Source organism: Porphyromonas cangingivalis (genome assembly GCF_900638305.1).
GTDB lineage: Bacteria > Bacteroidota > Bacteroidia > Bacteroidales > Porphyromonadaceae > Porphyromonas_A > Porphyromonas_A cangingivalis.
Genome location: NZ_LR134506.1, coordinates 1383629 through 1441299, shown reverse-complemented (window position 1 = coordinate 1441299; position 57671 = coordinate 1383629). Strand labels below are relative to the sequence as shown.

The window sequence follows — 57671 nt, the reverse complement described above, 5'->3', positions numbered from 1 at the left end:
TACCGTTGGAGGTTTATCTTAAGGGGAGCGTAGGAGACGTACGAGGCTATATGATGAGCTCTCCCTCTATCTCGAAGGATGTGGCACGGCCGTAGATCTCTATATGTGAGCGGTAGTTCTTTCCAAGTTGATAGATGCGGAGACTGTCCTCTTCATCATCGATGGTGTCGAGGAGTTGGTGTTTGAGAACAGCAAACTGAGCCGGATCTACGAGGCACTCGAAGACCGAGTTCTGGACACGCTGACCATAGTTCTGGCAGATGCGAGCCACTTTTCTGAGTCTCTTTGCTCCCTGTGGATCAGAAGTTGAGACATCGTAGGTGATGAGTATGTACATAGGTCATTGGATGAGAAATACAGGATATTCGTCCAAGTCCTCTCGAAGGTATCGAGCAAGGAGTTGGGCTTGGATGTAGGGTAAGAGCCCCAGTGGCATTTTCTCTCTGAGGAAAGGATGGGTGATCTCATCCTTTTTTCGTTTTTGCCATAGGGCAAGTAGGTTTTTGCGTGCATCCTCTTTAAGAATGATGCCATTTTCGCCCTGTGCGAGGAAGTCTTTTGTGGAGACTTGCCTTTTGTTGATGACCGAAAGGACAAATCGATCTACAAGGTACGCACGAAGTTCTTCCATCAGATCCAGTGCCAAGCTCGGACGACCCGGGCGATCCACGTGAAGGAAGCCCACAAAGGGATCCAATCCCACGCTCTCAAGTGCAGCACGTACATCATGAGCCAGGATGGTATAAAAGAATGACAAGAGGGCGTTGACCATATCTTTTGGAGGGCGTTTGTGCCTTCCGGAGAAGGGAAAGTCAGGGTTGAGGATCAGGTGTTCGAAGACAGAGAAATACAGCTTCGCCGCATTCCCCTCCACGCCCATTACAGCATTGCGAGAGGTGAGTGTACCGAGTCGTCTCTGTTCGTGTTTCAGCTGGGCAATGACCTCTTGGATGCTTTTTTCGACCTCTGCATCATGCGTATGATCTCGTAGGAGTCGGGATAGTACGGCTCGGTGGTTGGAGATCTTACCGGCTATGAACACCGAAGCGATGTGTGCCGATACGAGTTCGTCATCTGCAAGCCTGTACTGAGTCCGTCGCAGGAGGACATTACCTTTGATCCCGCCTTCGAGGCTGCCGATATATCGCCCTGTGGGGGATAGGAATGACAGCTTCACTCCATTCTGTACACATAGATACATAGCACCCGGTGAAGCTCCTGTACGAGAGAAAGACAGGACACCTTCGATGTTGTGTATCGGCAGGCGCATGGCCTCTGTGTCATCGATGCGCACGACAAGGTTCTCTCCGTCTTTGCAGAGGTAAGCGTCGGGAGAAAGGATGTAGAGGGTGTTGAGCAGTTTTTTCATAGGTCGAATAGCTTGTGTTTCGTAAGGTAAGCGGAAGCAGAGCCAAACTGATTGGCTTTAGGCAGACATTGATCGAAGAGCGAACACGAACGGCACCTCGATGCATAGACAGCCGGTATCGGGGACTTCCTCCGGAAGGCTTCGTGCATAGCCTCAACGGTTGCAAGAAGTTCTTCTCGAAGTTCTGGAGAGAATACTACTTCCTCTCGATGTTTTGCTTCTCCGTAGAAGAGGTAACCCAGAGGAATGCTTATCCCATAAGCTTCCTCTAGGCATATAGCTTCTGCACAGAGTTGGAGACGATCGGCATTGTGTCTCTTCGGTCGTCCTCGTTTGTATTCTATCGGAATTGCCTCCCAACGACCCGGGTACTTTGGATGTGTGAAGACTACCTCTTCGGTTCCCGTAGCCGGATGTAGTTCTATGGCATCGGAGAAGCCGTATATCCCCAGTTGGTATGATGCCAAAGGAACAGAACGAAGCGTAACGGTAGTACCTCTACGCTGACTTTGCTCGGGCTGATGCACACGCTCGTGCAGTATCTGCCCGAGCGTGGTCAGCTCGTTCTCCTGCCATATCTGCTCGATGTGGATAAGGTACCACTGCCTGGGGCAAAACTTAAAATGTTGTAGTCCCGATAGCATTAATAGCTCGTCCTCGGTGTACATAATGGCAGGAGAATGCTATTGAAATAGATTTTGAGGATCGATTATCTCTACCCCTTGAGGTAGGTTCTCCTCATCAATGCTTATCTCGTAGTCTTCGAAAGAACGTGGATATTCTACTGAATCCTTCAGCTTTATCTTGACTCGGTCGAAAAGAGAATGTGCCGGTGCATTCCCGAAGCGGGTATTATGTTTGAAAACAATGATTTTTCGCATAGACATCAACCCTCGAGCCGCTGCTCTATCGTGTTCGAACATATTAAGTAGAGCATGCCATAGAAGTTTGAGATCTGCTTCATCAAACCCCGTTTTCTCAGCGAGCATTGCTGAGACAAAACCGTACCCTTTGTAGAGAGCGTATGGTATCTCATATAGGCTTCCAAAAGTAGATTCTTTTGCTTGATCCTTGCTGTTAGTTACTGCGATACGGGCTACTGAGCGATACTCTATAGATACAGGGTCAATAGATTTGGAGAAAGTGAGTTGTACTGGCCCTCGTACTTGTCCAGCTTGCTTGTCTGTTTTTCCTTTTCCCTTGGTGCCAGACTTTTTCTTTTTGCTCGTTTCCTCATCTACTCCCTCTGTATTTGTTTCATCGTCACTGGTACTCATTACAGCTCCAAAAGTACGTACATCGTAGTAGTGCTTACACATAGCCTGTTGTGTCTTGAGGATGCATTCATCCTGTTTTTTTTCGGAGGATAACTTGAGCTCTTCGACGACCTCATCAAACATCGCTCCATGAACTTGATTGAGGACGACTTTGTCTCGGATATATATACGGAAGAGATCTGGATCAAGGACTTTGCCAAATATATTTGCGTACTCAGGAAAGTAGGGGCTGATCATATCTACATAGTTGCGGATCTTACGCTTGAGACAAGGCGGGCTTACGATACCATGGTCGGTTTGGGCATCAGTTCGAGGCATATTGCCTGCGTCCGGGTCTCCGTTGGGATTCCCATTGACTACATCGTATAGGATGATGAAGTCGTAGCGGTTTTGGATGGCTTGCTTTTCCATTGCTTGAGTAAATTATGAATTAATCTTCGTTTTTCTTCTTCTTTTGTTCTTTTTGATCCATCTTATCTTGAAGGAACTGATGACCGTAGCCACAAAGGAAACGCCCACGTTCTTCTATTGTAAGATGAGCAGGGAACGGTTTTTCTTTGGGTAGCATATCAGTCAGCTTGGCTTTCTTCTCCTGAAGGAGCTCTGCCAGATAGCTGTTCTTGCGACGGATTTTCCCGATGTGGGCAGAGAAGAGACTTTCCAGATTTCGTGGAAAGACTTGTTGTGGGGCTGTCAAAGCTTTGCGGTAGAACTTGTCGAATACCGTGGAATTGAGACCGTAGCCTAATGCACGCTCTTGTGTCTCCTGATATACTCTCATAAGTCGACCGAGGACATAGGCTTGGTCGCTGAATTCTTCATCTAACTTCATAGGTATACTTATTTTACAGTTGCGTTTATGGTAGGCTTTGATAAGCCCGATTAGGATATCTATTGATGCGTTATAATCTTTACCTTTACTTTTATTATGATATTCCGGTAGTTTCAGAATAGTGCTTGATAACTTTTGTACAGCTCTCATTAGTATTAGTCGTGGATACTTACGTCTCCAAATAATACTGTCCAATATATGTTGTATAAAAGTTGAGGAGGGACGTGTCTGATCTCCCTTTTTCCCATATTCCAGAGCTGTTAATAGTCTGGATAGGGAATAGATTGGGGGATAGTCTTCATCCAACTCTCCTTTTGCATTGATCGTATTGAGGTTTTGATGATGCTCCCAGATATTGGCAAAAACCTTTTCAACTATGCCGGTTCTCCATTGGTATACTGCGATACGTCCTTCCCCCGGGACATATGACATAATGTGGAATTCCTTGTCAGAATGAAAAGAGTCAGCACTATTGGATAACTTTAGAATCTCTTTTACGATCTCTGCAGAGTCCTGAGGGTCATCAAATACGGCATCTACAAATGTTGCGATCATATCATCGTTAACTTCCCTGGACTGACTGATCCAGTAGATGTGCTGGATTTTGTATCTGTTGTCTTTGTGATGATTGTACTTACTTGTATGTAGATGTTTGAAAGCCTTTGCAATTTTGTCTGCAATGACTTTATTGATAGGGGCATTATCTCCTTTGGTCTTGCCGTATGAATCGAATACACTATTTTCTTGGAAACTGATAAGTTTTGCATTACCAACAACACTTGGATGGAGTCTTGTGGTAGGCCCCTCCTCTCCCGTAATACTACATAGTGTCAATGTAGATTGTTCTTGTTCGTCCAAATGCTTTCGATAGATGATGAGCTCCTCTTTCTCTGCAACCAGAGGGGTATGTCTGCCTGGCTTGTAAATGGAAAAAGCAACAAGTGCATTCTCTTGGATGAAAGAATTATTTTTCTTTTCTCTCTCATACGCACTTTTGGCTTTGTCGACGTCTTCCGGGCTCTTGTAGAATTGCTGTACCGCTTGAAAATCAGTGTCATTACGGAAGAAGTTTGCAATTTTGTTCACCGTATCTACAAAGTCTGCATTCTTTTTTCCATTCTTGTCTCCAATCCCCAATACATATGATATCTTACCAAAAAAATATGGGGATTCTATTCCACTCGTCGTAATAGGGCGAGTGGAAACTTGGTAGATAGGGAGCGGGTCATTTTTAGAGGTAATCTGAGGTTGTAGTGATATAAATTTACCTTCTTGGCTAAGCGCAAGTATCCAGGCAATACCTACATTCTCTTGTCCATAGGGAGGCAAGCATTTCTCTTCTGGTAGGCGGTCGTAGTACTCCGCCAAGGCTTTTAGCATCATCGTAGTATCTCCTTACTCTTGATATTTGGAATGTGTATTACTCCCTGCTTCATTCGGGCGTGAAAGAAAAGTGGGGTGGGATTTGTCGGATTGCTTTCAAAGTCTAAGTCAAAGAGCATAATCCCGAGATCTTGGTCTTGTGGGATGCCCATAGGTTTAGGGTGTTCCACAAGTTCGAATGAGCAACTATACTCTCTTATTCCTAGATAGGGTTGCTGAAAACATCCTCCGGACTTGATCCTCCGCTCAAACTCTGCGTAGTATTTTCCGGGGTTCTCATCCTTCGTCCCCTTTTGGGCAAGTTTAGCCTTTGTAATCTCTTGATCTTGATGAGAACGTTTATGTATCGGGATGAAGACGAGCTTGGCATATATACGATAAGCCACATCCTTGAGGACGCAGGAGACTCTCTGTTGTCTATCATTGTCGATATATATGGGATCAGGTAGTTTGACCTTCTTTGTTATTTCTTTCCCTGCAGGTGTTTGTAGCTCCCGTTTGGTGAGCTTACTCCCTGAAAGATTACGAATCCCCCCAACTTCATTCATCTTGATGACTTCGAATTGGATTGGTTTGAGAACTTCAATTTTGGTAATCTCCCATTCGGTAGCTCCTTTGACCCAAAAGATCGATTGAAGGATGTTGCGCATAGCCGAGGGGGTAGGTGCCGGGTACGAAAAACGCTCAGCCTTGAACGCAGGCTGGGTGAAACAAGCGTAATCTCCGGTGACTTCTATACAATACTCTTTGTCAAAGTAGTCCATAATTTGAATGATATTATAAGAATATTAAAGGCTCCTCTATGAAGAAATTTCGAAGTAAGATGCCAAAGTCTTCTGAATAGTTGTGCTTCGATGCGAGGACATATATGGGAGGGTTGCTTTCGCCCCATATATATATAGCCTTGATAATGCCTTGTGTGTACAATTCGAGGAAATCTTTTTCTCGCAGACCAACCTTAAATTGTTGTAATCGTCTAAACTCTTCAGTGCTCATCGCTCCTCTGGATGTCAGGTCTGCAATGAGTGCCTCTCCATCAAGTTTTGAATATTCCGGGTTCGGAGTATAGGGAACATAGAGGTCTATATATCCGTTATCTATAAGCTTAAATTTATTGCTAGCCTCCTCGAAATTAAGTTTTATCTTGCAACACTTGCTTTGATCCCATAGGAGGTCTGAGATGTTGTTTGTGTCACAGTTGATCTTGGCTCCGTACAGATGGGAAAAGTAGCTATAAATGATATCTGGGTGATCGATACTTTTCCCCTCTGTGTCGTATGTGGCCAACTCCATGGCTTGTTGGCTACGGAGTAGTTCTGTCGGGGTATATGATTTTGGGAGTCGGAAGATATACACTTGTCCCTTGGTAGAGAGTTTACCTTCTCTATTGCATCGTCCTCCGGCTTGGATGATAGAGTCTAAGCCTGCACTTGCTCGATAAACTATTGGGAAATCTAGATCCACACCTGCTTCGATGAGCTGGGTACTGATGACTCTTGTTGGGAGCCCTTTAGCTAGACGTACCTTTACTTTTTGAATTGTCTCTTTGAGGTGCACAGAACACATCATCCTAGATAGATGTATAAGCACTCCTTCCTTATCGGTTGAGATTTGCTTCAGTGCTTGTGCTAGTTGCAAAGCATCTTTGCGTGTGTTAACGATGCAAAGAACTGAGGGATGTTGAGCCAATCTTTGCGCCAAGCTCTCTATATCGGTTTCCGAACTATCTATATTATATTCGACTCTATTAAAAATTGAGAAAGTTTCCGGAGCAAATGGTATCACCTCCTCTGCTTTCTGTTTGAGGGTATAGAACGTTGGATTACTTACTTTTTCATTGAAAATAGGTTGTGTCGCAGTACACAATAATATTTGTGTGCCAAACATGCGAGTGAGACTCTCAATACTCCGCACCATAGGGTGTAGAAATTTTGTGGGGAACATTTGCACCTCATCAAATATCACAACTGCGTTGCAGATGTTGTGTAGCTTGCGACAACGAGCCCTTTTATTGCTGAATAGAGATTCGAAGAATTGGACATTTGTAGTGACGATAATCGGTGCGTCCCAGTTTTCTGCAAGGGCTTTTAGTACCGCATTTTTACTCTCGTATTTAGCTTTTTCAGAGGGATCCGAGACCTCAGAATGGTGTTCGAAGACCATATGTTCCCCAAAAACTTTCTTTAGTTCGCTTGCAGTCTGGGTGATAATCGAGGTAAATGGAATGACAATAATAATCCGACTTGCTTGGTGCTTGATGGCGCACTCCAATGCCCAAGCCATGGAACTCAAGGTCTTGCCAGCTCCTGTTGGAAGGGATAGAGAGTAAATTCCTTTGGACGCCTTTTGTCCGTGTTCTATACATTGAGACAAGAAGCGGGCTCTAGTTTGGTTTATCGCACTTGTTTGGCTGAAGGTCTCTGTCTTTTTTTGCAGCAGAAGTTTAAGACACTGCCATAGTTCAATGTTTATTTGGATGGTCGAGTCAATTCGCTCTGTATATTGCATTGGATTGCAAAAAGCCTCGGTGTCCAAAGAGTCCGCATCTACAAGGCACGAAAACAGCATTCGAACAAGGAGTTGGATGTCTTCCCATGACATATGGGTTAGCATGAGTCCTTCGGTCGCCTTCTTGAATTCTGTTGCCATCTCGGGATACGCATCTAGCAGGCGTTGAGTGTCCTGAGATATTTTGTGGGCTTCTAATTCTATCTTTTTAGCCATCAGATCCTCATCATACAACCCTCTATGGTGCCCACTGATGCAGTAAGCGAGTATTTTCCCTATAATTGCGCTTGAGGAATAACGGTAACCGACTTCGGCTCCATAGAGGCTGTGTGGAGACTTTGTTGCAGGCTTTCCTTTTAGTCCTGATTGTATGATATAGGTCTGAAATCCTTCCGAAGACTTTCCGAAGTCGTGCAGTAACCCTAGAGCAAAACCTATCTGATCCGCCTGTGGGACGCCTGTCTTTGATGCGAACTGACGGCATAGTGAAGCGACTTTCACCGCATGCTCTTCCAGTGATTGTATGCGGTGGTCGGGTGATATGTGGGCGATATTTTGCTCTGTGGTCAGCATGGGGGCTAAATACCTATGTCTTTATTGTATTTGTAAAATGAGTAATTATTGCGTGCTGATCATGTTTTTACCGTCGGCGTGATGCGTGATCCGGTTTAGATCAAGGTGTGTTTTTTTATTCTCTTACAATTTTATTGATAAATTTTGATTTCTGCAAGGATGCTCATTACTTTACTTTTGGGGAAGGTTGTCAGAGCCCTCGGAGGTATCGTAATGGTTTATGTTTTGATCCTGCTTTCGTGAGTTTGAGGGGTGTGGCTTTTTTGACTTGATTACCAACTGAATGTCCCTCTTATGGTGAAGTGGTGATGATGGGCAAAAAAGGTTTTACGACTCGTTTCATCAAGTCTTACGACTTTCGAAATTAAGTCGTAAGACTTGATGTCGAAGGTTCTATGAACTAATTTTTATGTGCCGTGTGTTATTTAATTGAAAATAGCATGCAAGATTTGTAACCTCCAAGGATTTGAAAAGCATAAAATCTATAAATCAAAAAGCAATAACTAATCATGAACAAATTAACAACACTTCTCTTGGCTTTTATCGTAGCCTTCACTATGCTTTCTTGCAAAAAACAAGCAGAGGATAGACAAGATTTAGGACGCTCGGACGACACGATCAAACTGGGTGTCAAGGAGGTTTTCTTTGAGAAAACGGGTGGCACATTGGACCTTCAGACAGCTTCGGATGCATGGCGGGTGCAGAGTCTGCTTCGAAATGGGCATCCTTTGACCAAAGACGACAATCTCACTATCATAGAGGATGAGAGCAAAAGACAGATCGGGTATAAGTGCAACTTCTGCGAAGTGATGAGGCAAGGAAACATCCTCCACATCAAGGTTAATCCGAAGACATCGGATGATCAGGTTGTATATGATGTGGTGCTTCAAGAGGGGAATTTCTTTGCCTATCTCAAGGTGATACACAAGTGAGCGGACTTGGTTTGTCCCCATTCGTTGTGATCTTCTAAAAATACACACTGACTCTTTAGGTCTTTGTGGTCGGTGGATAAATTTGTAACTTTGCGGTTTGAAAAAGAGACCGTTGCATGGTCTTACGAAGGGATTATTTTGACAGTCTTTTTGTAAGACTGCGTATTTTTGAGCCTTTGTAGATAGCTGTGACATCAAGAGATAGGGAGGAGTATGGTACCTCTTAGTTCTCAAAACCCATGTTCGGCAAAGGAAAATAGCGCGGTACGACAGTCTCAGAACAGCATAAGATAATCAAAACACTGACAATAATATATGGCACTACAATGTGGTATCGTCGGTCTTCCCAATGTTGGTAAGTCGACACTTTTTAACTGCCTTTCGAATGCTAAGGCACAGTCCGCAAACTTCCCGTTCTGTACGATAGAGCCCAATGTGGGCGTCATCACAGTTCCCGACGAACGCCTCAACAGGCTCGCCGAGATCGTCAATCCTCAGCGCATCGTCCCTACGACCGTCGAGATCGTCGATATTGCAGGGCTTGTCAAGGGGGCGAGCCGTGGCGAAGGGCTTGGTAATAAGTTCTTGGCAAACATCCGTGAGACCGATGCCATCATCCACGTGTTGCGTTGCTTCGAGGACGACAACATCACCCACGTCGATGGATCGGTCGATCCTGTGAGAGATAAGAGTGTCATAGATACTGAGCTACAGCTCAAAGACTTGGAGACGGTTGAGGCTCGCATCCAACGTGTCGAGAAGCAGGCCAAGACGGGAGGAGACAAGCAGGCTGCATTGCTTTTCGGTGTCCTCAGTCGTTATAAGGAAGCTTTGGAACAGGGTAAGTCTGCTCGTACAGTCGTGTTTGACACCCCGGACGAAAAGAAGGCCGCACGAGAGCTCTTCCTCCTCACTGCAAAGCCTATCCTATATGTGTGTAACGTCGATGAGGGCTCTGCTGTCTCAGGCAATGAGCATGTCGATGCCGTACGTAAGGCTGTCGCAGATGAGGGTGCGCACATCCTTGTCGTTGCCGCAAAGATTGAGAGTGAGATCGCAGAACTTGAGACTTATGAGGAGCGTCAGATGTTCCTCGAAGAGATCGGACTCAAGGAGTCCGGTGTCTCTCGTCTCATCCGTGCTGCTTATGCCCTGCTCAACCTTGAGACTTACTTCACTGCAGGGGTGCAAGAGGTCAGAGCATGGACTTACCTCAAGGGTAGTAAGGCACCTCAGTGTGCAGGTGTGATCCATACAGACTTCGAGAAGGGGTTCATCCGTGCCGAAGTGATCAAGTATGAGGACTTCGTCCACTATGGCTCCGAGCTTGCGGTCAAGGAGGCCGGCAAGATGGCAGTCGAAGGCAAAGAGTATGTCGTCCAAGATGGCGATATCATGCACTTCCGCTTCAATGTCTGAGCCGACCGCCCGTGTTGGGGCATAGAGCTTTTTTTGTCAATTGGGTAGTTATTTGTATCTTTGTACGAAAGGTGCACTTGTCTATTGGCAGATTTTCAGGTCGATAGCTGTCGTGTGCCATTGGATTTTGAATCAAAAAGCATAACTATGAATATGAAAAGATTTACAACGTTACTCCTTGCGATGGTGGTACTTATGGGTGCTTACACGCTTAATGCACAAGATAAGAATAAGGCTAAAATCGAGGTGACCGAGCATACGCATGACTTCGGTACGATCAAGGAAGCTGATGGTCCTGTCACTCATGTCTTTGAAGTGAAGAATACGGGAGATGCTCCTCTCGTTATTACTCGTGTGATGTCTTCGTGTGGCTGTACCACACCTACGTTCAACCGCGAGCCGATCGCTCCCGGCAAGACAGGCAAGATCACTGTGGTCTACAACCCTGCCGGTCGTGTCTATCCTTTCGTGAAGACCGTTTCGGTGTACAGCAATGGTAAGGAAGGTCCATTCATCCTTACGATCAAGGGAACTGTTGTCAAAGAATAAGATCCCTGCGGTAAAGGGTCTCTGACACTATTGAATCATAACAGAACCTCCGGACTCCGACAGTGGAGGTCGGAGGTTCTTTTGTTTTTACCTGTTCTTTCAGAAAGATCATTATATGTCTCTTCTCAATAACGAAACTCCCGATGCCAAGCCTCTATCCATAGGCTTCTATGTACGACACATGATGCGTTATGGCTTTGTGTTGGGGTTATTTATGTCGTTGCAGTTCTTATCGTTGTTGCTGTATGACTTCGGCATCATTGCACAGCTGATATATGTGGGGATGTTTTTGGCGATACCCGTCCTTATTGTCGTTTTGGCAAGGCACTTCCGCCGAAATGTCCGTGGAGATGTCATGAGTTATCTTGAGGCGGTAGGCTTCTTGCTGGGCACCTATCTCTTTGCGATGATCATCAACTTTTTGGCGTACTACGTGGGCTTTTCCATCCTCCTTGCCGATCCTGAATGGATGGGGCTCATGGAGCAGTTTGTCGATCTCTGGATCCGACAGTCTCCGCAGGCTACGAGCGAGGAAATTGACATCGTACGTTCGATACTCTATATGACTCCCAAACAACTGGCCAAACAGTTGGCGACGACAGCCATGTTCTTAGGGTTTGTTTATATTTACATTGTTGCATTCTTTGTCAAGAAAACGAGATGAATACCCCCGACGAAAGACACACCGAGACTCTCGATCTCTCGATAGTCGTCCCCCTCTACAATGAAGAAGAGTCACTCCCCGAGCTATACTCGTGGATCTGCCGTGTCGTGGATCGTGAAGGGCTCTCGACGGAAATCATCTTTGTCGACGACGGGAGTACCGATGCTTCGTGGACGGTGATAGAGAAGCTCGCCGCTGAAGATCATAGGGTGAGAGGGATACGTTTCGGGCGCAACTATGGCAAGTCTCCGGCTCTCCATGTCGGCTTCGAGGCTGTCCGAGGGCGTGTCGTCATTACCATGGATGCCGACCTCCAAGACTCTCCCGATGAGATCCCCGAGCTCTATCGTATGATTGTCGATGAGGGCTACGATCTCGTATCCGGCTGGAAAAAGAAGCGTTATGACCCTCTGTCCAAGACCTTGCCCACCAAGCTCTTCAATGCCACTGTGCGACAGTTTTCCGGTATACGGCTTCATGACTTCAACTGTGGGCTCAAGGCATATCGCCACGAGGTCACACAGAATGTCGAAGTCTACAACGATATGCACCGATTTATGCCTTATATGGCTAAGCTTGCAGGGTTTTCACGTATCGGGGAGAAGGTCGTCGAGCATAGGGCAAGGAAGTTTGGCACCACGAAGTTTGGGATGAGTCGTTTTGTCAACGGCTATCTCGACCTCTTGGTGCTCTGGTTCACGGGCAAATTCGGCCGTAAACCGATGCACTTCTTCGGACTGTGGGGTAGTGTGATGTTTTTCGTCAGTTTCATAGCTCTGTGTGTCATACTTGTGGATAAGTTCATCGCACTCAAGAGCGGACGTCCTGCGCCCTTGGTCGCCTCCACTCCGTACTTTTACTTCTGTCTTGTCGGTATCCTTCTCGGGGTCCAACTTTTCTTGGCCGGCTTCATCGGCGAACTCATTTCTCGTCAGTCGCCCGGTCGCAATCACTACATCATCCGAAAGAAAATATAAGCATGAAGCCTATCCATACTCTTGTCCTCTCTCTCCTGGCTTTTGTCGTGATCTCTTGTGGCGATCACAAAACCGAGTACATCAAAGAGAGTGGCACTCGCTTCCACACCATTTATCACATCATCTACAAGAGCGATAAGCCCTTGACGGCAGCCATTGATTCCACGATGACAGCCTTCAACGCCTCGCTCAACCCCTTCGACTCCACGGCTCTTGTCTCTCGTATCAACACGAATGAGACCGACTCCCTCGATCAGATGATGATCGATGTCCTCAAGGTCGCTCGCGAAGTGAACATCGCTTCGGGTGGGGCATTCGATGTCACCGGAGCACCTCTCTTCAACATCTGGGGCTTCGGTACGAAGAAAGGTGTCACACGACCTGCGACTAAGGCGGAGATCGACAGCATCATGACCTTCGTGGGGCATGACAAACTCATCGTGGACGAGGTCGCTCACCGTGTGAAGAAGTCTGACCCTCGTATGACGATCATCCCATCTTCGCTCTCCAAGGGTTATGTCACCGACCTTGTCGCCGCCACGCTCGAGGCTCACGGTGTCAATGACTACATGGTCGAGATCGGAGGTGAAATCGTCTGTAAAGGACTAAACCCTAATGGGGATTGCTGGCAAATAGGGATCAACAAGCCCATCGAAGATGACACTTCGACCGTCAATGAGATCATGAGCAAGGTCGCCATGTGTGAGAAGGCCGGTCTTGCTTCTTCGGGCGACTATCGCAACTACCACAATCTCGAAGGGGAAAAGGTGAGCCACACGATAGATGTCCGTACGGGCTATCCTGCACGTCAGGATATCCTCAGTGCCACAGTCATCGCTCCGACCTGTATCCTTGCTGATGCCTGGGCTACGACATTCATGGCTCTTGGGCTCCGGGAGAGTCTCCGGGTGCTTGACACCCACCCCGAACTCAAGGTGGTCTTTGTCTATGCCGGCGAAGGGGGCGAGCTCAAAGTCTACGAACGTGGTATAGAGACTATACCTGTCGAGTAAGTCTCAGCCCATTCTTTTTTATCTTTCTAAAACTCACATTGTTTCGACTTCGGGAAACCTATTCTTTGGGCAAAATCTATCCCTTTCAGAAAGGGTTTTGGCTTGATCTAAAAAGGTTGTGTCACTTGCTTTTGCTCCTTCTGACGCTTGTCTTCGAGCAGAATCGTCCGTGTCGGACATACCAATATCTCTGACTTTTATGACTTCTACAACACCATATTCATTCCGCTTTGCAGATATTGAGGTCTTGCGCTACCGTGTGGAGGGCTTCGATAGCTTGCCCTTGGACACGAAGCTCTTCCTCTATCATCTCTCAGAAGCAGCCCTCGCAGGGCGAGACATCATCTTTGCCCAGCATCACCGCTTCAACCTCCCCATACGTCATCTCTTGGATGCTCTCGTCATCAATGAGAAAGGCTCCGATCATCCCGAGTATCCTGCCCTCTGTACGTATGCTTACAGGGTTTGGTTTGCTTCCGGTGTGCACCACCATTATGGGGAAGATAAGTTTGTGCCCGAGTGCTCGAAGGCTTACTTTACCGATGCTGTCGGTCGACTCTCGGCTGACACTCGTGGTGTTTTTGCCGAAGCCGGACTTTCACTCGAAGCCCTCATTGACTTCATCTTTGACCCCCAAGCTGATGCCGTCCGTCGTGCTCATGGGGATGATGAAACACTTATCGAACGCTCTTCGGTCAATTTTTACGGCCAAGGGGTAACGACTCGGGAAGCCAATGACTATTACGAAAGTATAGCCGATAAGTATCACATCGCTCCCGGTCTCAATAGTCATCTGATCAAGGATGCCTCCGGGAGTATTGTCGAAGAGACGGCCTCGACCACAGGGATGTATGCTCAGGCACTGCAAGAAGTCGTCGCACACCTCCGTAAGGCTGCGGACAAGGCTCCCTCCGATGAGGCGCGCGCAGTCATCGACCATCTCGTACGCTACTACGAGACAGGAGACCTCGATGATTTCTACGAGTTTTCGATCCGATGGGTCGGTCACAATGATCCTTCGGGTATAGATTTCATCAACGGTTTCATCGAAACATACACCGACCCTCTTGGACTCAAGGGTAGCTGGGAAGGAATCGTCCAGCTTGTAGACTCCGAAGGGAGTCGTCGCACGGCACTCATTGCGGAGCATGCTTCGAGATTTGAGGCACGTTCGCCCATTGATGAGGTACATAAGAAAGGTGATATTCAAGGGGTGTCTGCTTCGGCGATCAATGTCGTCATGCTTGCAGGCGACTCTTATCCTGCTTCACCACTTGGTATCAATCTTCCCAATGACGAACGCATCCGTGCCGACTTCGGCTCTAAGTCTGTCACTCTGACCAATATCTCCCAAGCTCTTGACGAGGCAAGCATGGGGAGTGGGGCGACCGAAGCTTTTTATCTCGGAGAAGAGGTCCGCCACAGGTTGTATGAGTATGGCAGCATTGCAAGTGTCGTACACACGGATCTGCATGAGTGTCTGGGGCATGGTTCGGGGCGTCTCGAAGAGGGCGTGTCTGGTGATGCCTTGGGGGCTTACGACTCCACCATCGAGGAGGCAAGGGCTGACCTCAATGCGCTCTACTTCATAGCCGATCCCGAGATGGTCGCCTTGGGCATACTGCCGAGCTCCGAGGCCTACAAAGCCGAGTACGACAGATACATGACCAATGGCCTTATTGTCCAGCTCGCACGGCTCAAGGAGGGCGAGCCGCTCAAGCAGGCTCATATGCAAAACCGTTCGCTCATCACCCGATACATCCTTGCCCACACCGACGAAAGTGTCGTGTCGCTGAGAGAAGAGGATGGACACTTCTATGTCGTCATCTCGGATTATGAGCGTTTGAGAGGAGCATTTGGCGAGATGCTTCGTCTCATTCAGCGCATCAAGAGTACGGGAGACATCGACACGGCACGCACCCTTGTGGAGATGTACGGTACCACTGTCGATGGGCGTCTCTATCATAGTGCTTCGACAAGATACAAAGCTCTTGGCCTCGCTCCGTTCAAGGGATTTCTCAATCCTCGCATGACACTTGTGCGAGAGAGCGGAAGTGACAGCATCGCAGATGTTCGCTTGGATTATGACGAGACGTTTGAGCAACAGATGCTTCGCTACGGAAGGGAGTATTCGTTCTTGCCCCTCGTATCCGACTCGCCCAAGCCACATCCCGATGGCAGATGGAAGGATACACTTAATGGTCTGAGGGTACAGTTCAGGCGTAACATGGACGGAGTCGTCTCAGAGAGCATGAGGGATAAGGGCGTCAATTATGGCATCAATTTCGGTGTCACCCTCCCACGTCTCCAGACTCTTGCGCAGACACTCCCCTCGGATGCCGACCTCGCTCGCCGGATGTGGGGCAAGGATGTGAGGGAGATGAAGCTCCTTGCTCCTCTTGTTTTCCCACCTGATGTCTTGGATATGGACGAGGCTCTACGTATGTGCCACGAATCGCCACATATAGAGGTGAGCGAACAACTATGTCTCCACCTCTTGATGAAGGTACCTTTTGTCGAACATCTGACGTTACGACTTTGGCAAGAAGGGGCTCCCTATACCGAGCAAGCTGCCATCATCCCATACATCCTCATGACGCGTATGCTGATGCAGAGAGGACTTGGCTATCAGCTCAGGAGCGAGCTCATCCGATATGCATCGAGGGATCTGACCGCACCGGCAGGCTCTCTCCTCATGTATATGCTCAACGCTCTTCGACGACTCGGAGAAAGTGATGACCGAGGTCGGGTGCTTCTCACGGACTTCTTGAAGACCCATGCAGGTAACTCTTCTCCTGTCATTTCGGCCTTGAGGGCGGAGTGTGAGGACGAGATTTGATTTCGTATCAAGCAAATTTACTTTGTCCATATCCTCTGTCGGGCTTCAGAATGGGACATAAGCACGACTGGGATGAATCTTTTTAGATTTGCTTGTCGTAGAATTACATTCATTAGGATTGTCAGATGTCGAATAGTCAGGGATAATGACTAAATTTGTACCTATATCTGTGCGTAGGCTTGGCCGACGACTTCCCCTTTCGATCGGAGAGGATCATGAGGGAGTCTTGCCTACCGGAAATTTCCCTTAATACACGAGTTTTTCATCAGAGAAGCAAAGCTATTTGTCTCATGGATAAAAAGATGATACCCACCGACCGGGCCTCAGTATTGATCATCTATACGGGAGGTACCATTGGTATGATAGAGAATCCCCATAACGGTGCGCTTGAAGCGTTTGACTTCGAGTACATCGAGCAACACGTGCCCGAGATCAAGAGGTTCAACTTCAAGATCAACACCCTCTCTTTCGACCCCGTCATGGACTCTTCCGATATGGGACCCGATTCGTGGGTCAAGATCGCAGAGATCATCCGTGATCACTACGAAGACTATGATGGCTTCGTCGTCCTCCATGGTACAGACACGATGGCTTATACGGCTTCGGGGTTGAGCTTCATGCTCGAAAATCTCACCAAGCCCGTCGTCTTGACGGGCTCACAGCTTCCTATCGGTCAGCTTCGTACCGATGGTAAGGAAAACCTCATCACGGCCATCGAGATAGCTGCAGCGAAGGATGCCGATGGCAAGCCTTATGTCAATGAGGTCTGTGTCCTCTTCGACAGCCTTCTCCTCAGGGGTAATCGTTGTACCAAGATCTCTGCGGATCAGTTCAGCGCATTTGCTTCGCCCAACTATCCCCCATTGGCTCGTGTCGGGATCAATATCCACTACGATCGCAGGATGAGGCTCTCTCCTCCGGCAGAAGGAAAGTCTCTCAAGGTCAAGATGTCATACGACAGCAATGTGGTCTTCCTCAAACTTTTCCCCGGTATCTCAGAATCGGTCATCAGCAGTATCCTCAACATCAAGGGGCTCAAAGGGGTGGTGATGGAGACATTCGGTAGCGGTAATGCTCCGTGCTCATCATGGTTCTTGAATGCCCTTAAGGAGGCCACCGACAGAGGTATCGTCATCGTCAATGTGACCCAGTGTATGGTTGGCAATGTCGAGATGACTCGTTATGAGACAGGGATCAAGCTCATCGGCGCAGGGGTCTTGTGTGGCTATGACAGTACGCCCGAGAGTGCCGTCGCCAAGCTCATGATGCTTCTCGGCACGGGACGTCCTCTTGACGAGATCAAGCGTCTCATGATGACCAGTCTCAGAGGAGAGTTTACCGTCGATCACAACCAAGACGAGTGTAGCTGTGCAGTGTCGCTCTTCGACTGATAAATCTGCTCGATGACGACTCCCGATCCTATACGAAGTCTCTTTCCCGAAGAGGGCAATAGCATCAAGTTTGCCAGTTTGGGTAGCGGTAGCAGTGGCAACTGTTATTATCTTGCTGCCCGGAATACGCGCATCCTCATAGATGCCGGTGTCGCTCCTCGCATGATCGTCCAGCGACTCAAGTCTCTGTCCATCCCGATAAGGGAGATAGGAGGGATCTTCATCACCCATGACCATGCCGATCACATTCGTAGCGTGGGCTTGCTTGCGACGAAGTACAATATACCCGTGTATGCCGATCCGGTGGTGGCAGAGGTGTTGCTCAACAGTCGTTATATCTCAGAGGATCTTTCGCCCTATATACGTGTCATCGAGGTGGGTGAAACATTGTCGTTCGGAGACTTTGAGGTTTGTTCGTTTGAGGTCCCTCATGACTCTTCTCACAATGTCGGATACAGCATCACTACTTCGGCAGGAGTCTTCTCGCTCATCACCGACATCGGTCATATCAACGATGCCATCCGTAAGGCTGTGAGGAGGACCAATTTTCTCGTCTTCGAGTCCAACTATGACCCCGAGATGCTTGCCGGTGGGGGGTATCCCGACTTCCTCAAGCAGCGTATCATGGGTGGTCAAGGTCACATCAGCAACAAGATGGCAGCCGACTTCATGGCAGAGCATTACCACTTGGACTTGAAGTTCCTGGCACTCTGTCACCTCAGCAAGCACAACAATCATCCTGAGCTCGCCTACAAGACGATGGAGACTCGTCTCTTCAAAGAGGGAATACGTGTCGGTAAGGATCTGAGTCTGCATGTCCTCGGTCGCTCTACGGTCTCTCCGCTCTTCGAACTTTCTCTCTGATTTAGTTAGTCAAAAAGATAAATCTTCTCTCATCCTATGCCAAGATTCAAATACAATGTCACGATCCACTGCACCCGTCAGGTGCACGAGGATGTCCTCGAATATCTGCGTACAGAACTCATCCCGAAGTGGAGCACCTATGTCCACTGGCACTCTCCACAGCTGATGCTCATACATACGGGTATGCCCGAAGATGAGATGGTGGGGTATGCGTTGCAGTTCGAGTGCGACGATCTCGCGAAGTTGGATGGGTTCGACTATACGGCCGATCCCACATTGCGTAGACTCATCGATGCCTATCCACAGCGAGTGATGCCCTTTGCGGTCCTCATGGAGGTCATCGAATGACGAAAGTAAATGACATACGAAATCCAAATAAGAAGGCAAACCACAAAGCATTCGTGTGGTTTGCCTTTTTGTTCGGGGCTCGTTTCGCTGTGTTGCAGGTTTACTTGATAGGGAGTATCTCTATCCAGTAGCCATCAGGGTCGTTGATGAAGTAAAGTCCCATAGACTCGTTTTCGTAACAGACACATCCCAGCTCCTTGTGGTATGCCCTCCATGCATCGTAGTCCCCGGGCACTCGCATACATAGGTGGTACTCCAAGTCTCCGAGATTGTAAGGTTCCTTGCGGTCTCTCAGCCATGTGAGTTCGAGGGTAAAGCCGGTCTCTCCATCTCCCAGATAGACGAGTATGAATGATCCATCAGATGCTTCTTTGCGACGAACCACCTTCAGTCCGAGGGCTTTCTCATAGAAGTCCAAGCTCTTTTGAAGGTCAAGGACGTTGAAGTTGAAGTGATCAAATCTTGATCTGATATTTTCCGTTCTCAGCATATAGATTCTTTTTTACAGAGGTTGATTGACTGAGTATAAAGATACGTCATTTTCGGCAGAAGATGAGTTCGACTCTTGAAGGTCTTCAATGTTTCCAAAAGACAATTTTCAAAAACGACCCGGTCAGCTTCTTGATTCGAGATGAAATACTTTTAATCTTTTGAGCCCTTTGAACCTTCGGAAGAGGTTTATTTTTTGATTTTTTGTGTTGTCGGCTCTTGGAAATAGTTATATATTTGCCGTCAGATCACAGATTTCGGTTATGTTAGGCATCAATCTAAGACATATCAATCGTACGGTATCGGCATGGTTGCTTTTGCTGGTATTCGTGCCTCAGATGGTGGTGAAGAGTCTTCATCACCACGGTGTCGATGATCCGACCTGCGGTAGTTGCTGTGATCAGAATTCGGATCGTTCGACTACGGACGAAGAGGGGCACTCATGTGCGATATGTGACTTTGCCCTTTCGGTCACCACAGAGCCTGAGGATTTTCACCTTTGTCTCTTGGCGGACGTCCCTTCGGTCGAGTATTCGACCTTTGTTGCAGAGCAGTCTTATGAGACCTTTGCGCACCCTTCGCTTCGTGCCCCTCCGATGGTATGATTTTTGAGGGCGAAGGTCTTTTCGTCTCTCATTCCCTTTGATTCTTGTCGACTTCTCGACTGTACACTGTCCTTGACTTTGGACAGTGTGGCGATGTGGCATGCAGATTCCTCTCGGATGATGTCGAACCATCTGTCCAAGACGAACGATGCCGTCGTCGCATACACTTTCATATCAAAAACATAAATAAAAGTATGCTAACACGCTTACTCTATGCTCTATGCCTGCTCTTGATGGTGGGTGTGGAGACACCTCTGTCGGCTCAGACAGAGGGTGGGCGACATACGCTCATTGTCTCGGATAGTGATACCGGTGAGCCTGTCCTTCATGCCATTGCTTTCGTGGGCAAGGTACGTTATATGTCGGATGTCAGGGGGCTTATCTCCCTGGAGCTTTTGAACTCGGATACCATCACGGTTAGGGCTCTTGGTTATCGCTCGGAGGTGATCCCTGCGAGTCGGCTTTTGAACACTGCTCAGCCCACACGTATCCGCCTCAAGGCTGAGGCAAATACCTTGGACGAACTTTCCGTAGAGACCTCTCGTGCAACCTTCTCCCAAAATGTCGTGGGTAAGAGACTTTCGACCGAGGAGGTGCAGAAGAAGCTCGGCAGCTCGTTTGCTTCGACCCTTGAGGAGGTCAAAGGGGTGAGCATGATACAGACAGGTGCGACCATTGCCAAGCCTGTCCTCCATGGGATGTATGGCAACAGACTCCTCATCGTGAATAACGGTGTGCGTCAGCAGGGGCAACAGTGGGGTGCGGACCATGCTCCCGAACTGGATGCAAATACAGCCGGTGGAATTACTGTCATCAAGGGGGCTGAGGCAGTTCGTTATGGCTCTGAGGCCCTGGGAGGGGTGATAGAGTTGGACAGTCGCTTGTTGCCTTACGGAGAGGCCGCACTTGCCGGTGATCTGGCCACGCTTTATGGTTCGAATGGTCATCGGGCTGCCCTCACCGGGCATCTCAATTCGGGCTTCAACCTCGGTGGCGGTCAGGCGGCATGGCGTCTGCAAGGGACTTATGTCAATGGTGGAGATCGCTCGACTGCTCTGTATGTGCTGAACAACACGGGGATGAGGGAGGCGAATGCTTCCTTGGCTCTGGGCTGGGAGAAGCCTAAGTACGGTATGGATGTCTATTACAGTTTCTTCTCTACTCAGATCGGCGTATTATATTCGGCTCAGATGGGCAATGCTGAGCTCCTCAAGGAGCGTATCCGTATCGGCAGGCCGGTGGACCCTTCGCCCTTTTCCCGAAAGATCGACTATCCCTACCAGAAGGTGCATCATCATGTGCTCAGGGCAAAAGGTCATTATGTGTTTGACAACAGCAGCAGGCTCAATATGCAGGTGGCTTATCAAAGTGACTTCCGCAATGAGCATCATCAGCGTCGCAACTATAAGTCGCACATCCCTTCGCTCAGCCTCAACCTCCATTCGCTCCAAGCCGATGCACGTTGGAAGCATTTCTACGGTGGTTGGGACACGGAGGCGGGAGCATTCTTCGGATTGACGAACAACTTCAATACCCCCGGAACGGGAGTCGTGCCGATCATCCCCAATTATACTCAGACCAATACCGGACTTTATGCCATACAGAAGTACCGTCACAAGGAGCTTTGGGGTGCCGAGATCGGTCTGCGTGCAGACCATCAGATGCTCAATGCTGAGGGGATCGACTACGATAGACGCCCTTACGGTGGTAAAAGCAGGTACGTCAATCTGTCTTACAGTATAGGTGCACATTACCGTCCGCTCGGGGGGCTCGAACTGAAAACGAACCTTGGTCAGGCTTGGCGTGCGCCTCATGTGCATGAATTGTACAGCAAGGGGCTGGAGCATGCTTCGGGGCTGTACTCCAGTGGCGATGCAACCTTGGGTGCCGAGCAGAGCACAAAGTGGGTGACTTCACTCTCTTGGGGCAGCAAGTGGCTGTCTCTCGGTGTGGATGCCTACTTTCAGTGGATCAGGGGGTATATCTATGACGAACCCTCGGGTGAGTTCTTCACTCTCATCTCAGGTACTTATCCCATCTTTCAGTACAAGAGTACGGATGCTGTGTTCAGAGGTGTTGATGCCGAGGCCGGATGGCACATTTCCGAAGCCTTTGAGTATGAAGTCGGCGGAAGTATGATCTGGGCAAACGAGTGGAAGACCGGCAACTATCTCCCTTACATCCCCTCCGGGCGAGTCTCGCATCACCTGACCTACCGCCTTGCCACACTCGGAAAGGTCAAAAGTCTTTATCTCAAGGCTTCTCACCGTTATGTGGCAAAGCAGCATAGGTTCGATCCCGCCACGGACTTGATACCATACTCCCCCGATGCTTATCACCTCGTGGGGCTCGAAGCCGGTGTCACGATCCCTCTGAGTAAGAGACAACAAATCAAGTGGCTGTTGTCGGTGGATAACCTCCTCGACAAGGCTTATAGAGAATATACCAATCGTTTCAGGTATTATGCTCATGACCTCGGTCGTGATGTGCGCCTGATGATGACCTGGGAATTTTAATCATATAGTAACAAAATACAAAACAATCATTTACATCGTATGAAAAGTTTTTTGATCAAGACAAGTGCAGTACTCATGGCGTCTCTTTTCGTCATAGCCTGCGATCCTGTGAAACCTGTCGATGAGACCATCAACAAGTTGCACGAAGACCCCAAGAAAGCCGTATTTACCCTTACCAAGGGTACATTGCAATCCGATCTGAAGTTCGTGCCGGATGCCGATGCCTCTGCTGTGCAGAAGGTGACTTTCGAGATTATCCCCGGCGAAGGATGGAAAATCATTGAGGGCAGTGACAAGGCTTTCGTCGTCGATGCCATGTCGAAGGATGGAGCAAAAGGATATTATCTCGACGTGAAGTATTATAGTCCATCGGGAGCACTGATGAATGACCAGTTTATTGAAAACGGTCAGTCCAATATCCATCGCCACTTCTTCAGTGCATACAAGCCCTTCACCAATGGTGCAGGCCTTGAGCTTTCCAAAGAAGATACCAAGACCCCTCAACTCTTTTCCTACGACTATCTCGATACCACTCCGTGGAATAAGGAGGTGGGTGAGCCCGGTGTCTCGATCAACAAGGAAGACAACTACCTTGGCTTCAAGGGCGTCTTTCGCTTCGTTGCGGCTGATCGTAAGTACAACCTCCGTATCCGTCTTATGCACTCCATCGTGGGAAAGAACGATCCCGGAGCTTCGAGCTACTATGCCCCCAACAAGTATCATGTCGCCACTGCACACTGGGATGTCGATACGCAAATACCTGTGATAGTGAAGTGATAAACCAAACATCAAACAACAACTATTTATTTCTTATGAAGAAAACTTTTAGAATTCTATCGGCACTCACGCTCTGTGCCATGATTGCTGTCGGCTTCTCTGCCTGCGGCAATGACAATATTCCCAATGTGAAGACGCAAGACGAACCTAAGGTCGAAGATAGCACCGACGGCCCTCAGAAGATTGTGCTGAAGTTTGCCATGGGGCACTTCCATCCCGGGGCGGCATTCCATCAGAGTTCGTTCCCCGAAGGGGTTACACACGCAAAAACCGAAGAGGTCTTCTCCTTTGAGAAAAAAGATGGTGCATGGATCCTCTCAGAAGATAGCCCCAAGGCGATGTTCGTCGAGTCCGCAATCATGGGCTTGGCCTCACTCAACCCCTACGGTCTGTGGATAAGCTACTTCGACAAGGAAGGGAAAGAGATTACCGGGACATTTTCTGAGGGCGGTATGATCGATCGATACCAACACTTCTTCAGTGTCTCAAACCTTACTGACCTTGACGATAAGCAGATTGCCGGTGATGCGACTCAGGTTACCGGTCTCTTTGACTATGTCTACATGGACTCCGACCCTTGGAATCAGCAGATCAAGAAAGGAGCAAAACGTGTTGGTAGTACATTGATCAGCGAGGATGAAACAGGCGGAAGACCTGTCTTGGAACCCCTCAATCCTCTTGGGCTCAAGGGCTTCTTCAATTTTAAGATGACTCGCGTCAAGTTTGATCTCAATGTGAAACTACTGAATATGCCTGAAGATAAGATGGACAACGGCAAGCCTCGTGCATTTCACGCTCCCAAGGCTGGTGCTAAAGAGGTGGTGAGCTTTACCCTTCCTGTGGTAGTCTTCATGTCGAGGGGAGATCTGGATAAGTTCCACTTGGCAACCGATCCTGACGACTATGATGTTGATAACTATGATAATCTCTCTGAAGAAGGGAAGGCTCTTGTGGACCATATCGCCAAGACTCTCAACTTCACCCGTGAACAAGCATTCAAGGAGGTGTATAAACGCCTCAATGAGTATGCCAAAGACAGCAGCACCCTCTACTTCTAAAAACATGAAGTAAGAACTTGCCAAGCGTACAATCACAGCCGTGTCATCACTCGGAGAGTCCGAGCCGATGACACGGCTTTTTTTGTGCTCGATCGGCTGTGTTGAGGGCTCGTCTCCGCTTTTTCTGTGCCCCGACAGAATGCTTTCTGTCCCGTGCCGGAATACATTCTGTCTCGTGCCGGAATGTATTCTGTCGCAGGAGGGCGTGTTTTTGGTTAAAAAATAAAGAATGCTGATTTTCTTGTTCTTGTCGTTCGAGGTGCTGAGTCTGTGAACGAAAGGTGGGTGTTTTTTTTGTCTTTTTGTGTCGGAAATCGTAGTGTTTTAAGGGTTAAAATGATATTCGGTATTTTTTTCTTCAATTTGTTGGGTGATGTGATTATAATATATATCTTTGTGGTGTCAATCGTTGAAAAGACTGATGATTTGCAAATAATAGTTAAGTCGGTCTTTGAGGCGATGAGATCGACCGGCAGCGACCGGATGATACCTTCTCCTTGAGTGACTGACGATGTCATTGCCGTGACTTGGGAGGATGATCTCTGACAAGGATGAAAATAGCACAGAGTCGTGGGTATCGACAGTAGGTGCAGGATGTGATACATGCATTATATGTGAGCCTCCCATGGTATGCATATATGGGTATCGGAGATGGAGCTTGCGACGAAGGTGATGGATCTTTTGTCGTACTTTGTGTCTTATACGGCGGTGAAGCTGTGTGTCGCATCTGAGTTTTTTTGAATATGCCACTTATTTTTAAAACTTAAAACGTATAACATTATGATGACGAGCGAACAGTATGTTGAGAGCTTGAGAAAACTAAATCTCCAAGTTTACTTCATGGGCGAAAAGATCGATAATCCCGTCGATCACCCAATGATTCGTCCTTCTATGAACTCTGTGGCAATGACTTACAAGCTCGCAGAGATGGATGAGTACAAAGAGTTGATGACTGCAACTTCTAACCTCACAGGCAAGACTGTCAATAGATTCTGCCACCTTCACCAGAGTACAGAAGACCTTAAAAACAAGGTGAAGATGCAACGTCTTCTCGGTCAGAAAACGGCTTCTTGTTTCCAACGCTGTGTGGGTATGGATGCTTTCAATGCGATCTACTCTACTACTTACGACATGGACAAGGCCCTCGGTACAGAGTACCACGAGCGTTTCAAAAAATATATGGAATTCGTGCAGGAAAACGACCTTGTCGTGGATGGTGCGATGACCGACCCTAAGGGTGACCGTGGTCTCTCGCCTTCTCAACAAGAAGATCCTGACTTGTATCTCCGTATTGTAGAAGTGCGCGAAGACGGTATCGTGGTCTCCGGAGCAAAAGCTCACCAGACCGGTGCTGTCAACTCTCACGAGCACCTCATCATGCCTACCATCGCCATGAAGGAAGAGGATGCAGACTATGCAGTGTCTTTCGCAGTGCCAAGCGATGCTGAAGGTATCATCATGATCTATGGTCGTCAGAGCTGTGACACTCGCAAGATGGAGGAAGGTGCTGATATCGATGTCGGTAACTCTCAGTTCGGTGGTCACGAAGCTCTTGTCGTGTTCGACAACGTATTCGTGCCTATGGAGCGTGTCTTCATGTGCCGTGAGTATCAGTTCGCAGGCCTTATGGTAGAACGTTTCGCAGGTTATCACAGACAGTCATACGGTGGTTGTAAGGTAGGTGTGGGTGACGTCCTCATCGGGGCAGCGGCACTTGCAGCGGACTACAACGGTGTGCCTAAGGCTTCTCACATCAAGGATAAGCTCATCGAGATGATCCATCTCAACGAGACTCTTTACTCTTGCGGTATCGCTTGTTCGTCCGAAGGTCACAAGCTTCCTGCGGGTAACTACCTCATCGACCTCCTTCTTGCCAACGTTTGTAAGCAAAACATCACACGTCTGCCTTACGAGATCGCTCGCCTTGCCGAAGATATCGCAGGTGGTCTTATGGTAACCATGCCTTCAGAGCAAGATCTTCGTCACCCTGTCACAGGTCCTATCGTGAAGAAGTACCTTGTCGGTGCGAAGGGTAAGAATGTCGAAAATCGTATGCGCATCCTTCGCCTCATCGAAAACATCACTCTCGGTACAGCAGCTGTGGGCTACCGTACAGAGTCTATGCACGGTGCGGGTTCGCCACAGGCTCAGCGTATCATGATCGCTCGCCAAGGTGATCTCGAAGGCAAGAAGGCACTCGCTCGCGAAATCGCTCGCATCGACGTGTCTCTCGATAAGTAAGGAACCATTATCCTGAAAAGATATTGAGATAACACACGCCTAAAAGTATATATGAGTACTTCAGACGTACTGAATCCGGAGGAGGTCGCGCTCGTACTGCGGGAAAAGGTGAGTCCTATCCTGCGTGGACACGGGGGCGACCTCGTCCTGTCTCACATTCGGGGCAAGTCGATATACATCCGTTTTACGGGTGCATGTCGGGGTTGCCCTGCTGCATTGGAGACAGCAGAGCGGACGGTGCAGGCCGTCCTCAGAGAACACTTCGGAGATGAGGACATCGATGCCGTCCTCGACAACGGAGTGAGCGAAGACTTGATCAACCAAGCAAAGCAGATACTTCAAAAATCTAAAAAAATAATGAACGAGATACTGGCTCAATACAAATCTAAGATCGTATCGGCAGATGATGCCGTCAAAGTGATCAAAAATGGAGAACGCGTATCCCTGTCTCACGCTGCCGGCGTGCCACAGGTCTGTGTCGATGCACTCGTAAGAAATGCCGAACACTTCCAAGGGGTGGAGATCTATCACATGCTCTGCCTTGGTGAGGGTAAGTATATGCTTCCGGAGATGGCTCCACACTTCAGACATGTCACCAATTTTGTCGGGGGAAACTCCAGACAAGCTGTGGCAGAGAATAGAGCCGACTTTATCCCGGCATTCTTCTACGAAGTGCCTACACTTTTCCGCAAGGGGATCCTCCCTATCGACGTCGCCATCGTACAGCTCTCCATGCCGGATGCAGAGGGGTATTGCTCGTTCGGTGTGTCTTCGGACTACACCAAGCCATCGACAGAGGTCGCTCGTGTCGTGATCGGTGAGATCAACGCGCAGACTCCTTATGTCCATGGTGACAATAAGATCCATATCTCTAAGCTCGACTATATCGTCCTTGCAGACTATCCTCTGTACACTATCCCCAAAGCTCCTATCGGTCCTGTCGAAGAGGCCATCGGTCGCAACTGTGCAGAGCTTGTCGAGGATGGCTCTACTCTTCAACTTGGTATCGGAGCTATACCCGACGCTGCCCTTCTTTTCCTCAAGGACAAGAAAGATCTCGGTATCCACACCGAGATGTTTGCCGACGGAGTCATTGAGCTCGTCCGTGCCGGAGTCATCACCGGTAAGAAGAAGAGTCTCCATCCGGGTAAGATGGTCGCCACCTTCTTGATGGGTACCGAAGAGGTATACAAGTTTGCACACAACAATCCTGATGTGGAACTTTATCCCGTGGACTATGTCAATGACCCTCGTACCGTGGCGATGAATGACAACATGGTCAGCATCAACAGCTGTATCGAAGTCGACCTTATGGGACAAGTCGTATCGGAGACCATCGGCCCCAAGCAGTTCAGCGGTACCGGAGGTCAGGTGGACTATGTCCGAGGAGCTACTTGGTCCAAGAACGGAAAGAGCATCATGGCCATGCCTTCGACAGCACGCAAGGGCGCTGCATCACGCATCGTGCCTATGATAGCTGAAGGGGCTTCGGTGACTACCCTCCGCAATGATGTGGACTATGTCGTCACCGAGTATGGTATCGCTCGTCTCAAGGGGCGCAGTTTGAGACAGAGAGCCGAAGCTCTCATCTCCATCGCTCATCCGGACTTCCGCGAAGAGCTCATGAAGGTATACCGCGAAAGATTTGAATAAAATCATATAATAACATCATAATAACAAATCATTATGCAACTGTTCAAGCTAAAAAGCGTAATGCACGGCTTTGACACCTTTGCTGAGTTTGCGAAGGCGTTCGAACTTGGTGAGCGTGACCTCGTCATCACCAACGAGTTTATCTATGAGCCGTATATGAAGGCTTCCAACCTCGCTTGTCACTTCGTGTTCCAAGAGAAGTATGGCGCAGGCGAACCTTCGGACGAAATGATGAACAACATCCTTGCCGACATCAAGGGTATCAACTACGATCGTATCATCGCTGTCGGTGGTGGTACAGTCATTGACATCTCCAAACTCTTTGTCCTTAAAGGGTTGGAAAATGTACTTGATGCCTTCGATCGCAAGATCCCTCTCATCAAGGAAAAGAAACTTGTCATCGTCCCCACCACTTGCGGTACAGGTAGCGAAGTGACCAACATCTCTATCGCTGAGATCAAGAGCCGCCATACCAAGATGGGTCTTGCCGACGATACCATCGCTGCAGATGATGCGATCATCATCCCTGAGCTCCTCAAGGGATTGCCATTCAGGTTCTATGCAGCGAGTGCCATCGATGCCCTTATCCATGCTATCGAGGCTTATGTGTCGCCCAAGGCAAGCCCATATAGTCGTATGTTCAGCGAGGCAGCATGGCAGATCATCCTCGACGTCTTCAAGAAGATTGCAGAGCATGGCCCTGAGTATCGCTTTGAGAAGATGGGTGAGATGATCATGGCAAGTAACTTCGCAGGTATCGCCTTCGGTAATGCCGGTGTAGGTGCTGTTCACGCACTCTCTTACCCACTTGGAGGCAACTATCACGTGCCACACGGAGAAGCAAACTATCAGTTCTTCACCGAAGTCTTCAAGGTTTATCAGCAGAAGAATCCATTCGGCTGTATCGTTGAACTCAGCTGGAAGCTTGCTCGCATCATGGATACAACTCCGGAGCTTGTGTTCCGTAAGATCGATGAGCTCCTCAGCCACCTTCTCGACAAGAAGCCTCTAAAGGAATATGGTATGAAGGACGAAGAAGTACGTGGATTTGCAGAGAATGTCATGGTGACTCAGCAGCGTCTCCTTGCCAACAACTACACAGAGCTCACTGTAGACGACATCGAAGGTATCTATCGTCGTCTGTATTGATCCCCCACACCGTAGTAAGTTTTCTCTAATATCGTAAAGGAAGAAACCAAATAAATTTCATTTTTAAACTATCATGGAGATAAAAGAAATGGTGGCACGCGCTCGCGTGGCACAGAAAGAGTACGAAGAGAGATTCAACCAAGAAAGAGCTGACCAAGCTGTAAAGATTGCTCTTATGACCATCAACAAGAACGCAGAGATGCTTGCACGTATCGCTGTGGATGAGACTCAGATGGGTGTCTATGAGCACAAGGTCGCAAAGAATCTCGGTAAGTCTAAGGGTGTGTGGTACAACCTTCGCGACAAGAAGTCAATGGGTATCCTTAATATCGACGAACGCACCGGCATGATCGAAGTGGCTAAGCCTATCGGTGTCCTCGCAGGTATCACTCCTATGACCAATCCTATCGTTACTCCGATGTCTAAGATTGCTTTTGCACTCAAGACAAAGAACGCTATCATCATCGCTCCACACCCAAAGGCAAAGGAATGTTCTTCTAAGGCAGTCAACATGATCAAGGAAGCCATTGCTCCCCTTGGTGTACCTGCAGACCTTATCCAAGTGATTGAGGAACCATCTATCGAAAAGACTCAAGAGCTCATGAAGGCTGTCGACGTCATCGTCGCTACAGGTGGTATGCCTATGGTACACTCAGCTTACTCATCAGGTAAGCCATCATTCGGTGTAGGTGCGGGTAACGTTCAGGTCATCCTCGATAGAAACATCAACTACGACGAAGCAGCTGACAAGGTTATCACAGGTCGTGCGTTCGACAATGGTATCATCTGTTCAGGCGAACAATTCTTCGTTTATCCAAAGGAAAACCGCGAAGAAGTGCTCGGCGCATTCTCTCGCCACGGTGCATACATCGTACCTGAAAATGATCGCGAGAAGGTCATCAACGCTATCTTCAGCGATGGTAAGATCGACCGTGATTCAGTAGGTCAGAGCGCAGAGTTCATCGCTAAGAAAGCAGGCATCACAGTACCTGCAGGCACACGTATCCTCGTTGTCGAAGCTAAGGGCATTGCTCACGAAGATATGATCTGTAGAGAAAAGATGTGTCCTGTCATGGGTTGCTTCGGCTACGATCACTTCGAAGAAGGTCTTCAGATGATCAAGGCGAACCTCGACATGGAAGGCAGCGGTCACACTGCAGCGGTTCACTCTAACGACCAAGGCAATATCATCAAGACCGGTGCTGTCATGAGTGTATCACGTGTCGTTGTCAACGCAGTATCTGCAACTACAGCAGGTGGTCACATCCAAAACGGACTTGCAGTGACTAATACACTTGGTTGCGGTACTTGGGGTAACAACTCAATCTCTGAGAACTTCACCTACAAGCACATGCTCAACATCACACGTATCGCTCCACTTAACCCACGTATCGAGATCCCTTCAGACGAAGAAATCTGGAAGTAATATCGATCCGCGGTTAAGCGTTTTAAGATAAATAAGTAGAATGGGGCTGTGTCGGACAAATGGTCTGACACAGCCCCTTCAGTTTTCATTAGGATACTTCCACACATCAGTTCGATATAAGGAAGAGATGTAGTGTGTTGGTTATTATAACGTTTGTTCTTTCCACGCAAGATTTTTAGGAGCTTATATTCCTTTTAGATGTCTTTTTACTTGTGCATGAGTCCCAATGAGTTAGATGTTGGTTTTTCTTTGCGATTATCTTATTATGTATAGTGTGTAAAACGTATTGATTTACATTTGTTTATCTGTTGTCTTGTGTGTTTTCTTAGGTATAACTGACATCAAAAAATAAATCTTGTATTCCTGCTTCATGTCAAATAGTTGTTTTTTTGTGCGTTTGGGAATGTGAAAATATCTGTTGTTGATTTCAGAAAAGCTCAACGTATAAATAAGATTTTCCGAAGAAGGGTGTTGTGTAATTGAAAAGAATATCCTAAATTTGCAGAGCAATTCGGTTCGGTGGATCTGGGTTGACTATTCTTCCTTAGCTCAGTCGGTTAGAGCATCTGACTGTTAATCAGAGGGTCCTTGGTTCAAGTCCAAGAGGAAGAGCAATGGGGTTTCGTGCCACCTCAGCCAAGAGCACAAACAACATATATTCAGATGTATATTCTTCCTTAGCTCAGTCGGTTAGAGCATCTGACTGTTAATCAGAGGGTCCTTGGTTCAAGTCCAAGAGGAAGAGCATCTCGCAGAGAGGGTCTTGCATAATAGTGCAAGACCCTCTCTTTTTTGATGTCTTTTCTGAGGAAATGGCATATTTTTTGTACTTTTACAAGGAAATATATCCCCTCGGGAGGGAGGGTGCACTTAGAAAAAATAACATTAAGACCGATATATTATGAAGTTTAGAATTTCCAGCGACAGTCTGTACGCACATCTATTGCAGATCAGTAAGGTGATAGTCCAAAAGAACTCTGTGCCCATCTTGGACAGTGTCCTCTTCGAACTCAAGGGCGAACAGCTTGTACTCACTGCTTCGGATGGTGAGACGCGTCTCGTCACACGCCTCGATGTGGAGGATACCGATGGCGGACAGATGAGCTTGGCGATAAAGAACAAGATGCTGCTCGATCCACTCAAGGAGATCCCCGGACAGACGATCTCTATGACGGTAGATGAGGAGACCATGCTGGTGAAGGTGGACTATCAGAATGGTACGTTCAGCTTCAAGGCTCAGAGTGGTGAGACCTATCCTGCTGTGGCGGAGCTCAAAGAGGAGCCCGTGACAATCTCCATACCTCAGAATGTCTTCCTCGCAGGTATCGGTTATACGATCAATGCAACAAGCCCTGAGGATGCTCGTCCCATCACGACCGGAATTCATTTCGATGTGAAACCGGAGCATATTACATTTGTGGGGACGGACGGCTTCTTGCTTTCGCTCTACAAGAATACCAATGTGAAGTTGGGCTTGGATACTACGTTCACCTTCCAAAAGAAGCCTGCTCTCCTCCTCAGAGGCTTGCTCGCAAAGGATGAGACTGCTCCGCTCGACTTGAAGATCTATGGTACTCATGCTGTGATCAAGACCGAAAATGTCGACATGGTGTGTCGTCTCATTGAGGGTAAGTATCCCAACTATTTGGCGGTCATCCCTAAGTTCAATCAAAACGAGATCATCGCAGATCGTGTACAGTTCTTGTCTGCACTCAGGAGGGTGTCTATGTTTACGAACCAAGCGTTTAACCTCATTAGCTTCGACATCTCTGCCGAACGCCTCCATCTCAAGGGTAACGATATGGACTTCTCCACAGCAGCCGAAGAGCAATTGCCTATCTCATACACAGGGACACCTCAGTCGGTGTCGTTTCGCTCGACACAGTTGATGGAAATCTTGGGCTACCTCAACAGCGAGAAGATATCTTTCAAGCTTGGAGATAAGGCCACTCCGGGGCTTCTCTCTCCGTTTGAGGTCGAAGATGGTGAAGAGATCACCTCACTTGTGATGCCATTGATGAGCTAAACTTCGTGGGTGATGGAAAGTAGTATGAATGGTAGTGGAGGACCGTTATTGAACCTCCAACGTCCGATCGTATTCTTTGACCTGGAGACAACAGGTGTCGATGCTGTCAAGGATAGGATTGTGGAGATCTCGATGCTTAAGGTCCTACCCGATGGGAGTGAGGAGGAATTCTACTCACTTATCCATCCGGAGATGCATATCCCCGAGTCGAGCAGTGAGGTCCATGGCATCACGGATGAGAAGGTGGCAGATGCTCCCAAGTTTGCAGAGGTGGCAAGAGAGATAGCCGGCTTCATGGAGGGGTGTGACATCGGGGGATACAATTGCAATAAGTTTGATGTCCCCATGCTTGTGGAGGAGTTTTTACGTGCCGATGTGCCTGTGGACTTCAAGAGTCGTAAGATCATCGATGTGCAGGTCATCTTCCACAAGAGAGAGCAACGCACCCTGTCGGCAGCGTATAAGTTCTACTGCGACAAGGATCTGACGAATGCTCATACTGCTGCGGCCGATACCCGTGCGACCTACGAGGTCCTTCGGGGACAACTCGGACGTTATGAAGATCTGCCCAATGACGTTACCGCCCTTGATGAGTACACCTCGTACCACAAGATTGTGGACTTCGCAGGGCGATTGATCTATGACGAGCAGGGGAGAGAGGTGATCAACTTCGGTAAGCATAAGGGTAAGCTCGCGGAGGAGGTACTTCGCATGGAGCCTACTTATTACGATTGGATCATGAGGAGCGACTTCGCTCGTGATACTCAGAGGGAGTTCATGAAGATCAAGATCCGCATGGATCAGAAGAGACGTTGATACGGATTTCGGTGCGTGTGATTCTCTTAAGACTTCTAACAAAACATTATGTCTCTAAAGGATAAAAATATAGTACTCGGCATCTCCGGTAGTATTGCGGCGTACAAGGCTGCGGTACTTGCTCGCCTCCTCATCAAGGGTGGGGCGCGTGTGCAGGTGGTGATGACGCCGGCAGCGAAGGAGTTCATCGCCCCTCTGACCCTTTCTACACTCACGGGGAAGGATGTCATCAGCGAATTTTTCAATGAGCGTTCGGGATCATGGAACAGTCATGTCGATCTCGGTCTGTGGGCGGATGCCATGCTCATCGCTCCTGCTACGGCAGCGACATTGGGCAAGATGGCTCACGGCATAGCGGACAATATGCTCATCACAACCTACCTCTCCAGCCGTGCACAGGTCTTTGTGGCTCCTGCAATGGATTTGGATATGTTTGCTCACCCTTCGACCCACGAGTCGTTGGCTGTGCTTCAGCGTCATGGGGTACGTGTCATCGAGCCCGGCGAGGGCGAACTGGCTTCGCATCTTGTCGGTAAGGGGCGTATGGCAGAGCCGGAAGAGATTGTGGCGGCACTGGAGGCATTCTTTAGTGAACAGAAACCTCTCTCGGGCAAGAAGGTGCTCATGACCTCAGGACCTACGTATGAGAAGATCGATCCTGTGCGTTTTGTCGGTAACTATTCGACAGGTAAGATGGGGTTGGCTCTTGCCGAGGTGTGTGCAGAGGCGGGTGCCCAAGTGGTCTTCATCACCGGACCGGTGCACGACTTACCCAAAGGCAAAGGTATAGATATCATTCGTGTGGAGAGTGCTTTGGAAATGTACGAGGCGTGTCTCAGTCGTAAGGATGATTATGATCTAGGTATCCTTTGTGCAGCCGTGGCAGATTATCGCCCTGTCAAGATGGAGGACTCAAAGATAAAGCGTGAAGAGGTGGGGGCAATGACGTTGGCTCTTGAACCTAATCCCGACATTGCGGCATCATTGGGGCAAGTAAAACAGTCGCACCAGCGTCTCGTGGGCTTTGCCTTGGAGACGGGGACGACTCCCGAGCAGGTGCAGGCAAAAATGAATCGCAAGGGGCTTGACATGATCGTCCTCAACAGTCTCGCAGACAAAGGTGCCGGCTTCGGTACAGAGACGAATAAAGTCTCTATCTTCTCTGCCAAAGGTGGGGTGGAGGACTTCCCTCTCAAGTCGAAGCGTGAGGTGGCACAGGATATCCTTGCTTCAGTCCTTGCTCATGATCTCTTGGGGTGATAAACGTATAGGGTGTCGGGTATTGCTCCTTGTGCTTTTCCTTTGTTGGCAACAAGGAGAGTGCCTTGCGCAGTTTTTTTCGCCCCGTGTCCGAGTAAGTTCGTCTACCGTCGACGAACAATCATCGAGATATTTTGATAAGATCGAGCAACGGCTGACGGATCTGGTATTTGCTTTCGCTCCGGAGGTGTCATGTGCCGCACCCAAACTTCCGATAGACTGCGAGCTCTCTCTCCTCATCAGTGCCGTAAGTGGTGACAGATACACCGGAGACTTGAGGGTGCGTATCCTTCGCCCGGTGTATGGGCAACAAGCACGAAGTATCGTGATGCAAGTGGGTGAAAGAGGGCTGACATTTGACTTCTCTCCCTATGAGCCTTCTCTCGGGCAGAGGGTCGGCGTCCCTGAAGATGCTTTTTTCAGACGGATCTACTATTATCTTCTTGTCGGATCGTGGCTGTACTATGATAGTTTTGGAGATGAAGGTGGCACACCTTTTGTTTCTTACTTGTCAGCGCATACTTCGGACTTCTATGACTTCGGGACCTCCAACGAGATCGCAGACAGAGGCATAGTGCCGGAAGTGTTGTTGCCTCGTTTGAGGGAGAAGTCTGTAGCCCTTTTTCGCGAAGGGTATTATATCTATCATAGGCTTGGGCTGGATCGACAGTATAAGTCTTCGGAGGCTTTTTCGGATGCTTTGTCGTCTACTTTGGATTTGTTTGAGGAGATCAAGAGTGAGGAGCCTGCTCATCCACTTCTGACCCTCTTCGCGGATACAAAGTTGTCGGAGATCCATTCTCTTTTGGACAGCAAGCCTTCACCCCAAAATAGGGCATTGACTTTGCGGCTATCAGAGCTTTTCCCTTCTCATCAACTCACAAACAGATGATACAGCATATACATATAAAGGATTTTGTGCTCATTGATGAATTATCTCTCGATCTCCGCCCTGGATTTTCGTCCATTACGGGTGAGACCGGGGCCGGTAAGTCCATCCTCATTGGTGCCATCGGGCTTGTCTCAGGTAATCGTGCAGATAGTCGTGCTGTGCGTGAGGGCGCAGCCAAAGCGATTATAGAGGTTGTGTGCTCGGTCGAAAATAAGGAGGCTCTAAAGGTGCTCTTTGATGACAATGATCTGGACTTCGGTGAAGTATGTACCCTCCGTAGAGAGATCACATCAGGAGGGAAGAGTCGTGCATTCATCAATGATACCCCCGTCACCACCAACTTAATGAAAGAGGTGGGAGGACATCTTATCGATATCCATTCGCAACATCACAATATGCTCATCGGAGAGCCTGCCTATCAAATGGGTGTCGTCGACACATTGGCGGGTACGGCCGGACTTTTGGAAGAGTATAAGGGGGCTTACTCGGAGTATAAAAGTGCACAGAGGAAGCTCGAAGAGGAGCGTGAACGTATTGAGAAACAACGCAAAGACATAGACTATATTCAGTTTCAGTATCAGCAGTTGGACGAAGCCAAGATCCACCCCAATGAGATCGAAGAGATCGAGGAGCGTCTGGCTCTGGTGCACAATGCTCAAGACATCACGGAGGCACTTTCTACTCTCGTCGGACTTGCCGACCGTGGCAGCATGGAGGCCCCTCTCGATGAGATTGCGATGGTGGCTAAGAAGCTCGGCAAGATCACAGACAGTTATACTCAAGCGGCAGAGATGGCCGAACGCCTGGAAGCCATCCGTATCGAACTTTCCGACCTTACCGCTTTGGGAGCGGATGCCGTCGAGAGTCTTTCGATAGATCACAGTGAGGTAGAGTTGCTCGAACAAAGAGCGGATCTGCTCCAGTCGTTGCTCTTCAAGCACAATCTCAAATCCACTTCCGAACTCATCACTCTTCGTGACGACTACGAGACACAGCTCCAAGGCATAGACGATGCGGATGATCATATCCTTCGTCTTGAAAAAGAAGTCTCCTTGGCCTTCAAGAAAGCAAAGACTCTTGCTGATAAATTAACTCAAAAAAGGCTGAGTGTCTCAGAGACTCTTTTGCCTGAACTCGAGCACCTCATCAAGGAACTGGGTATCTCCGGAGCTACATTTGCCATCGAACTGACACCCGCGGAGTCTCTCTCCTATAACGGTGCAGACAAAATCTCTTTCCTCTTTGCCACCAACAAACAGACATCACTTCGCCCGATAAGGGAGATTGCTTCGGGGGGAGAGATCTCTCGCTTCATGCTGGCCTTGAAGACCATACTTGCTGCCCGTGCTGTCCTGCCCACGGTGATCTTTGATGAGATAGATACCGGTGTCAGCGGAGAAGTCGCCGGGAAGCTCGGTAAGGTGATGCAGACGCTGAGCCGTAACCTTCAAGTCATTACCATCACTCATCTTCCGCAGATCGCAGCACTTGCCGATCACCAATACGTAGTGTCCAAACGAGAAGAAGATACTACCTTTGTGACAACGATTGAGGAGTGCGTGGGAGAAGATCGAGTGACCGAACTTGCCGGGATGCTCTCCGGAGCCCATGTCACTGAGGCTGCGATACAAAATGCACGTGCGCTACTCCTCAACAACAAAAGATAAAGATCAAAAGATATGAAAGATAACGAAATGATATTCGGCATACGAGCAGTCATCGAAGCTCTCGAAGCCGGCGAAGAGATCGATAAGATCTTCCTCAAACGTGAGTCCAACAGCGCACTGATGAACGAACTGACGACAGCCCTCGGTACTCGTCGCGTCCCTATCCGTCGTGTGCCGGTCGAAAAGCTCAACAGACTCACTCGTAAAAATCATCAAGGAGTCATAGCCTACAAGGCTGCTACGACTTATTATCACCTTGATCAGGTCATCCCTGCGCTCTACGAAGCGGGGAGAGATCCTTTCATCGTAATCCTTGATGGCATCACGGATGTGCGTAACTTCGGAGCCATAGCCCGAACTTGTGAGTGTACAGGTGTAGATGCCATCGTCGTATTTGAGCAAAATTCGGTTTCAGTTACGGGTGATGCCATCAAGACTTCTGCCGGAGCACTCTCTCGTATCGCAGTCTGTCGCGAACGCTCCATCGAAGGTGCCATAGGGTATCTCAAGGATTCGGGCGTGCGTCTCGTCGGGGCGACAGAGAAAGCATCGGGGCTTCACTATGACGGCAATTACAAAGGGCCTTTGGCTCTTGTCCTTGGGGCCGAAGACACAGGGCTTTCGCCAGCTTCGCTCACCAAATGTGACGAACTCGTACGTATCCCTTTGTTCGGTGATATAGGCTCACTCAATGTCTCTGTTGCGGCCGGAGTCCTCATTTATGAGGCGGTCAAGCAACGCAGAGATTAATCTTCCCTGAAGTTCACAACAACCAACAATAGTTTTTCATCCCAAATAAAAACAATCATCATTATGAAAGAAATCATCAACACTTCAAATGCTCCTGCAGCGATCGGCCCATACTCACAAGGCGTCAAGGCCGGTAACATGTACTTCTTCTCAGGACAGCTCGGGATCGACCCTAAAACCGGTAACTTCGTTTCGGATACTTGTGTTGAAGCACAGTGCGAACAAGTATTTGCAAACATCAAGGCTCTTCTTACAGAAGCAGGGCTCGACTTCGGTGATGTCATCAAGGCTACCGTTTTCCTTGCAGACATGGGCGACTTCGCCAAGGTAAATGAGATCTATGGCAAGTACTTCACAGCTCCATTTCCTGCCCGCAGTGCAGTGGCAGTGAAGACCCTCCCAAAGAATGGTCTTGTGGAGATCGAAGTGATCGCTTGCAAGTAATCTTCAGGATTAAATCACGAGAGAGGGCAGTATCCCGGTTTGGGGTGCTGCCCTCTTTTTTGCGTTATGAGATCAATCTGTTTTTTTGATGAACCCGGATATCAGAGCTCTGAGAACGCAAATTCCTCCTTGGTGAGTTCTGCCCAACCTTTGGAGATGATGATGGTGCGGTCTGCCGTGTTTGCTCCGGGATTACCTTCGATGCAAAGGATACCGGGGTTATAGGACAGTAAGCCGAAGAGTTTATTCAAGGCTTCCTGTCCCAAGGTATTGTCGGGGATGAATAGGTATGAAATGGGTGCTTCAGGAGAAAACTCGAGACTCGTTAGCGGACAGCCATCACAGCGAAGATAGTTCAGAGTTTTATTGGCCCTCAGATCCAGAGACTGTATCTTTTCTCTCATACAGATGAGCTTTGTGAGAGCCGGATTGTGGCTGAGATCAAGTCGGGTCAATTCGTTGCCTATTACGGTGAGGGTAGTGAGTGCCTTGTTTTTGCTCAGATCTAATTCTGTCAGGCCGGTTTCGCTACATTGCAGGGTCAATAGTTTGGTGTTGTAGGTGAGATCAAGGTTTTTGAACTTGTTGTAGGAGATATTGAGGAACGTTAGGCCATGGATAGGGGTGAGATCGATGTCGGAGAGCCAGTTCCCTTCGCAGTCAAGTGTGTCCAGTCGAGTGTTCGCACTCAGATCAAGACTCTTGATCTGGTTGTACTGGCAGACGAGAGACCGTAACGAGAGTGCCTTAGAGAGATCGACCTCCGTAATCCCTGCACTTGTGCATACAAATGTTGTCACCGGACCGTGGATGGTGATTTTCTGTGCCGCCACGACATATTTGCCTAAGGCCTTCTCATTCTCTTTGCCTTCTGCAGCGTTGGTAGTACCGTTGTAGAACGTTATCAACTCTTCACCCTCATCCTTCGTGTCGTTCGCGTTGAGGTCGATCCATATCTGATTTCGGTCTTCTGAGTCTATGCCCAAGAAGAGCACAGAGCCATCGGATCTGGAAGTCTGGATGGTGATACTTTCGTGAGGTTTCTGAGTGCATGCCGTGATGCTTGTAAGGACAAAAGCACCGAGGGCCGATAAGTACTTCTTCATGTCTGTCTGTCGTTAGATTCCAAATTCTGACATACCCACCATGGCTCCGAATAGCTTGGAGAGTTTTCGTGCATTTTGGTTGAAGGAGTCTATGCTTTCCGGACTGATTTCTTCGTCGGGATCTTCGGAATAGATATATTCGTCCTCCTTGCTCTTATAGTATTTCAAGGTCTCTCCACAACAATCCTCGTGATCATAAGCAAAACAGAGCTCTCCGTTCACGAAAAGATACTCTTGGTATAGAGAATGCATGGGTACGTCCTTTTTCGATACCGTGGCCATGAGAAACTTGTAGGGGGATTTGCTCTCCTCTCCCAAGAGCTCGAAGTAAAGGCGCACATTGAGTTTGGGATAAGGTCCATGGAGGTGTGATAGACTTATGTCGTCAAGGATGAAGACATCATATCGTCTGCCATCGATGTCGATCGGCTCTGGGTGTTCTCTCTCCTTGTCGATCTCTGTGACGAGCCGCCTTGTCGCTTCATAATGCTTGTTGACCTCTTCGATCAGCTTCTTCTGTGCCGGTGTCTGCCCATACAATGCGGCTGAGCAAAAGAGTGACAAAAACAGTGTGAGTAGTCTTATCATCATAATATATTGGGGCCTGAATGGGTGCATAAATACACCGCAATTTACGACAAAATTTTCAAAGCCTTTCCTTTGCTTGACGGCGATTGAGATGAAGGGCTGGAGGTGAAGTGTTTTGGTTTTGAGTCTCCTTTTTCTTTTTTCAAGACATAAAAAGAGGCTGTGTCGAAAAACAACTCTTCGACACAGCCTCTCTATCGTTTTCTTCAGTCATGGGGTGCTCTATGCGTCCCTATGCTGTGTGGTTCTTACTCTGCAGCTTCTGTTTCCGCTTCGGGTATGGGATTAAGCATTGAGTTGAACTCCTCGAATGTCATTGTCTGTTCATCAAGAGTAACATCATCCTTGAGCTTCACAACTACCTTTTGCTCCTTGATAGACTCTCTGATGCGAGTGTAAGTGTTCGCATCCTTGAGCATATTCTTGGTGTACTGGTCGATGAGGTCTTCAGGCATATTGCTCATGCCGTATTGGCGGAACTGCATACGTGTCATTTCCTTTGCGAACTCTTCTACCTCATGAGCTTCGACCTTCACTTCGTACTTCTCCACAAGGGCTTCCATGTATAGATCCACCTTAAGATCTTCGATGAGGCGTGGGAAGATCTCATTGATTTGCTCCTCGGACTGCTCCTTGACGGCATCGGTACTTGTCCACCAAGCCTTGATGGTATCTTCGTGGAGGTTGATGTTTGCGATCTTGTTTGCTCTGATGTATTCCTTGACATCGCTGAGGAGCTTGAAGTTGGAGTCAGCTTCGGTGCGTGTTTCGAGGAATTCCTTGATCTTGGCACGAGCTTCTGTTTCGCTCTTCACTTCACCTTCGCCAAAGACCTTGTCGAAGAATTCTTGGTTCATCTCAGCCTTCTGGTGGTGGTTGATGGTATTGATCTCGAAGCTGAAGTCTACACCTTCGAGGGCAGCTACTTGGTTTTTCTCGATGCCGAGGAGAGAGGCGATCTCAGATTCTTGACCTTCGTAAGCCTTGAATGGAGAGAAGATGACCACGCTGTTGCGAGGAGCCCCGACAAACTTGGCACGCTCTTCTTCGTTCTTGATGTAAGCCGGAAGAATGAACGCTCCATTTTCTCTACGGATACCACCTTCCTTAGGTAGGTCGCCATCGAGTTCGGCGATCGAACCACGTACGACATCTTCGGCAGATACAACATCCGCTTCGACGCGTTCGCCTGCATTTTCGAGAGACTGTTGGAGTGAGTCTTCGATCATCTGCTCGCTTGCTGTAGCCTTGTAGTAAGTGAAGTGGTCGCCCTTGCCGAGGATGTCTGTGATCTCAGGGATGAGGGCCTGATCGAATGTGAAGGTCATGTCCTCAGCCTTCACGATGTCTACCGTTTCAGTGCCGGGAGTGGCGATGGTCTGTCCGATGGTCTTGAGCTTCTCTTCAACGATGAAGTTGTACAGCTTCTCAGAAACAAGGTTTTGCACCTCCTCGATCTTCACGCTATCGCCATACATTTTCTTAACCATGCCCGCAGGTACAGCGCCCTTACGGAAGCCGGGGATGCTGGCATTGCGGCGTATCTTCTTGAGTCCTTTTTCGACTGCTTCTTGATAGTCTTGTTTTGTGAGCTTGAGCTCGATACGAGCGAAATTGTCGTTCTTCTCTACAAATGAGATGTTCATAAGAGTATATTATTGTATGGATTATATTGTTTCTGATCTATTATCTAAATATTTCAAGCAGACAAAATTACACTTTTTGTGTCACATAGCAAAACTTCGCCATCCTAAGGTTGCAGTTGCAGATTCAAGTGTCAAGTGCAAACTTACGGCAATAGGCTGAAGGATGTCTATGCCGGACGTTGATGTATTGATTTTTGCTCGTCTCTGAGTATTGAACATATATTATTGTGTCCTCCTGATACATCATCGGATAGGAGGTTGTTGATCCAATTGGATTGGGCACTTTCCGTCATGCGACAGAGGGTTTTCCGGTATGGGACAGAATGTTTTCTGTCGTCTAATGGAATATTCTCTGTCGTTCTTTTTGTACAAAACGGACTTTCGGTAGCAATCTTCGCAGAGTGCTACCTATAAGTGGTTATTTTTCTCTGTGAGGAATTGAGTCGGGTACTCAAATGAGATGAAAAAGGATTTTTTGAGGGCTCTTTTTGTCTTTCAAGGGTAGGAAACATGGATAATTTCCGTAACTTTGGATTGTAGCTCGCATCATGGGATCAGTGATATGGAAATCCTATCTTGACTATCTCTATATTTGGGTGTAATTGTCTGAATGAAAGGTGGTTTGTGTTTTCAATCTGATGTCTGAGTGCACGACGAAGGGTCTCCGAGAGGTGAGACTTCGATACAAACTATCTTATTACCAATACTAATCAAACTGAGTCTATGGATACACCGACATTATTCATCATCAAGAGGGATGGTAAGCAGGAGCCTTTCTCTCCCGAAAAGATCGAAAATGCCATCATCAAAGCTTATCGTGCTTCAGGCATCCAAGAGAATAAAAGTATAATTCAGAACATCGTCCAAAAGGTGTCTACTCAACTCTCCACCGAGACGAACCCCACGGTCGAGGAGATACAGGATCTCGTGGAGCATGAGCTGATGGTGTGCGATCCTTTCGTTGCCAAGAAGTACATCATCTACCGTGAGTGGCGAAATGTCGAACGTGACAAACGTACCGGGATGAAGCAGATCATGGATGGCATCGTGCGCATAGAGAAGAACGATGTCAACCTGAGCAATGCCAATATGTCGGCGCATACGCCTGCGGGGCAGATGATGACATTTGCTTCGGAGGTGACCAAGGACTATACCAACAAGTATCTTCTCGGGGTCAAGTACGCTCGTGCACACCGTAATGGAGATATACACATCCATGACTTGGACTACTACCCCACCAAGACAACGACTTGTATCCAATACGACTTGGAGGATCTCTATGAGCGTGGTTTCAGGACGAAAAACGGCAGCATCCGCACACCTCAGTCGATACAAAGCTATGCGACCTTGGCGACGATCATCTTCCAGACGAACCAAAACGAGCAACATGGGGGACAGTCCATACCTGCGTTTGACTTCTTCATGGCCAAGGGAGTCCTCAAGACCTTCCGCCGTCACTTGGCAGAGGCTCTTGTCTTCATCGCAGGGATGAGAGATGTCACCATAGATCGCAAGGTGCTCATCGATGGATTGGTCAGCGAAGGGGTGTCGGTGCAGGAGAAACCGGATCTTATAGCTGAGGCGTACAAGAAAATAGAGGGTCTCTGCCCCGGTGTGGACAGAAAGGATATAGAACGCGCGTGGAATCACGCCATGGACAAGACCACACGTGAGACTCATCAGGCGATGGAGGGTTTTATCCACAATCTCAACACCATGCACTCTCGTGGTGGGAATCAAGTCGTGTTCAGCTCCATTAACTATGGTACTGACACTTCGCCCGAAGCTCGTCTCTTGATGCGTGAACTCCTCTCTGCCACTACGGACGGATTAGGGCACGGAGAAGTCCCCATATTCCCCATACAGATATTCAAGGTTAAGGATGGTGTGTCCTTCTCAGTGGCCGATTACGAGAAGGCTATGAAAGACTTCCCTGCCGCTCTTCGTGGTGAGATGACTTTCGAGGCTCCCAATTTTGACCTGCTCATCGAGGCTTGTCGCACGACCTCCAAGGCCCTCTTCCCCAACTTCCTTTTCCTTGACACGAAGTACAACAAGAACGAAAAGTGGAACGCTGAGGATCCCAAGAGGTATCTTTACGAACTCGCAACGATGGGTTGTCGCACGAGAGTGTTCGAAAACTTGCGCGGAGAGAAGAGTTCTGTCGGTCGTGGCAATCTCTCTTTCACCTCAATGAACTTCCCTCGTCTGGCCATCGAAGCGATGAGAGAGGCAGAGGAACTCAATCCCGGATGTGACAAGCATACCATCCGAAATGAAGCAAAGTCCATCTTCTTGTCTTCGGTACGACGTATGGCGGAGATGATAGCCGAGCAGCTTTATGATCGGTACAAGTATCAGCGCACGGCTCTTGCGTGCCAATATCCGTTCATGATGTGCAACGATGTATGGAAAGGTGGTGCTTCGCTCGATCCTAATGAGGAAGTCGGTGATGTGATCGCTTCGGGGACTCTCGGTATCGGATTTATCGGAGGACACAACGCCATGGTCGCGATCTATGGTGAGGGGCATGCACACAACAAAGAGGCCTACCAGACACTCTACGATGCCATCATGGTCATGAATAATGTCGTGGATGAGTACAAGCGTAAGTATAATCTCAACTACTCCGTCCTCGCCACTCCTGCAGAGGGATTGTCGGGACGATTTACACGCATGGACCGCAAGAAATACGGTATCATCCCCGGTGTGACGGATCGTGACTATTACGTCAACTCGTTCCACATAGATGTCAAAGAGCCTGTAACGATCTTTGAGAAGATCCAGCTCGAAGCTCCATTCCATGCCATTACACGAGGTGGACACATCACTTATGTCGAGCTTGATGGAGAGGCAAAGAAAAATATATCGGGTATCCTCAAGATCGTCAAGGCTATGCACGATGCTGAGATCGGTTATGGTTCGATCAACCACCCCGTGGACACTTGTAACAAGTGTGGGTACAGAGGGGTCATCTATGCCAAGTGTCCGGTCTGTGCAGGAGAGGATATAGCCCGACTAAGACGCATCACGGGCTATCTGACAGGATCGCTCGACAGCTGGAACTCGGCCAAGAAGTCCGAAGAAAAAGACCGTATCAAACACTGCTGAACACCTCTGACATAGCCATAAGAGTGGAGTGTCGATAGAACAATACAATATACACTTACTGAACAGATACAAGGAGACCATATCCGATGGCGAAGGGATCAGGTACTCTTTGTATCTGTCTGGTTGTACCCATCATTGCCCGGGATGTCAGAACCCCGCAAGTTGGGATCCCACGGCAGGTGTCCTCTTGACCGAGCCCATCCTCAGTGATATCATCAACGAAATAAAAACGAATCCCCTCCTTGACGGTATCACCCTCAGTGGTGGTGACCCTCTTTTCAATCCCGAGGGTGCCCTCGCCCTCTGTCGTCGGCTCAAAGAGGAGACCGGGCTCAATATCTGGTGTTATACCGGATACACCTTGGAGGAGATAGAGGCTTCGCCTTCCCTTTCGGCCGTCTTGGAGTATGTTGATGTCCTTGTCGATGGCCGCTTTGTGCAGGAGGAGTTTGACCCAACTCTTTCATTCCGAGGTAGCCGAAATCAACGCATCATCCGATTGCATGAGCGTAATAAGTGAGGAGTCCGTACCTTTTCTTCATTTCTTGATATTTGCCTTAATCTTCATTCGTAGTGGTTTATATTAAAAAATACTGCTACTTTTGTGTCAAGTTTTCAATGACTTTATATAAAGATCAACCTTGCTCCATTCTATGAATTTATACCTGGCTCGTATCTTGTCAGTCTTGGGGGTACTCTTTCTCGGTTTCGCCTGTAAAGAGCTATCGCACAGAAAGGTCGAATCAACCGATATCAATCCCCAGATCAAAGAAATAACCAGACTCAAGTCGGATGGACCTTTGCTGCGGCTCATCACCGAATACCAAGCTCAGGGCGACTCTGTGTTGCTCTTTTACTGCTACCGACAGTTGGGTCGAATATATAGGGAGAGTGCTCGCTTCTCGGAAGCCATCGGTGCGCATAGGAAATCCCTTGCATTGTCTCTCCACAATGTCGATACCGTGCAGATTGTGATGGCGTACAATGATCTCGGCACGGATTATCGTCGCATCAGTGCATTTTCGGAGGCTCTTGATCATCATTACAGAGCTTTGGAATATGCTGAGAAGTACTCGGATAGTTTGTCAAAAGACGGAGCCAAAAACATCGTCGTGTCTCTCAATGGTATAGGTAATATCAGTCTGACGATGGGGTACTACGAAGATGCAGATCGTTTTTTTCGAAGAGCTTTGGAGGGTGAGAAGAAACAGGAAAGTCTTATCGGTCAGGCGATCAACTATGCCAACATCGGTGCCGTCTATGAGGCAAAGGCAGTGTATGATTCAGCTCATCTTTATTATCAAAAATCGCTCGAATGCAATCAGTTGGCGAAATCAAATCTCGGCATAGCTCTTTGTTATAACCATCTTGGTCGACTTTTCAAGGTCGAAGGTGAATACACGAAAGCCGGTGACATGTACCTCAAAGCATACGAGCTGATGAAGGATAGTCCCGACAAATGGCATTGGCTGGAGTCTTGTATCGGTCTGGCGGAGATCAGTCTCTTCGAGAATGATTTTGCCGGATATGAGATGTATATCGACAATGCCGAGCGAGTGGAGGCAGAGATCAGTTCGCCCGAACACCGTGCCACCATATATGATCTCAAATACGATGCAGAAAACAAAAGGCATAACTATGCCTCAGCTTTGAATTACTTCAAAAAGAGTACTGCCATAAGAGACAGTATACTCGGTGCGAAGAAGAGCGATCTTTACATGGATGTCAGGATGAATTACGAACGCGATCGTAATGCTCACCGACTTAAAGAGATAGAATTGTTTAATGCCATTGAGAGAGCGGAGACTCAGCGTACCATGTACATCTCGTGGACCCTTGGACTTATAGGCTTCTTCTTGGCAGGTGCGGCATACTATGCCTATCGCCAACGTCTCAGGAGTAACGCAGCCCTCAAGCAGTATGAGCGTGCTCGTACACTCTTCTTTGCCAATATCACTCACGAGTTCAGGACGCCTCTCACGGTCATTCAGGGGCTCAATAAATATCTGTCTCCCGAGTCGAAGTCTACCTCCCGTGAGCGTACAGAATATGTCGAGACCATTGACCGTCAGTGTGGCAGTCTCTTGACCCTTGTCGATCAGCTTTTGGATATCTCCAAACTTCATGGGAACAACATGTCCGTCCCTCCTTATCGTCATGATGATATCGTAGCTTACCTTAGGGCGATTGTCGAGGGCTTCAGACATTATGGACAGAAGAACGATATCGACCTTATTTTTCGTACCGATGAAGCGGAGATCTACATGGACTTTATCCCTGAATATGCCAACAAGATCATCAATAATCTTCTCTCCAATGCCATCAAGTATTCCGATCCCGGATCGGTCGTACAGATCCTCCTTCAACGCCCGGGAAATGGCTCCCATGTATTGCTCCGAGTCATGGACAAGGGGCGGGGGATAGATGAGAAGGATTTACCTCATATCTTTGATATTTTTTATCGTTCGGACAGTCCGTTTAAGCCGATGGGGTCGGGTGTCGGACTCGCTTTGACGAAGAACCTTGTCGAACAGATGGCAGGGGATATTGGTGTCGAGAGCACTTTGGGCAAAGGCTCGATATTTACCGTCACCCTTCCCGTCTTTGCACCTGACGGCCATGTCGTTAGTGCACCCGGCACACCGGCAGAAAGCCCGGAGGTCTTCTTGCCCTCCGTCTCTCCATCGGCATCCCAAGCTATCATTGAGCCCGATGATGTCCCCGGAGAGCGTCCGATGATCCTGGTCGTTGAGGACAACGCCGATGTGACGCTCTATCTGCGTTCTATCCTTTCGCCCCGTTATGCGGTGATAACGGCTCAAGATGGCAAGATGGGTGTGGATAAGGCCGAGAGAACTGTGCCTGACCTCATCATCACTGACCTGATGATGCCGGTCATGGATGGTAATGAGCTGGTCAAGGCTATCCGTGCAAATACACTCACCGATCACATTCCCATCATCATGCTCACCGCCAAGAGTGATGATGAGGATCGTAAGGAGGGCTTTCGTATGGGGGCTGACGCATACTTGGCAAAGCCTTTTGATCCCGACGAACTTCTCATTCGTGTCGAAAAACTTCTTGAAAGTCGATACCTCCTTCGTGAGAAGTACCTAAAAGCGTTGGAGAAGGACGAAGGCATCGGACTTAAGGCCGAAGATGCTGAGAGTCTCGAATTTGTCCGAAAGGTTACAAATATCATTCATTCGGAGCTGTCCAACCCCGATCTCAATGTTACTTTCTTGGCCGAACGTATGTGTGTGAGTGCTTCTCAACTCACACGAAAGCTAAATACCATGGTAGGAGTATCAACCATTGCGTACATTACCCGAATACGTCTCTCGAAGGCAAAACAATTCCTTTCGTCGGGAAAATACAATGTGAATGAGGTCGCGGATATGTGTGGATTCAACGACTCGGGATACTTCAGAAGACTGTTCAAGAAAGAATTTGGCGTCACCCCCAGTGACTATACTCGGATCTCAGGAGGGGTCTGATAGGGATTTTTAATCTTTTGGTTATAAGTGTGTTATCGAAATTTTCTGCATGTTTTCTCCACACTTTTTCATGTTTTTTGCGTGAAAAATACTGACATTTGCGGTATTTGTCCTTTACAAAGAAATCGTTAAGGTTTAAGTTTGCAGCACAAGAGCGAAGCATTGATTTTCAGTCTCGCTTTTGTACATCTGTTTTTTATAGAATGGAAAGCCTTGCGAGGTGGAGGAGAAACGAGCCGGTCGTCACAAAAGTGTTTTTTGTATCTGTGGTTAATGAAGGCACGCCGGCTCACATACCGAAAGACTGTAAGCTCAGAGTAGACTACTCAGACGTTTCAGGGGACATTTCGGTATCGTAGAGTTCCCATCGAGATGATGGTGTTGGATAGACTCCGAAACTCTACAAGGGGGGAGAAGAAATGTGGTGTCAAAACGATTAGTTTTGACACCACATTCTTTTGTGATCCGAAGAACTCTTGAGCGAAGTAGTCGCTCCATATCCGAAAGTCTTGGGCTCTCTTATCGTCTGCCCGAAGAAAGAGTTTATTCTTTTGTGGGACAGAATATGTTCTGTCCCACAAAAGAATCTTTTCTGATGCCTGATAGGAAAAATCCTCTCGTAGCTCTTTTTACCTCTTGAAGAAGAGTCGGACGGCTTCGTGGTTACCCGATGGGTTGGCTATTCGTCTGTCAGCATCCAACGCAAAGCGATGGAATAGCATCCTTAGCCCCAGGGCTTTAGCTGCACTTGTTTCGCTTGCCCAGTAGTAACCACTTTCGCCAAACTTGCCGGGGATCGGTGTCCCTTGCGCATCCAACGCACCACTTGCCGGTAGTATCCTTACCACATCATTCTGATTATTGGAGCTCCAGAAGGATTCGTCCTTCACCTGATCAACCGTGATGGGACTGCCGGGGACATCTGGCCCCAAGTAGCGAGAAGTAATCTTGAGGGCTTTGACAAATTCCCCTGTCCCGCCCTCAGGATTGTCGATGTATTCGTATTTGAATGCAGTCCTAAGTCGATTATCTGCGCTCTTGAGACGGAGTCCGTATATGATATGATTTCCGCTTCCTCTATAGTCTGAGGTGAAGACATCTTTGATCTGATGGGTATTCAGTCTGATTTCTTCGCTTACATTATCCATCGTCAGCACGTGTCCATTATAGTAGTGCAAGACCTCTCCCGGCATGACACTTCTCCAAGTACGTATGTCCGGGAGGTAATAGCGTGTGCCACCTATCGCGAAATTTGCTTTCCAGCCCCATGTCTCGATGGCTTGATTTTGTGGGAAGAGACCGCTTTGATCATTGGCATGGTTCGTCGCAAAGCCCGTTCCTGTTTTGTTCATGTTGTATTCAGACATGTATTCCATCGGAGTGAAATAACCCTTCTGCTTGACAGTGATCAGATGCGGATTATTGTCTTCGAAGACATTGTTCACAACAAGTCTGAAGTCCCTGTCAGGGCCTATGTTGTGAGCTGTTTTTAGTTTGAAGGTATGCACACTGACACCATCCTCTTGGCTCTCTCCGAGAGGGACGATGATGTACCCTCCCGGTAGATTTTCGGCACTCTCTATGCTTATCACGGGAGCACCTGCCGGAGAGATGATTTTGATGATCGCTGAGTCTGCTCTTTCCTCAGAGATGAACATAGAGCCCGGATTCAGTTTTTTGTCCGTTGTCGTATTTGTACCTGAGACACTGATCGAAGTTTTTTGTGGCAACTTGTCTGCATCTATCCCATTGAGGTATACCCTAAAGTCCTCTTGGGATACCTTATCCTTGGGCCAGAACTCTCCTTCATATCCGGGAAGGTTTGGATGAGGGTTGGGCAAGGTCCCTTTTTCTGCCTCTTTTTTCCAAATGTCATAAGCTGTAAGACCATTGTCTCCCGGATCCCCTTCAGGTCCTTTTGGGCCGTCAGAGCCTGAGCCTCCTCCTTGACCGGGTTCGCCCTTGTCGCCTCGATCGCCTTTGTCGCCTCGATCACCGGTCTGACCTTTGTCTCCGTGTTCTCCTTTATCTCCTTTATCTCCCTGTGAGCCCTTGTCTCCTTGGTCTCCTTTTTGTCCCTGATCGCCTTTGTCTCCTTTGTCACCCTTGGAGCCTTTCGACCCGGAGAGAAACCAAAAGAAGTCTCTGAGAGTGTTTTTGTCAGGTGACCATAGCCTGTCCGGAGCATGTGGATCTCGCACATCACCTGCAGCGATCATAGCTTTCCACTTTTCGTAGGCACTGATACCGTCTTTTCCATCTTTTCCGGATAAGAATATCATGTAGTCTGCTTCGCTTCGACCGCCCTTCCAGTCCGGATAAAGTCCTCTGTCCAAGAGTGAGAGCCACTCTTGATAAGCACTGGTGCCCGTCTGGCCTTTGTCACCTCGTGGTCCCAACGGAGCCAGAACCTTGAAGTCCGTACAAGAGACCAAGAGCAGTGCTATGATTGTGTATGTGAATAAACGTTTTGTCATCGTTCGATACTGATTTAATTTATGACGAAGTTATTGGTTGCAGGGAGGCTTTCATGATGTCAATGCACCATGAAATGTTAGCCCTCCACCGTGCCCATTATTTCAGGCTTTCCCAATAAGCCTCATTTTCGATTACTTCGACGATTACCTTACGGTCCCCTCTACGTACACCATCCGACTCTGCCTTAGGGGCATGTGCGATCTCACTGCCGACACCACGCCACTTGAGCATTTGAGAGGATACTCCTCTCTCAATGAGGGCATCGACCACCGCCTTGGCTCTTCGTTCGGAGAGCTTTTTGTTATACTCGGCAGTGCCTATGGCATCTGTGCAACCGATGATACACAATCTTGATGAAGGAGTGCTCTTGAGTGTCTCTGCGATCTCATCAAGGAGTCTATAAGTGTCTGTCGTGAAGTCTGCACTCGCAAACTCAAAGTAGATGCCTGAAAAGAGCTTGTACATGGTTTTGGTCTCAGTAGATGGTTGAGATACGATCTTCTCGACCTCTCTGATCACCTCGCGTTCGACAATCTTTTCGACCGGAACTTTCACGAAGGTCTTCTTTGACTTTCCTCCGATGCGCCACATGAGACGGAGCGAGCCCTGAAGAGGATCAGCGATCCCTTTGTAGGGTAGATGGATATAGTCTGCTTGCATACCGATACCGAAACGATCATTGAGCCACATATTGAGGCCAAGTCCCGCCGTGATGGGTAGGAGATGAGTACGGTCGTTGTCCACCATGCCGGATTCAGTCGTATTGTTTAGCGAAGTGCCGTCAAGGACATCCATATAGTTGATGCGGAAGTTCTTGTACATATATCCCGCTCCTATGCGGACGAATGGGTCAATGATCTTAGATCCAAAATAGCCTCCCAGTCTCCACTGTAGCCCGAGTGTCCCAAGACCTATATAATGGTCTTTCAATACTGTACGTACTGGGTCTTTGGCATAACCGAATGTACCTTGAAGATCCAAGGCAAAGTGATCGGATAGCTCACGAGCGACATATATCTGTCCTCCGAAGACCAAGTCTCTCTTGCTGATATCTATGAGATGTCCTTTGCTGTCAGTCATCACACTCTTGAGCCCCACGCGAGGCATGTGAAAGACTGATCCTCCCAGACCTATCTCCCAAGCTCTTTTATTGTTATGAGTGTCCTCGGCAATGGTGATGTCTTGAGCTGACACTGAAATAATAGAAGCCCCCATTAAGGCTACACTACATAACATCTTTTTTATATTTATATTCATAGTCTTTATTCGTTCTTTATTTTTTGAAATTACACCAATCGCCTTCTATACTTACATCTTGAGAGGCACATGTGTTTCAGTCATACCAAGGTCGGTAGAGTACTTGATGCGTGGCTCATTATCAACCAACTCTATAGTGCCGAGAAGTACAGGTCTGAAGTGAGGCTGTTGGTTCAAAGGAATAGCTTCACTAGTTGGCGTAACAGCTGTAAATCCAGATGGACTTGACAAATAGACCCTACAACCCACTAGGTCTTGAGCTGTAGAGGTGATGGGGAAGTCAAAACCATACTCTCCCACCTTGGCCGCACCGGTATAAGCTGTGTTCACCTTCGTCACCAGAATATTGAGCACCATATTATTGAATGAAGTATAAGCCGGAATCCAAAGCTTTGGGTTTGTCGGAGACTCCTTATAGCCTGTGTAAATCTTATCCATGTACATAGGATCAAGAACCTCAAATTCACCTAGAGCCTTACCTCCAGAAAGTTTAATATTCTTAAGCAATGGGACACGTGGCATTGGTGGGATCTCGACGATCGGGCTCTGAATATCTCCAGGAATGCCAAAGTACTTAGGCACAGCCTTTGTACGTACGTAGTAAGACTCATTGCTAAAAACACGCCCTGCATCATGAGCAAAGTTATGCCCCCACTTGTGGGTATCTGTGGGAGTTTTAAAGTATAATGGACGACGAGCTACAGGATCCCCTTCACTACGCGCATACCATTCATCATTAACACGAGCATCAGTAGCACTATTGAGTACGGTACCATTGATGTCTGTGATTTCAAAGATGATCTTTTTATCTCCACCTTGAGCTCCGAACCACTCCTTATAAACATCATTGTAAGAGAGTTCCTTAATACGGTGATCGAGCTCTACAACCGCTAATGAACCAGCAGGGTCAAAGATGTATGTAGCCCCTGTTGTCGCACGGACAAGACCTGGTGCCCAATCGTTTCTAATATTCCAACCTCCATCCTTAAACTTGACCTGAGTTGGAAATACAAAGATATTTGTCTGTTCTTCCTTGCCATTGATAGTCAACTTTGCTCGAGCCACACGCTTATCAATAGCAGTACCATTAGGAAGAAGATCTGCACGGGGTATAGTGATGGTACCATCAGCCCTCACAGTATATTGCTTTTGCATTGGGAGACCGAATTCTGTGCCAAAGATGATAGGAGTACCTGCAGGTACGGGCTTTGTATCACGGTCTGTAATACGCAATACTGCATCACCAGTATGCACATTGTAGCCAGCCCCACCATCTTTGATCTGAGTGGCATGGAAAGAAAGATTATAGTCTGCGATTATTTCCTTAGTGTTCTTGCCATTTTGACCTCTTAGATAGACCCAAAAATCATCCAAAGACGTCTTGTCAACAGGCCAAAACTCACCTTCATATCCTGGCATATCCGGATGAGGATTTTTGAGAGTCCCCTTCTTGGCTTCATTTACCCAAATAGTATAGGCATCAAGTCCCGGTTGACCCTTATCTCCCTTTTCTCCGGGATTGCCCGCATTTCCTGCGTTGCCATTGTCGCCGGGCTCACCTTTGTCGCCCTTTTCGCCTTTATCTCCTTTATCACCCTTGGCTCCGGTGTCACCTTTATCACCTTTATCGCCTTTATCACCTTTATCACCTTTATCACCCTTTTCACCCTTGGCTCCGGTGTCGCCCTTTTCGCCTTTGTCTCCTTTAGCCCCGGTGAGGAACCAGAAAAAATCCCTCTCCGTGTTTTTTGAAGAAGTCCAGATGACTCCAGGATTGTGAGGATCTTCGACAGTGTTTGTGGCGATCATCTTTTTCCACTCTTCGTAAGCAGTCATGCCGTTCTTACCATCCTTGCCTGAAAGGAAAATCAGAAAGTCAGCCTCTCCTCTTCCTCCTTTCCAGTCGGGGTACTGACCTTTGTCCAATAAAGTTAACCAGAGATCGTACGAACTCATGCCCGTGTCCCCTTTTTCTCCCTCTTGTCCTTTAGGTGTGATCACCTGAAGATTGGTACAAGACACTGCGATGAGGCACAGTGTCACCCAATACAATACGCTTTTCATTTTCATAAAGCTCTTGCCTAATAGTTACTTATCTTGTTAATTGTCTGAATACTTTGTTCAAAAAACATACCATCACGATATGTTCAAGCCTTAATTTCGTTGCAAATTTACTGATTGTAGATTAAGGAAGGGTATAACCTTTGTGAAAAAGTCTAAAAGTGATAATATTCGGTGAATTATTTGAAAGAGGGGCAGGGAGTGTTTCTGTTGTTGTTTAGTGTCTTGATTATCATTGTTTTGTTTATATATTCAGCTTTGATATTATGATGGTTCTGTTTATTTTAGACACATCTTTTATGTTTTCTTGCGTTTTGAAAGACTGCTTATTACTCGATTTTTTGTTGGATACTGTGCTCTGATGATATCTGTTTGATATGTTGTTTGATAACGGAGCCAATAATTTATAAATCTGCATTTTTCTGAGACAAAATTCGTCTTTAACGACCTTCATCATCAAGTTTAACGACTTTTGTCATCGAGTCTAACGACTTTCATTATCGATTTTAACGACTTTTTCTGGCCGCTTGTATGTCAGGATTGAAGTCTCCTTGGCGTATGAAAGTGTATTTTCTCCAATTCTGCTCGATATTTCGACACTTGTACCCTAGTTCTTACGAAAAATATATGTGAGTAAAGTGAAATGATCGGTCTTGAATAGCCTGTAATAGTGAAAATATGTCTATATTTACGGCAGTTGTTTAATAATATATTGTGAAATTAACCTAAAGTCTCCGAGTGGGGTATTTGTTCTCCACTCATTGAGATACTCTATCGGAGCAAAATATCCGGGTGTTGGTCTGTAAAAAGATCCATCGGTCGAACACTTTTTGAGAAATAATGAAATTGGTGTTTATCCTCTCGGATACATTATGGTATTACCATACGGCTACGACAGAAGAAAAATAAATAATTACCAATCAATAAAACGGACTTACTATGAGAGTAAATCACAATGTTTTAGGACAAGTCACCTTCGTTGTGTCCGTCGCAATGGTCTCTGCAATTGGGCTGTTGCAAGCACGTGCGGCCGACTATCCCGAGGGTAGTCCTTCAGGTCTCATCAGGGAGGTCTCTACCTCTCATGAGAGGTTGATCTCTGAGAGCCAGCAGCCCCAACAACCCAAAGGGCGTGCCCTCGTGGGTAAGGTGCTCGATGAAACCAAGGCTCCTCTTCCAGGAGCTGCCATCCGTATCAAAGGTGTCAAGGGAGGTGCTTCTGCCAAGGTCGACGGATCATTTACGATCGCGATACCACAAGGGCTCAAGGAGGTCATCGTCGAAGTCTCTTACATAGGTATGGAGAAGCGTTCGGTCAAGTACACCGGACAAGAGCCTTTCGTGATCGTCCTCAAGGAGGAGAAGAACGAGCTTAGTGAGGTCGTCATCACAGGGTACCAGAAGTTGAAGAAAAATTCGTTTACGGGTAATGCAACGATCGTGACCAAGGATCAACTCTTGAAGACTAATAATAAGAATGCCATTGCCGCGCTTCAGACGTTCGAACCATCGTTCCGTATTAAGGAGGCAAACACATGGGGTTCTGACCCTAACCGTCTTCCGGACTTCACCATCCGTGGAGAGAGTAGCTTGAGCACCAGCCGTGGTATCGATGCAGAAAATGCGAGGCGTAACCAGCGTACAGGTCTCAAGGATAATCCTAACTTGCCTATCTTTATCCTTGATGGTTTTGAGGTGAGCGTGCAGAAAATCTATGATATGGATATGAACCGTATCGAGAGTATGACGATCCTTAAGGATGCCGCTGCTACTGCACTTTATGGTTCGAGAGCTGCCAATGGTGTCGTTGTCGTGACCACAGTGCCTCCACAACCTGGTGAGATCCGTGTCAACTACAACCTCACCGGGGGTATCGAGCTGCCTGATCTCTCGGACTATAACCTCGCCAATGCAGAGGAGATGCTTGAGATCGAAAAGTTGTCTGGAGAGTACACGTCTTTTGACGGCGACCCTTTGGAACAGTTGATTCGTGACCTCAAGTGGAACAATTTGGTCAATGAGGTGCGTCGTGGTGTACGTACAGATTGGTTGGCTCAGCCGCTTCGCAATGCTTTCAATCAAACGCACAGTGTGAATATTTCTGGAGGTGTGGAAAGCATCCGTTATGGTCTCGATCTGACTTACAATACGCACAATGGTGCTATGAAGGGATCTTATCGTGATAACTACGCTGCTGCCCTTACTCTTGATTATAGATTAGGGTCTAAGGTGCAGATTATGAATCAGATATCTTACGGGTTAACTAAGAACGAAGATTCTCCGTTCGGCTCTTTTGACGCGTATGCTAAGTTTAAGCCTTATTGGACTCCGTACGACAACAATCACAATCTTGTGAAGAAGATTAATGGCAAACCCAATCCTCTGTATAGTGAGAGGTTTTTGGGAAACTATTCCGGCAGAGGGAATCTTCAGGATTTTACCAACAACACCAGTGTCAACGTGTATTTCTCTGACTCGTTCTACTTCAAGGGACAGTTCTCTATCACTCAGACGAAACACAATACCGAAAGCTTCTTGGATCCCAAGGATCCTGATTACAGTGGAGAGACAGAAAGTACAAAGAAAGGTTTCTTGAGTACTTCATTTGCTTCGACATTGAACTGGAACCTCAACGCGATGTTGTACTACAACAAGAAGTTTGGCGAGCATTTCGTCAATGCTACGTTCGGTACGAACATCCAAGAGACCAACAACCGTAACCTTAGTGTGTCTTACTCAGGCTTCCAGTTGAGTAACCTCAACTCTCCTGCCTATGCCGCTAAACAGATCGACACCAAGACTCCACAGACATTTGCTCAGACTCGTCTTCTCGGTCTTCTTGGAGCGTTGAACTATTCTTATAAGGACATCTACATTGCTGATGCATCATTCCGTTTCGATGGATCCTCACGTTTCGGTCGAAACAAGCGTTTTGCGCCCTTCTGGTCTGTGGGGGTGGGGGTCAACTTCCACAAGTATGACTTCTTGAAGGATAATCCTTATGTTTCTCTCCTCAGGATCAGATCAACATACGGTCAAGTCGGTAATGTCAACTTCCCTCCCTATGCAGCCATATCTACCTATCGTACCGCGCCTTATTGGTATGCCGGTATCCCTGCGAACACTTTGATCGCTTTGGGTAACCCCGGCATGACTTGGGAAAAGACCAATACTCTTGACTTGGGAATCTCTATAGGTCTCTTCAAGGATAGACTCACGC

General features: G+C 47.9%; 44 protein-coding genes and 2 tRNA genes (1 of these 46 cut by a window edge). 31 read left to right on the top strand and 15 right to left on the bottom strand.

Annotated elements, in window-relative coordinates; all coding sequences use genetic code 11:
* Positions 1–46 precede the first annotated feature (46 nt).
* The 7 genes from cas2 to EL262_RS05985 are packed head-to-tail and all read right to left on the bottom strand — an operon-like array spanning position 47 to position 7942.
* Positions 47–337 carry a CRISPR-associated endonuclease Cas2 gene (gene cas2, locus EL262_RS06015; RefSeq protein ID WP_025838034.1) on the bottom strand — a complete coding sequence of 97 codons (291 nt, stop codon included), beginning with the start codon at positions 335–337 and terminating at the stop codon, positions 47–49.
* Between the two features lie 3 nt (positions 338–340).
* On the bottom strand, positions 341–1369 hold the full coding sequence (gene cas1c / locus EL262_RS06010) for a type I-C CRISPR-associated endonuclease Cas1c (protein ID WP_025838036.1): 1029 nt from the start codon (positions 1367–1369) through the stop codon (positions 341–343).
* Positions 1366–2037: a CRISPR-associated protein Cas4 gene (gene cas4, locus EL262_RS06005; RefSeq protein ID WP_078735785.1), complete on the bottom strand. Its 672-nt coding sequence runs from the start codon at positions 2035–2037 to the stop codon at positions 1366–1368. Before cas4 ends, cas1c begins: the two co-directional genes overlap by 4 nt.
* A 15-nt stretch (positions 2038–2052) precedes the next feature.
* Positions 2053–3057, bottom strand: coding sequence for a type I CRISPR-associated protein Cas7 (locus EL262_RS06000; RefSeq protein WP_025838038.1), 1005 nt, complete (start codon positions 3055–3057; stop codon positions 2053–2055).
* Between the two features lie 19 nt (positions 3058–3076).
* On the bottom strand, positions 3077–4861 hold the full coding sequence (gene cas8c / locus EL262_RS05995) for a type I-C CRISPR-associated protein Cas8c/Csd1 (protein ID WP_025838040.1): 1785 nt from the start codon (positions 4859–4861) through the stop codon (positions 3077–3079).
* A complete protein-coding gene (gene cas5c / locus EL262_RS05990; protein WP_025838042.1) occupies positions 4858–5625 on the bottom strand; it encodes a type I-C CRISPR-associated protein Cas5c in 768 nt (255 codons plus the stop codon). Before cas5c ends, cas8c begins: the two co-directional genes overlap by 4 nt.
* A 13-nt stretch (positions 5626–5638) precedes the next feature.
* Positions 5639–7942, bottom strand: a complete 2304-nt coding sequence (locus EL262_RS05985) for a CRISPR-associated helicase/endonuclease Cas3 (protein WP_078735786.1) — start codon at positions 7940–7942, stop codon at positions 5639–5641.
* Positions 7943–8451: 509 nt separating this feature from the next.
* Between EL262_RS05985 and EL262_RS05980 the strand changes: the two genes are divergently transcribed.
* The 10 genes from EL262_RS05980 to EL262_RS05935 all read left to right on the top strand — a co-directional run bounded on the left by EL262_RS05980 (position 8452) and on the right by EL262_RS05935 (position 18938).
* Positions 8452–8874 carry a hypothetical protein gene (locus tag EL262_RS05980; RefSeq protein ID WP_025838048.1) on the top strand — a complete coding sequence of 141 codons (423 nt, stop codon included), beginning with the start codon at positions 8452–8454 and terminating at the stop codon, positions 8872–8874.
* A gap of 315 nt (positions 8875–9189) precedes the next feature.
* On the top strand, positions 9190–10293 hold the full coding sequence (gene ychF, locus EL262_RS05975) for a redox-regulated ATPase YchF (RefSeq protein ID WP_078735787.1): 1104 nt from the start codon (positions 9190–9192) through the stop codon (positions 10291–10293).
* Positions 10294–10446: 153 nt separating this feature from the next.
* Positions 10447–10842, top strand: coding sequence for a DUF1573 domain-containing protein (locus EL262_RS05970; protein ID WP_025838049.1), 396 nt, complete (start codon positions 10447–10449; stop codon positions 10840–10842).
* A gap of 115 nt (positions 10843–10957) precedes the next feature.
* The gene (locus EL262_RS05965) at positions 10958–11506 is read left to right on the top strand and encodes a DUF4199 domain-containing protein (RefSeq protein ID WP_025838051.1); all 549 of its coding nucleotides are present in this window, start codon (positions 10958–10960) and stop codon (positions 11504–11506) included.
* The gene (locus EL262_RS05960) at positions 11503–12483 is read left to right on the top strand and encodes a glycosyltransferase family 2 protein (RefSeq protein WP_025838053.1); all 981 of its coding nucleotides are present in this window, start codon (positions 11503–11505) and stop codon (positions 12481–12483) included. The genes EL262_RS05965 and EL262_RS05960 overlap by 4 nt, the downstream gene beginning before the upstream one ends.
* 2 nt (positions 12484–12485) lie before the next feature.
* Positions 12486–13496 carry an FAD:protein FMN transferase gene (locus EL262_RS05955; RefSeq protein WP_078735788.1) on the top strand — a complete coding sequence of 337 codons (1011 nt, stop codon included), beginning with the start codon at positions 12486–12488 and terminating at the stop codon, positions 13494–13496.
* 199 nt (positions 13497–13695) lie between these two features.
* Positions 13696–16335 carry a dipeptidyl-peptidase 3 family protein gene (locus tag EL262_RS05950; RefSeq protein WP_078735789.1) on the top strand — a complete coding sequence of 880 codons (2640 nt, stop codon included), beginning with the start codon at positions 13696–13698 and terminating at the stop codon, positions 16333–16335.
* Positions 16336–16640: 305 nt separating this feature from the next.
* Complete coding sequence (locus EL262_RS05945) at positions 16641–17726, top strand: asparaginase (RefSeq protein ID WP_025838060.1); 1086 nt, start codon at positions 16641–16643, stop codon at positions 17724–17726.
* A gap of 12 nt (positions 17727–17738) precedes the next feature.
* A complete protein-coding gene (locus tag EL262_RS05940; protein ID WP_051522715.1) occupies positions 17739–18590 on the top strand; it encodes an MBL fold metallo-hydrolase in 852 nt (283 codons plus the stop codon).
* A gap of 36 nt (positions 18591–18626) precedes the next feature.
* A complete protein-coding gene (locus EL262_RS05935) occupies positions 18627–18938 on the top strand; it encodes a DUF4286 family protein (protein WP_025838063.1) in 312 nt (103 codons plus the stop codon).
* 100 nt (positions 18939–19038) lie between these two features.
* On the opposite strand, the gene EL262_RS05930 is transcribed toward EL262_RS05935, so the two are convergent.
* Entirely contained in the window at positions 19039–19428 is a 390-nt protein-coding gene (locus tag EL262_RS05930) for a VOC family protein (RefSeq protein ID WP_036853573.1), read from the bottom strand.
* 262 nt (positions 19429–19690) lie between these two features.
* Between EL262_RS05930 and EL262_RS05925 the strand changes: the two genes are divergently transcribed.
* From EL262_RS05925 to EL262_RS05910, 4 genes are all read left to right on the top strand, one after another.
* Positions 19691–20032 (top strand): hypothetical protein, encoded by a 342-nt coding sequence (locus tag EL262_RS05925; RefSeq protein WP_078735790.1) that lies wholly within the window; start codon positions 19691–19693, stop codon positions 20030–20032.
* Between the two features lie 194 nt (positions 20033–20226).
* Positions 20227–22548, top strand: coding sequence for a TonB-dependent receptor (locus EL262_RS05920; RefSeq protein WP_078735791.1), 2322 nt, complete (start codon positions 20227–20229; stop codon positions 22546–22548).
* Between the two features lie 39 nt (positions 22549–22587).
* Positions 22588–23325, top strand: coding sequence for a hypothetical protein (locus EL262_RS05915; RefSeq protein WP_025838070.1), 738 nt, complete (start codon positions 22588–22590; stop codon positions 23323–23325).
* 35 nt (positions 23326–23360) lie between these two features.
* The gene (locus EL262_RS05910) at positions 23361–24383 is read left to right on the top strand and encodes a hypothetical protein (protein ID WP_078735792.1); all 1023 of its coding nucleotides are present in this window, start codon (positions 23361–23363) and stop codon (positions 24381–24383) included.
* Between the two features lie 402 nt (positions 24384–24785).
* Here the strand turns inward: EL262_RS05910 and EL262_RS10050 are convergent, their stop codons facing one another.
* On the bottom strand, positions 24786–24992 hold the full coding sequence (locus EL262_RS10050) for a hypothetical protein (RefSeq protein ID WP_146740915.1): 207 nt from the start codon (positions 24990–24992) through the stop codon (positions 24786–24788).
* A gap of 171 nt (positions 24993–25163) precedes the next feature.
* Here EL262_RS10050 and EL262_RS05905 point away from each other — a divergent pair, with 171 nt between their 5' ends.
* The 13 genes from EL262_RS05905 to EL262_RS05845 all read left to right on the top strand — a co-directional run bounded on the left by EL262_RS05905 (position 25164) and on the right by EL262_RS05845 (position 38707).
* Complete coding sequence (locus EL262_RS05905; RefSeq protein WP_036844769.1) at positions 25164–26624, top strand: 4-hydroxyphenylacetate 3-hydroxylase family protein; 1461 nt, start codon at positions 25164–25166, stop codon at positions 26622–26624.
* 51 nt (positions 26625–26675) lie between these two features.
* Positions 26676–28277, top strand: a complete 1602-nt coding sequence (locus tag EL262_RS05900) for an acetyl-CoA hydrolase/transferase C-terminal domain-containing protein (RefSeq protein WP_078735793.1) — start codon at positions 26676–26678, stop codon at positions 28275–28277.
* 33 nt (positions 28278–28310) lie between these two features.
* Positions 28311–29426 carry a 4-hydroxybutyrate dehydrogenase gene (locus EL262_RS05895; RefSeq protein WP_025838074.1) on the top strand — a complete coding sequence of 372 codons (1116 nt, stop codon included), beginning with the start codon at positions 28311–28313 and terminating at the stop codon, positions 29424–29426.
* Positions 29427–29499: 73 nt separating this feature from the next.
* On the top strand, positions 29500–30852 hold the full coding sequence (locus tag EL262_RS05890; RefSeq protein WP_036844761.1) for an aldehyde dehydrogenase family protein: 1353 nt from the start codon (positions 29500–29502) through the stop codon (positions 30850–30852).
* A gap of 538 nt (positions 30853–31390) precedes the next feature.
* Positions 31391–31464, top strand: a tRNA-Asn gene (locus EL262_RS05885).
* A gap of 59 nt (positions 31465–31523) precedes the next feature.
* Positions 31524–31597: transfer RNA gene (locus EL262_RS05880), tRNA-Asn, on the top strand.
* 156 nt (positions 31598–31753) lie between these two features.
* Positions 31754–32878, top strand: a complete 1125-nt coding sequence (dnaN, locus tag EL262_RS05875) for a DNA polymerase III subunit beta (RefSeq protein ID WP_025838076.1) — start codon at positions 31754–31756, stop codon at positions 32876–32878.
* 12 nt (positions 32879–32890) lie between these two features.
* On the top strand, positions 32891–33694 hold the full coding sequence (locus EL262_RS05870) for a 3'-5' exonuclease (protein WP_234394711.1): 804 nt from the start codon (positions 32891–32893) through the stop codon (positions 33692–33694).
* Between the two features lie 48 nt (positions 33695–33742).
* Positions 33743–34954: a bifunctional phosphopantothenoylcysteine decarboxylase/phosphopantothenate--cysteine ligase CoaBC gene (gene coaBC, locus EL262_RS05865; RefSeq protein ID WP_078735794.1), complete on the top strand. Its 1212-nt coding sequence runs from the start codon at positions 33743–33745 to the stop codon at positions 34952–34954.
* Positions 34938–35846: a type IX secretion component PorD family protein gene (locus EL262_RS05860; RefSeq protein WP_025838080.1), complete on the top strand. Its 909-nt coding sequence runs from the start codon at positions 34938–34940 to the stop codon at positions 35844–35846. The genes coaBC and EL262_RS05860 overlap by 17 nt, the downstream gene beginning before the upstream one ends.
* A complete protein-coding gene (gene recN, locus EL262_RS05855; RefSeq protein ID WP_078735795.1) occupies positions 35843–37513 on the top strand; it encodes a DNA repair protein RecN in 1671 nt (556 codons plus the stop codon). Before EL262_RS05860 ends, recN begins: the two co-directional genes overlap by 4 nt.
* A 12-nt stretch (positions 37514–37525) precedes the next feature.
* Positions 37526–38263 (top strand): 23S rRNA (guanosine(2251)-2'-O)-methyltransferase RlmB, encoded by a 738-nt coding sequence (gene rlmB, locus EL262_RS05850; RefSeq protein WP_078735796.1) that lies wholly within the window; start codon positions 37526–37528, stop codon positions 38261–38263.
* Positions 38264–38326: 63 nt separating this feature from the next.
* Positions 38327–38707, top strand: a complete 381-nt coding sequence (locus tag EL262_RS05845; protein WP_036844731.1) for a RidA family protein — start codon at positions 38327–38329, stop codon at positions 38705–38707.
* 101 nt (positions 38708–38808) lie between these two features.
* Here EL262_RS05845 and EL262_RS05840 read toward each other — a convergent pair whose 3' ends face one another.
* From EL262_RS05840 to EL262_RS05830, 3 genes are all read right to left on the bottom strand, one after another.
* Positions 38809–39813 carry a leucine-rich repeat domain-containing protein gene (locus EL262_RS05840; RefSeq protein WP_025838082.1) on the bottom strand — a complete coding sequence of 335 codons (1005 nt, stop codon included), beginning with the start codon at positions 39811–39813 and terminating at the stop codon, positions 38809–38811.
* Between the two features lie 12 nt (positions 39814–39825).
* The gene (locus tag EL262_RS05835) at positions 39826–40404 is read right to left on the bottom strand and encodes a hypothetical protein (protein WP_036853578.1); all 579 of its coding nucleotides are present in this window, start codon (positions 40402–40404) and stop codon (positions 39826–39828) included.
* A gap of 245 nt (positions 40405–40649) precedes the next feature.
* The gene (locus tag EL262_RS05830) at positions 40650–42047 is read right to left on the bottom strand and encodes a trigger factor (protein ID WP_078735798.1); all 1398 of its coding nucleotides are present in this window, start codon (positions 42045–42047) and stop codon (positions 40650–40652) included.
* Positions 42048–42770: 723 nt separating this feature from the next.
* Here EL262_RS05830 and EL262_RS05825 point away from each other — a divergent pair.
* The 3 genes from EL262_RS05825 to EL262_RS05815 all read left to right on the top strand — a co-directional run bounded on the left by EL262_RS05825 (position 42771) and on the right by EL262_RS05815 (position 48655).
* Positions 42771–45158: an anaerobic ribonucleoside triphosphate reductase gene (locus EL262_RS05825; RefSeq protein WP_078735799.1), complete on the top strand. Its 2388-nt coding sequence runs from the start codon at positions 42771–42773 to the stop codon at positions 45156–45158.
* Positions 45159–45207: 49 nt separating this feature from the next.
* Entirely contained in the window at positions 45208–45678 is a 471-nt protein-coding gene (gene nrdG / locus EL262_RS05820; RefSeq protein WP_078735809.1) for an anaerobic ribonucleoside-triphosphate reductase activating protein, read from the top strand.
* A gap of 133 nt (positions 45679–45811) precedes the next feature.
* Positions 45812–48655, top strand: a complete 2844-nt coding sequence (locus EL262_RS05815; RefSeq protein ID WP_078735800.1) for a hybrid sensor histidine kinase/response regulator transcription factor — start codon at positions 45812–45814, stop codon at positions 48653–48655.
* Positions 48656–49284: 629 nt separating this feature from the next.
* Here EL262_RS05815 and EL262_RS05810 read toward each other — a convergent pair.
* The 3 genes from EL262_RS05810 to EL262_RS05800 all read right to left on the bottom strand — a co-directional run bounded on the left by EL262_RS05810 (position 49285) and on the right by EL262_RS05800 (position 54454).
* Complete coding sequence (locus EL262_RS05810; protein WP_078735801.1) at positions 49285–51132, bottom strand: collagen-like domain-containing protein; 1848 nt, start codon at positions 51130–51132, stop codon at positions 49285–49287.
* Between the two features lie 97 nt (positions 51133–51229).
* On the bottom strand, positions 51230–52390 hold the full coding sequence (locus EL262_RS05805; protein ID WP_036853580.1) for an OmpA family protein: 1161 nt from the start codon (positions 52388–52390) through the stop codon (positions 51230–51232).
* 51 nt (positions 52391–52441) lie between these two features.
* Positions 52442–54454 carry a collagen-like triple helix repeat-containing protein gene (locus EL262_RS05800; RefSeq protein WP_159442737.1) on the bottom strand — a complete coding sequence of 671 codons (2013 nt, stop codon included), beginning with the start codon at positions 54452–54454 and terminating at the stop codon, positions 52442–52444.
* 936 nt (positions 54455–55390) lie between these two features.
* Here EL262_RS05800 and EL262_RS05795 point away from each other — a divergent pair.
* Positions 55391–57671, top strand: partial view of a SusC/RagA family TonB-linked outer membrane protein gene (locus EL262_RS05795; protein WP_025838096.1) — the 5' portion only. The gene runs 947 nt beyond the window's last position; only the first 2281 of its 3228 coding nucleotides appear in the window; its start codon is at positions 55391–55393; its stop codon lies off the right edge, out of view.

Excerpts from the sequence above, each read along its gene's own strand:
- cas2 (WP_025838034.1), bottom strand. The coding sequence starts at position 337 with ATGTACATACTCATCACCTACGATGTCTCAACTTCTGATCCACAGGGA.
- cas1c (WP_025838036.1), bottom strand. The coding sequence starts at position 1,369 with ATGAAAAAACTGCTCAACACCCTCTACATCCTTTCTCCCGACGCTTAC.
- cas4 (WP_078735785.1), bottom strand. The coding sequence starts at position 2,037 with ATGTACACCGAGGACGAGCTATTAATGCTATCGGGACTACAACATTTT.
- EL262_RS06000 (WP_025838038.1), bottom strand. The coding sequence starts at position 3,057 with ATGGAAAAGCAAGCCATCCAAAACCGCTACGACTTCATCATCCTATAC.
- cas8c (WP_025838040.1), bottom strand. The coding sequence starts at position 4,861 with ATGATGCTAAAAGCCTTGGCGGAGTACTACGACCGCCTACCAGAAGAG.
- cas5c (WP_025838042.1), bottom strand. The coding sequence starts at position 5,625 with ATGGACTACTTTGACAAAGAGTATTGTATAGAAGTCACCGGAGATTAC.
- EL262_RS05985 (WP_078735786.1), bottom strand. The coding sequence starts at position 7,942 with ATGCTGACCACAGAGCAAAATATCGCCCACATATCACCCGACCACCGC.
- EL262_RS05980 (WP_025838048.1), top strand. The coding sequence starts at position 8,452 with ATGAACAAATTAACAACACTTCTCTTGGCTTTTATCGTAGCCTTCACT.
- ychF (WP_078735787.1), top strand. The coding sequence starts at position 9,190 with ATGGCACTACAATGTGGTATCGTCGGTCTTCCCAATGTTGGTAAGTCG.
- EL262_RS05970 (WP_025838049.1), top strand. The coding sequence starts at position 10,447 with ATGAAAAGATTTACAACGTTACTCCTTGCGATGGTGGTACTTATGGGT.
- EL262_RS05965 (WP_025838051.1), top strand. The coding sequence starts at position 10,958 with ATGTCTCTTCTCAATAACGAAACTCCCGATGCCAAGCCTCTATCCATA.
- EL262_RS05960 (WP_025838053.1), top strand. The coding sequence starts at position 11,503 with ATGAATACCCCCGACGAAAGACACACCGAGACTCTCGATCTCTCGATA.
- EL262_RS05955 (WP_078735788.1), top strand. The coding sequence starts at position 12,486 with ATGAAGCCTATCCATACTCTTGTCCTCTCTCTCCTGGCTTTTGTCGTG.
- EL262_RS05950 (WP_078735789.1), top strand. The coding sequence starts at position 13,696 with ATGACTTCTACAACACCATATTCATTCCGCTTTGCAGATATTGAGGTC.
- EL262_RS05940 (WP_051522715.1), top strand. The coding sequence starts at position 17,739 with ATGACGACTCCCGATCCTATACGAAGTCTCTTTCCCGAAGAGGGCAAT.
- EL262_RS05935 (WP_025838063.1), top strand. The coding sequence starts at position 18,627 with ATGCCAAGATTCAAATACAATGTCACGATCCACTGCACCCGTCAGGTG.
- EL262_RS05930 (WP_036853573.1), bottom strand. The coding sequence starts at position 19,428 with ATGCTGAGAACGGAAAATATCAGATCAAGATTTGATCACTTCAACTTC.
- EL262_RS05925 (WP_078735790.1), top strand. The coding sequence starts at position 19,691 with ATGTTAGGCATCAATCTAAGACATATCAATCGTACGGTATCGGCATGG.
- EL262_RS05920 (WP_078735791.1), top strand. The coding sequence starts at position 20,227 with ATGCTAACACGCTTACTCTATGCTCTATGCCTGCTCTTGATGGTGGGT.
- EL262_RS05915 (WP_025838070.1), top strand. The coding sequence starts at position 22,588 with ATGAAAAGTTTTTTGATCAAGACAAGTGCAGTACTCATGGCGTCTCTT.
- EL262_RS05910 (WP_078735792.1), top strand. The coding sequence starts at position 23,361 with ATGAAGAAAACTTTTAGAATTCTATCGGCACTCACGCTCTGTGCCATG.
- EL262_RS10050 (WP_146740915.1), bottom strand. The coding sequence starts at position 24,992 with ATGCATGTATCACATCCTGCACCTACTGTCGATACCCACGACTCTGTG.
- EL262_RS05905 (WP_036844769.1), top strand. The coding sequence starts at position 25,164 with ATGATGACGAGCGAACAGTATGTTGAGAGCTTGAGAAAACTAAATCTC.
- EL262_RS05900 (WP_078735793.1), top strand. The coding sequence starts at position 26,676 with ATGAGTACTTCAGACGTACTGAATCCGGAGGAGGTCGCGCTCGTACTG.
- EL262_RS05895 (WP_025838074.1), top strand. The coding sequence starts at position 28,311 with ATGCAACTGTTCAAGCTAAAAAGCGTAATGCACGGCTTTGACACCTTT.
- EL262_RS05890 (WP_036844761.1), top strand. The coding sequence starts at position 29,500 with ATGGAGATAAAAGAAATGGTGGCACGCGCTCGCGTGGCACAGAAAGAG.
- dnaN (WP_025838076.1), top strand. The coding sequence starts at position 31,754 with ATGAAGTTTAGAATTTCCAGCGACAGTCTGTACGCACATCTATTGCAG.
- EL262_RS05870 (WP_234394711.1), top strand. The coding sequence starts at position 32,891 with ATGGAAAGTAGTATGAATGGTAGTGGAGGACCGTTATTGAACCTCCAA.
- coaBC (WP_078735794.1), top strand. The coding sequence starts at position 33,743 with ATGTCTCTAAAGGATAAAAATATAGTACTCGGCATCTCCGGTAGTATT.
- EL262_RS05860 (WP_025838080.1), top strand. The coding sequence starts at position 34,938 with ATGATCTCTTGGGGTGATAAACGTATAGGGTGTCGGGTATTGCTCCTT.
- recN (WP_078735795.1), top strand. The coding sequence starts at position 35,843 with ATGATACAGCATATACATATAAAGGATTTTGTGCTCATTGATGAATTA.
- rlmB (WP_078735796.1), top strand. The coding sequence starts at position 37,526 with ATGAAAGATAACGAAATGATATTCGGCATACGAGCAGTCATCGAAGCT.
- EL262_RS05845 (WP_036844731.1), top strand. The coding sequence starts at position 38,327 with ATGAAAGAAATCATCAACACTTCAAATGCTCCTGCAGCGATCGGCCCA.
- EL262_RS05840 (WP_025838082.1), bottom strand. The coding sequence starts at position 39,813 with ATGAAGAAGTACTTATCGGCCCTCGGTGCTTTTGTCCTTACAAGCATC.
- EL262_RS05835 (WP_036853578.1), bottom strand. The coding sequence starts at position 40,404 with ATGATGATAAGACTACTCACACTGTTTTTGTCACTCTTTTGCTCAGCC.
- EL262_RS05830 (WP_078735798.1), bottom strand. The coding sequence starts at position 42,047 with ATGAACATCTCATTTGTAGAGAAGAACGACAATTTCGCTCGTATCGAG.
- EL262_RS05825 (WP_078735799.1), top strand. The coding sequence starts at position 42,771 with ATGGATACACCGACATTATTCATCATCAAGAGGGATGGTAAGCAGGAG.
- EL262_RS05815 (WP_078735800.1), top strand. The coding sequence starts at position 45,812 with ATGAATTTATACCTGGCTCGTATCTTGTCAGTCTTGGGGGTACTCTTT.
- EL262_RS05810 (WP_078735801.1), bottom strand. The coding sequence starts at position 51,132 with ATGACAAAACGTTTATTCACATACACAATCATAGCACTGCTCTTGGTC.
- EL262_RS05805 (WP_036853580.1), bottom strand. The coding sequence starts at position 52,390 with ATGAATATAAATATAAAAAAGATGTTATGTAGTGTAGCCTTAATGGGG.
- EL262_RS05800 (WP_159442737.1), bottom strand. The coding sequence starts at position 54,454 with ATGAAAAGCGTATTGTATTGGGTGACACTGTGCCTCATCGCAGTGTCT.